The following is a 49,391-nucleotide window of genomic DNA, read 5'->3' as shown; positions in this document are numbered from 1 at the left end:
TTCAAATCAATAAACTCCATTTTGCTTTGGTACTCATCATTGCGTCCCATCATAGAAATCCCTCCAATAAAAAACCTGCATAGAATAAATTCTATACAGGTTTCAAAAATCCTTTTAGATTGTCAACAGCCCCATAAGGGACACTTTTTTATGTGTGTCCGTTATCCGGGGTATAGTTCAATTCGGACAGCCGCTTTTCCTATTCACCCTTTATTGACAAACTCTTCATATCTCTCATCATGGGCCAGCCATGCCGCATATTTCCGCTTCATGTATTTTTCCGCTTCCCCAAATGTATCGAATGTTTTTTTCTGTTGTTTTCCGTTGATTTCAACAATCCATTCCTCTTCTTCATCTTCATAGATGAATATGTCCTGTTTTTCTCTTGTTGAATATAGGCATCCCTCTGGGGATTCTTTTACATTCAATTGATTTTTATGTGCATCGCGTTTAAGAGGCTCGGCAAAGAAGGTCTTTTCGACATATTGACTATATGCCTTTTCGGACATGGTACAACCGGCGGCTTTTTGATGGCCACCCCCATCGTACTTGCCAGCAACTTCAGAAACATCTATGTCATCGTGGATTGTCCGGAAGCTGATTCTTTTACTTCCGACCATCAGGATTGCGATATAATCCAAATGTGAGAATTCTTTCGACAGTTCGTTTCCAAGTTCTGAGTGATATGACTCTGCGTGGACCACACCAGCTGTATGTGGACCGACCGTAGCTTGATAAACTTCTCTTTTTTTCCTGTTTATGTACCGATCTACTCGACTTTCTTCTACATTTAGAAGCGTTTGCTCCACTTCGTCAAAAGTGAAACTTTCAGCAGTAGAAAGCTTATTTGCGATTTTCATTTCGAATTCCTCTATCGGAATCATGAAAAACAGGTCATTCAACCGTTTTGCCGTTGAATTTTTATTTACTTCCCATTCCCAAGTATCGTATTGACGGACCAATTCAACGAATTCAGCGACAATATTTGAAGGTTCCAGCAATTTATTATCAACTGCATACTGATAGAATAATGAAGTTGCTGCCGTCTGTTTACCGTCTTCCTGTTCGACAGTTACAGATGCCCAATCATGCTCGTTCAAATGCAGTGCTGACTTATGATGATCGATCAGCAGCGCTTTGCCTCCGTCTTCCACAAACTGCGTAATCATTTTTTCGTTATCTTCATCAACCGATAGATCAGTAACAATCAATGTATCCTCAATCTTTGCCTGCTCAAGAAATGCTCCTACATTTTGATTAAGGCGACCGATTGAATTATAACTAACCACTACTTCTTCTCCGAATGCCAGCTTAGCGACAATGCCGCAGCCGACTCCATCTAAATCATTATGTGTAAAGAGATGGTACACACAAACCCCTCCTAATAACTAATAATTTTACTTTTCCCTAAAGACAGGAATTTCAATTGCAATCTTTACAATTGTAGCATAATCATATCCGCATATTTTATCATGCTTTCATTACGCGATGCTTTTGTTCGTTTTTTTTTTCGAAAAACCACTAATGATTCATTATTTCACAGAAATTATACCCAAATATAATGAAAACACATTACTTTGAAATTGTATTTCCATGTATTCCTTTAAAACTGACAGGGCAGCACAGTTAACCTTTAATGATTCAGACATCTCCCCGTTAGTGACTACTTAAAGTCTTACCCTATCCATCTTTCTAGGTCCCTCCCAATAAGTGGCCATATCCATTTTCAAGATTGTCCATACAACAGGGGAAAAATAGGAAGTCACAAATGCTTCATTGACCTTAAAATCCGGCAAATCAAAAAGCCGCAGGGAATGTTATTCCCTGCGGCTTTCCTGATGTGAAATCACTGTTCTATCAATTTTCCAAGGTTGGCCATTTCAATGGCACTAACGGCAGCTTCATAGCCTTTGTTACCTGATTTTGTTCCGGCACGTTCAATGGCTTGTTCAATGTTCTCAGTTGTCAACAAACCGAAGATAACCGGTACACCTGTGTCCAAGGAAACGGAAGCCATGCCTTTAGCTGCTTCATTGCAGACATAATCATAATGTGAAGTGGCACCCCTGATTACCGTTCCAAGTCCGATAACCGCATCGTATTTACCCGTATTCACAAGTTTCTTCGCAATTAACGGAAGTTCGAAAGCACCCGGCACCCACGCGATGTCAACATCATTTTCATCAACGCCATGACGCTTAAGGCCATCCAATGCCCCTCCTAAAAGCTTGCTTGTGATAAACTCATTAAATCTTCCTACCACGATTCCGACTTTCAATCCTGATCCTATTAATTGTGCTTCAATAACTTTCCCCATGTCCAATTCCTCCTAATTTTAAAAAAATATCATTTTTTTCATTTAAAGATTAATTTCGCTAAAAATCCTTCAAGCATTCGGGATGTTCAGTTCAAGTGCCTGTTTCCCGATTGTATCACTTTGTTCAAGATACCGAATCAAATCGGCTATCGTAATGAACTTCAGGTTGAATTTCCCAGCGATGACTTCTAAATCGGATACGCGTGCCATCGATCCATCATCATTCATGATTTCACATATGACACCAGCTGGAGCGGCACCGCATAATTTTGCCAAATCCACCGAAGCCTCCGTATGTCCTGCCCTCCTTAATACGCCGCCTTCTTTAGCGACTATCGGAAAAGTGTGACCAGGCCGTTGAAAATCTTCAGCAACCGAATCTTCTTTAAGAAGCTCAAGAATGGTCAAGGACCGTTCAAAAGCACTTATTCCTGTGGAAGTGCTTTTATGATCGACACTAACCGTAAAGGCAGTACCATGATGATCGGTATTTTCTCCTACCATAGGATGCAGGTTCAATTTCCCTGCCAGTTCTTCTGTAATGGTTGTACATATCAAACCTCGTCCATGAGTCGCCATGAAATTGATCGCTTCCGGCGTAGCCTTTTCGGCCAACAAGACGAAATCCCCTTCGTTTTCACGGTCTTCATCATCGGATACGATTACTACCTTGCCAGCTTTCAAATCCTCGATCGCTTCTTCAATTGTATGGAACATCATTACACCGCCCTTTTATTAGAATCCGTGCTCTGCCAAAAACTCTAAATTCAGTCCTGGTTTTGAATCGCCATTTTTCATTTGATGTATAATATATTTCCCTATCATGTCGTTTTCAATGTTAACGATATCGCCAGCCGCTTTTTGTCCCAATACGGTGTCCTGATGAGTCAATGGAATCAGAGATACAGTCAAAAGGTTTCGTTCAATTCCAAATATCGTCAGGCTCGTTCCATCAATGGCTACAGAGCCTTTTGGAATGCAAAAGGCACTGAGCCCTTCTTCCAATTGGATTACATAATATACGGCATTTTCTTTTCGTTCTTTTTTTATGATTGTTCCGGTCCCGTCGATATGACCTGAAACAAAATGACCGCCAAACCTTCCCTGTGCACTCATGGCTCGTTCGAGATTCACAGGTGATCCCAATTTTAACGTCCGGATCGAGGAAGCTTTGACCGTTTCCGGCATTACGTCGACTGTAAACAAACTTTTCGTGAAGGACGTTACCGTTAAGCAGACCCCGTTGACTGAAATACTATCCCCCAGATGAACATCTTCAAGGATTTTTTCAGAACGGATCGACAACTCCATACTGCTTTTCCCTTTTTTCAAGGAATGGACGGTACCGATATCCTCGATGATTCCCGTAAACATATTTTTCCCCCTTTTATAAAATATAAAAAACCCCTTAGGATGACCTAAGGAGTTAACAGGAGAAATGAGTGAAAAAAACTGTATACCTAAAAAGCCCAATATTTTCTTTTTTGAAAAATTAGGCGTACGTATACACTTGGGTTCCACACGTCCTTCTCCCATCCAGACTTTACTGTCGGCTTTGGAATCTCACCAAATCCTGCCTTTATCAGGCTCGCGGGCTTAGAATTTCTTCATCACCGCCGGTTGGGATTTTCACCCGACCCCGAAGGACTAAAATAATATGAATCTTTGAATATTTTATCACCTTAAAGTGAGGATGTAAAATTTCTAAACTTAAATGGTTCATTTGTTACAGGAACACCCTCACTTTATGGAAAAATGAAATTCCGCTCCAAGTAACTTCGATGTGCTCCAAAAGGTTAACCGGGCCTAATTGGTGGAATAGGTTATAGGAATTACAATTCAAACAAGGAGGAAGCCCAAGCTTATTGCCATCAACAATTTGCTTTTCTTTCTATTCGTCGTCACGATGAATTTTTTAGCCAATTTCCTGCCTTTGAACGGCCGAACATCTGGAGAGATTTCCGATAAACTGGATGTCCTCTTCACTCCTGCCGGTTATGTATTTTCCATATGGGGTTTAATCTATTTTCTGCTCGCCATCTGGGTATTCAGGCAGTTTTTAAGTAAACATCAAAACAGCCCTGCCAATAAGGCATCCTTCCCTTGGTTCGCTTTAAGCTGTGTCCTAAATGGCGCTTGGCTTTTGGCTTGGCATTACGAACGATTTTTGTTATCCGTATTCATTATCATTGCTCTTTTGGCTATATTATTGGTCAGTTATACAAGCATTAAAAAAGTGGAGCATACTCCTTTCGACCTATTTCCGTTTTCCGTTTATACCGGCTGGGTGAGTGTTGCAGCCATCGCCGACATTTCTTATTACCTTACCTATATCGAATGGGACGGTTTTGGGATTTCCAGTGTAGCTTGGACGATCGTTTTGCTGATTGCAGCAACAATCCTGGCCTTTGTCTTTGCTGGTAAAAACCGGGATTGGTGCTATCCTCTCGTATTCGTTTGGACGTTCATTGGCATCGGGATCCGAAATGGTGCGCCCTACCAGGTAATCACAGACATTTCTTATATTCTGGCTGCTCTCCTTTTTATCGTGTCGATCACGACCTTCATTAAAAATCGGAAGAACTGATAGGGAAATCTGGTGGTCTAAAAAGCTTGCTGAAGATCGTGCCAGATGTCCTGCCAAGCTTCAAGGCCAACTGAGAGACGGACCAGTTGGTCACTGATGCCCATTTGTTCCCGCGATTCTTCAGGAACGGCAGAATGCGTCATGGTAGCGGGATGCTGGATCAATGTCTCGGCATCCCCTAGACTGACGGCAATTTTGATAAGTTTCAATTTATTGAGGAATTCCTGTGCATCCTGTTTTGTACCATGCAATTCGAAAGAGATAAGGCCGCCTCCGTGTTTCATCTGTTTTTGCATTATATAATGATCCGGTGAAGCTTCATCACCTGGATAATATACCTTTTTCACCTTTGGATGTTTCACAAGTTCATGAAAGATGTTCATTGCATTGGCTGAGTGACGGTCCATCCTGACAGGCAAGGTCTTTAACCCCCGCAATAGTAACCAGGCATCGAATGGTGAAATGATTCCACCGATATCCTTCTGTGTAGTCCCAGCTACCTGATTAATAAAGTCCTTCTTACCAACGACAAGGCCCGCAACGACATCCCCATGTCCGCAAAGATATTTCGTAGCACTATGAAGGACGATATCACACCCATAGTCAAGGGGTCTCTGTAAGTAGGGTGTCGAAAACGTATTATCGACTACAATCGTCACATTATATTCCTTCGCTACTCTCACTACCATCTGTAAGTCAATCATTTTCATCGTCGGATTGATCGGGGTTTCTACATAAATGCAGGTCGTTTCCGGCCGAATCATTTTCCTTACCTTTTCTTCTGTATCCATTTCACAAAAATCATGAGTGATGCGGTATTTATTTTTCATTAACTGCAGAAGGCCAAAAGTACAACCATATAAACCCTGTGAACACAGGATGTGGTCATCCGTTTTAGTTAAGGCAAAAAGCACCGCAGAAACTGCAGCCATACCTGATCCGAAAGCAAGGCCAGCTTCCCCGCCTTCCAAAGCGGCAATCTTTTCTTCCAGCACTTGTACCGTCGGATTTCCAAGGCGTGAATAAATATATCCATCTTCTATACCGGCAAAACGCCGTTCCCCTTGCTCGGCCGTTTCAAAAGTGAATGTTGAGGTTTGGAATAATGGTGTTGCCAAGCTTCCTAAATGCTTCTTCGAGTCATATCCTTCATGTATGACTGCCGTTTCAAACTGTTTATACTTTCCTGTCATAACATCTCCTCCTAACCTATGTCTATTGATATCATATGTCAAAAATCCACATAAAGGAAGCGTTTTCAAACATAGATATCCCTGTTGTAAAAACCCATAATTTAGTATGTGTGATATAATTTCACAATCTGGTATTTATAGTTGAAGACTTCGGGAGGGCACAAGATGAACAAATTCATTTTTGGTTTTCTGGTCATTTTAACGACTGCGTTAATGGGTTCTTCATTCGCTATAGGAAAAATTGGCTTAGCGTATACTTCCCCAATGTTACTTGCAGCGATTCGGTTCATCCTAGCAGGTTTCATCATGGCCATTGTCGTCAAGCTCATCAAACGCCCGCATCCAAAAAAGATCAAGGATTGGTCAAAATTGAGTATCATCGGTTTTTTCCAGACGGCTGGTGTAATGGGATGCATCTTTGTAGGTTTAAGGACCATTTCAGCCGGGGAACTTTCGATCTTGACATTCATGAACCCATTATTAGTGGTCATTTTTGGAACGCTATTTCTTAGAACGATTTACACCTTGCAACAATGGTCGGGAGTTTTGCTCGGTTTTATTGGCGTTTTTATCACAATGGGGGCACATCTTGATTTGAAGACCGGTACTCTTCTTGGATTAATGTCAGCCATTTCGTGGTCCATTGCGACCCTATTGATGAAAGTTTGGGGACATACCTTCGACACTTGGGTCATGTCAGCCTATCAAATGCTGTGCGGAGGTTTTCTCCTGCTCATTGGATCATTTCTTTTTGAACAGCCCTTTTTCAAGATTTCCCAGGCATCCATCCTTATTTTGTTATGGCTGGCCATCATGGCATCCATCGTTCAATTTTCTGTTTGGTATTTCCTATTACAAAAGGGGGATTCAGCCAAAACGAGCGCCTTTCTATTTCTAGCTCCCTTTTTTGGTGTCCTATCTGGCTACCTCTTGCTGGATGAGCCTGTTCACTGGTACGTTGCGGTTGGAGGTTCACTCATTTTCATCGGCATATTTTTGGTTAACTGGGAATCCCACCATACAGTGGAAAAGGCATGTAGAGTGGATTCTGCAAAATGAATATCCACTTTAATTTCAAGACGAGAAGGAGTTCAGGCATGTTTGCGGATTGTATCTGACTCCTGCAAAAAAAAGAGACAGCCGCTACGGCCATCCCTTTTCCCCAACTCATTCATCGACTACGATGTTTCCACCATAGAAAGTTACTCTCGTTAATGGAATCTCCAGTTCACGAGCCATTTTTTTCAACTCTCGCTCTTCTCTTTCCGTTACGATTGAAATAACAGTGCCATCTGCACCTGCACGCCCTGTTCTCCCTGATCTATGGATATATTGATCGATGTTGTCAGCCATATCAATATGAACGACTGCTGTGAGGCCTTTTATATCTAGCCCTCTTGCCGCTACATCCGTTGCGATCAACATCGGGGATTTTCCGGAACGAAGCTTGCGCAGCGCCTTCTCCCGGTCGACTTTATTGGATTCCCCGTGAAGCACACCCATTTCAACACCTTTATAACTCAGCTTTTCATGTAGGACGCTCAGCTCTGCTATATCGTTAAGGAAGGCAAGGGCCTTCACATCTTTAAGTCTTGTGATTTTCTCAAGAATCTTGGATTTTTCCCGTCTCTCTACAACAAAGTAAAGATGGTCCACTTTCGATTCCATTTTTTCATGCTTATCGACCTTTATCATTTCGGGTTCATTCATGAATCCTCTGGCCGCTTTTTCCGTTTCCTCTGGCAGGGTTGCCGAAAATACCATGATTTGCCGGTCTTTTAGCGTTGTTTTGATAATATTATTGATCGTTCCCATATGCTCTGGAGTGATCAATTGGTCACCTTCATCAAGTACAATCGTCTTAACTTCATGCATCTTCAATTTTTTTTGGGCAATCAATTCGTAAATCCGTCCTGGTGTTCCAGCAATGACCTGTGGATGCTTCTTCAGTTTGTCCAACTGCCTTTTTACATTAGCACCGCCGATGAATGCTGCACCATTTATACCGCTTCCCTCTGACCAAATGCGAATTTCTTCATTGATTTGCATGACCAGTTCACGTGATGATGCTAAAATCAAAGCTTGGGGCGATTTTTTTTCAGGATCTATCTTTTCTAGCAATGGCAGTAAATAAGCTAAAGTTTTTCCGGTTCCAGTCGGTGATTCAGCCAAGATGTCTTTTCCCTCAACAATCACGGGAATCGCTTTCGTTTGAATCGGGGTAAGTTGTCCGAACCCGGATTTTTTCCAGACCTCTTGTATATATGGTTTTCTATCGTTCACTAATGCAGGTAATTCGCTCATATCGTTCTCCTTTAATATAAAACTTTTCCTATCTTTCATAGTACCATTTATTCTTGTCCAGTAGCCACCGGAATACGAATTGTAACCGTCGTTCCTTTGTTTATCTCACTTTCAAAATGCATTTCCCCATCAAGGCGATGAACGATCTTCCGGCAAATCGCAAGCCCGATCCCTGTGCCCTTTTCCTTTGTCGAATAGAAAGGTTCACCAATCCGTTCAAGGCGCTCGGGTACCATTCCTATACCATTATCACTCACGCTGACTACAGCTTGATCATCGATGATTTGCAGCGACAGATCAATTTTCCCATTTCCGTCAATCGCTTCAATGCTGTTCTTGACAATATTGATTATCAACTGTTTAAGTTCGATTGTATCAGCCATAATATAAATCGGTACAGCGGTTTTAACCCTGAACCCCATCTCGATATTATTCAAATTCGTCTCTGCTTTCATTAACGTGAATACCTGTTGTAAACTGTCGGCAAGATCAACCCTTTGGAAAGCGACATCCTGTTTTTTTCCGAGAACCAACAGTTCACTCGAGATTATATTAATTCGATCAATTTCCTTTAACATGATATCAGAATGCAGCGGATTGACTTCCTTCGTCATATCCATTAACTGTACGAATCCTTTTAACGATGTCAGCGGATTCCTTATCTCATGTGCCACGGCCGCGGCCAGATGTCCGATTACGGATAGCTTTTCAGACATGATCATCAATTCCTCTTCGCGCCGTGATTCAGTAATATCCCTAACGATTGCATATACTCCAAGCAACTCCGCTTGTACGATGATCGGTAAAAAGGTTACACGGATTATCCGCTCTTCACCACTCTTATTCTGAATGGTCGTTTCGAATTTTACCGCCTCGCCTTTAAGGGACTGTATAAAGAAAACAGATACCTTTTCCCTTTCATTCCAGTTGATGAGATGCTTCGCATTCTTGCCTTTCAAATTGTCACTGTTATTACCTAACAGCTTTTCAGCTTCCGGGTTAATCGAAACGACATTACCTTCGAGATTCAGTTCAAGGACACAATCCGGGTTATGGTTGAACAGCGACTGATACTGTTCATCCTTCAGATTAAATTCCTGTTGGGACCTCAACATTTTCCCTGTCCAATACCTAATTATGAAGTATAAGAAAAGCCCGGTTATGAAAATGAAAATCCACCCTTTGGAATGTTGAAACATTGCATATATCTGAACATCTTCCTTTGCCTGTGTCATAGAGATATAATCCGTAACGATAATCCATAAGACCCCAATGATTATATATATAATAGCCACTTTACATGCAATTTTATGAGATTGGTTCATGTTTTATCCTTTGTATTGTTTTTTGGTTTATTATTCCCAAATCACTCAAAAAAAGCCCTCATGTTTTCAACATAAGGACTCTTTGGATATTGTATCATATATATTGCATTCATTGTTTCATATCTCTAAAAAATCCAGCACCATTTAACTGGACTGTTTCAAAGGATCAAGAGAGGTTTTTGATGGCCTGATTGAATTCCTCTTCTATATCTTTTGAAGGCTTGGCCGATAATAAGCTGAAGACAACCACCGCTATTGTACCAGCAATGAAACCGGGAATGATTTCGTATACTTCAGAGAACTTATCGATCATTTCCCAGATGATCACGGTTGCGGTACCGATAATCATTCCCGCCAGTGCTCCCCATTTCGTCATTCGCTTCCAGTACAGGCTTAACAAAATGACCGGACCGAAGGCCGCTCCAAAACCAGCCCATGCGTAACCCACCAGTTTAAGAATCGTACCACTGGGATTAAAAGCTAAAACGAGGGCTATGGCAGCAATTGCCAAAACGCCGAACCGTCCCACCAGCACTAATTCCTTATCCGATGCATTTGGCCGAATGAACTGCTTATAGAAATCATCCGTCAGAGCACTTGCCGAAACTAACAGCTGAGACGCAATCGTACTCATGACCGCTGCTAAAATCGCCGCCAACAAGAAACCTGTAATTAAAGATGGAAACAGTTCTTTTGCTAAAATGATGAAGACAGACTCTGCATTTCTTTCCCCTAAAGGACTGCCTGTCAGGTTAAAATAAGCAATCCCTACCAATCCGGTGAACATGGCTCCTACGATAGCAAAAATCATCCAGCCCATACCGATTCTTCGTGCACTTTTCAAATCTTTAACAGATGAAACCGCCATGAATCGAACGATTATATGAGGCTGCCCGAAATAACCAAGTCCCCATGCCAGAAGAGAAATGATGCTGATGGTTGATGTTCCTTCAAAAGCATGCAATAAATTCGGGTTAATCGATTTTATTTCATTGAAGGTAGGATCCCAGCCACCAATATTTACAATCGTGACAACTGGTACTAGAATTAACGCAATGAACATAATCGTGCCTTGTACGAAGTCCGTCCAGCTAACTGCCAGAAATCCGCCAAATAATGTATAAAGAATAACGACGCTCGCCGTCAGCCAGATGCCCCACCGGTAATCCATACTGAAAGCCGAGCGGAAAAGCTCCCCGCCTGCTACCATCCCTGAAGATGTGTAAAAGGTGAAGAAAATTAAAATGACCGATGCTGATACCACTTTTAAAATCCGGGATTCATCTTTAAAGCGATTTCCCAGAAAGTCGGGAATCGTAATCGAATTGTCCGCTACTTCCGTATATGTCCGAAGTCGAGGCGCCACGAATAACCAGTTTAAATAAGATCCTGCACACAGGCCGACGACAATCCATCCAGCACTTAAACCGCTTATGTACATTGCACCCGGCAGACCCATCAATAGCCAGCCGCTCATGTCGGATGCGCCTGCACTCAGTGCAGTTACAGCTGGGCCCAAGTTCCGTCCACCAAGCATATAATCTGTTAAGTTGGCCGTTTTCCGATAGGCGAAATAACCAATTAATAGCATACCTACCATATATATCCCAATTGATATTATAATTCCATAATCCAAAAATGAATCCTCCTATTTCTTATTGGTTTTGTGATAATTATAGGTTAATTTTCATCTTGTAAGCTTATCAGAAAAAAAAACATATGTTAAGAAGTTCTTGCACCTTTCAACAATTTCACTTTCAATATAATTAAGATATAAATAAATTTGCGATTCATTTTATGAGATTAGATTATTAGGAGGAATACGCCCATGCAATCCTATATCGATCAGCCAGATGGAGTCTGTCCCTCTGTTTGCTCGCTTGACTGTCCTGATCAATGCGGTTTACTGCTGCACAAAAAAGACGGGAAAATCATTAAAGTCCTGGGGGACCCTGATCACCCAGTCACCAAAGGGAATATTTGCAACAAAGTCCGAAACATGACTGCCCGTCTATATGACCCCAATCGCTTAAAGCAGCCATTAAAGCGCATCGGCCCGAAAGGAGAAGGGAATTTCACTCCAATCAGCTGGGAAGAGGCCATTGATACAATCACTTCAAAGTGGAAAGACCTGATCGAAATGCATGGTCCGGAAAGCATACTTCCCTACAGCTTTTATGGAAACATGGGCAACCTCAGCGCAGAAGGGATGGATCGGCGTTTTTTTCACAAACTCGGTGCAAGCATGCTTGAGCGCTCCATCTGTAATGCGGCCGGCTCAGTCGGATACAGCTATACAATGGGTGGTTCATTCGGCATCGACCCTGAAGAAACGATTCATACAAAGCTTTTCATCTTGTGGGGCATTAACGCCGTGAGCACAAATATGCACCAAGTTACGCTTGCCCAGCAAGCCCGAAAAAACGGGGCCAAAGTAGTTGTCATTGACGTACATAAAAACCAAACCGGTAAGTGGGCAGATTGGTTCATACCGATTCTTCCTGGTACAGACACTGCCCTCGCCCTCGGTTTAATGCATATACTATTTGACGAGAATCTAGTCGATCAGCCTTTTCTCGATGAATACACAGTGGGTGCTGCTGAATTGCGCGAACACGTCCGCCAATATGAGCCTGCGACCGTCTCCGCGATTACTGGCGTTCCAATTGATGACTTATATGAATTAGCCAGGATGTATGGCACCACCACTCCATCATTCGTTCGCATAGGCAATGGCCTGCAGCACCATGACAATGGCGGCATGGCAGTGCGTACCATTGCCTGCCTGCCTGCACTTACCGGACAATGGATGGTGGAAGGCGGCGGAGCCATCAAAGGGAATTCAGGCTATCTTGCTTTTAATACAAATGCCTTAAGACGTCCTGATTTATTGAATAATAAAGCTACCCGGACCATTAATATGAACCAAATCGGTCAAGCTCTTTTGGAAAAGGATAACCCGATTAGATCCATGTTTGTATACGGCTCCAACCCAGCACTTGTCGCTCCGAATGCAAATAAAGTGAAGCAAGGTTTAATGCGGGAAAATCTATTCACAGTGGTCCATGACCTATTCTTAACCGAAACGGCCATGTATGCTGACCTTGTCCTCCCTGCCACATCATCTTATGAAACGGAGGATTTTTATAATTCATACTGGCATAATTACGTCCAAATACAAAAACCTGTAGTCAATACATATGGCGAGTCGAAATCGAATGTTGAATTGTTCAAACTTTTGGCTGTTGGAATGGGCTTTGAGGAACAAGCTTTTAGAGATTCAGAGGAAGAAATGATACGGCAGGCGCTGGATTTTCCCGATAACCCGCATTTAGATGGCATCACCTATGACTCCCTATCAAGGAATCAATTTGTCAAAGCAAAGATGCGCCGGATATTCCCAGGTAAACTACCGACACCAAGCGGAAAAATCGAACTTTACTCCGATCGGATGAAACTGGATGGATACCAGCCTCTGCCAACATATACGCCAATCATAAAAGACAGTGACCTGCCATTTTTATTCATACCGGCACCTAATCACAACTTCTTGAATTCAACCTTTTCAAATAATGCCAAACATATCTCCTTGGAAAAGGAACCGAAGCTGCACATGAATGCCGCTGATGCCAAAAAATTAGGAATAGCTTCCGGAGATATGGTTAAAATTTGGAACGGACGCGGTGAATGTTTGCTCACCGCTGCTCCCGGTGAAAATGTGTTACCCGGCGTACTAGTCAGCCAAGGCTTATGGCAGAATACACCTGAGACCAAACAACACATCAATTCCCTTACCCCAGATCGCCTTTCAGATATGGGTAATGGCGCCGTTTTCTTTTCAGGACGGGTGGATCTTGAAAAAGTCCAGCAAAAGTAAATCGATGTCTAGCAATCTTTGAATATATCTACGATTTTCGGATTTTATCTGTGATTCTAGAAATATATCTGCTATTTCCGGATTTTATCTGCGATTTTCGAAATATATCTGCTATTTCCGGGATTTTATCTGCGATTCTAGAAATATCTTCACGATTCTGGCATTATAACTGCGATTCCACAAAAAAGGCTGTTCCCCAAGGAACAGCCTTTTCGTCAAGCTATTTACTCTTCATCAAACCAACCTGTTGGTTGAATATCCAAGTTGTTATTGATTTGCTTCACTTCCGTATAAGCCTCGTAACCAAAAGTGCCGAGTTCACGTCCATTTCCACTTTGCTTGAATCCTCCCCAAGGAGCTTCATTATAGGTCGGATGATATGAGTTTATCCACGTGATGCCGGCACGCACTTTTTTTATGACACGGTATGCTTTTGCGATATCATTCGTGAACACCGCTCCCGCTAAACCATATTTCGTATCATTGGCAAGTCGAAGAGCTTCAGCTTCATCCTTGAACTTTTGAACAACAAGCACTGGGCCAAAAATTTCTTCCTGTACAATACGCATATCCGGTGTCGTATCAACAAAAATGGTAGGTTCGACAAAATATCCCTTTTCCAAACCGTTTCCTTTAATTCTATTCCCACCGACGATTAACTTGGCTCCTTCTTCCTTTCCAATTTGGATATACGATAATATTTTGTTCATATGTGCCTCTGAAACGACAGGGCCCATTTGGCTCTTTTCATCAGATCCTGAACCTACTTTGATCTGTTTTGCCTTCGCGGTAAGACTTGCAATGAACTGATCGTAAATGGACTCCTCCAAAAGTAACCGGGAGCCTGCTGAACAAACCTGTCCTTGATTACAGAAAATCCCATATAGAGCATAATCCACTGCAGTCTCAAAGTCAGAGTCCGCAAATACGATATTAGGCGATTTCCCGCCGAGCTCCAATGTCACCTTCTTCAGGTTACCCAGTGAAGCCTCCATGATCTTACGTCCTGTTTCCGTTCCACCCGTAAAGGCTACTTTATCGATTTCCTCATGTTCGGCAATGGCCTGTCCGACAACTGGTCCCGCTCCTAACACAAGGTTTGCGACACCTTTTGGCAATCCGACCTCATCCATGATTTCAAATAGTTTGACCGCTGTCACTGGTGTAACCTCCGATGGTTTGAACACAACTGAATTTCCTGCAGCAAGTGCCGGGGCCAGTTTCCAGGCTGACATCATTAGAGGGAAATTCCAAGGAACGATCTGCCCGCATACACCGATCGGTTCCCTTACGACCATCGCTTGCTGACCATCAGGAACTTCGTAAGTCTGACCAGTCGGTTTTGTAGCCAACCCTGCATAATATCTAAAACAGGCTGCTGAATCATCTATGTCATAACGAGCCTCACGCAACGGTTTCCCATTATCCAATGTTTCCAACGCAGCAAGTTCTTCAGCCTTTTCTTCTATTTTATCGGCAATTTTGAATAAAATGCGAGCTCGCTCCACTGCCGGAGTACCCCACCATCCACCTTCATAGAATGCATATTTCGCTGCTTCGACCGCTGCATCCACATCTTCCTGTGTGCCTTCCGCAGCTGTAGCAATGACTTCTCCCGTGGCCGGATTCAATACATCCCTCTTTTCACCTGAAGTCGAATTCACCCATTTTCCATTGATGAACATCTTTAAGTCCAGTGCTCCCGTTCCTTCCTTTTTCGTGTTATTTTGTAAAGTTTCCTGCATCTAAATTCCTCCTCGGTTTTAAGTTTTCTACCTATATATAATATGAGCAAGATTCATGCCAGTTTGAAATAATAGGAAAATCACGTTTTCTTCCCCTTTCCCGTCAACCATTTAAATTCATCCGTGAATTACCTATTCATTTTTGCATACCACATGGGCAATCCTTCATCTCAGACTTTTTAAAGATTCCTAGAAAAATGAAATCCGCAGCTCAAAAAAAGAGATGAGCAGCTGCTCATCTCTTTTTTTGATTAATTTCGGTTAATAATGACCAGTTTCATTTCCGTCATTTCTTCAATGGCATATTTCAGCCCTTCGCGGCCCGTTCCGCTTTTTTTGACTCCGCCATATGGCATGTTGTCGACACGGTAAGTTGGGATATCATTAATGATAACACCGCCGACTTCCAATTTTTCTGCGGCAGAAAGAGCCAGATTGATATTTTCTGTGTAAATCCCGGCCTGCAATCCAAATTCGGAATCATTGACCAAATCAATCGCTTCCTCAACGGACGAAACCTTATTGATCAAAACAATGGGAGCGAAGACTTCCTGACATGATACCTTAAGCACTGCATCCACTTCCAGCAACACAGTCGGATGCAGGATATTCCCTTCAGATTTACCTCCTGCTGCAACAATCGCACCGTGTTGTCTAGCCTCACCGATCCAATCCAGGCTTCGCTGTACATCACCAGCGCTGATCAATGCCGAAATATCAACAGACGGGTCCAAAGAATCTCCAAGTTTCAAGCCATTTGTTGCTTCTATGAATTTTTTGACGAACTCATCATATACCTCTTCATGAACATATGCACGCTGTAAGGAAATACAGACCTGCCCTTGAAAAGCGAATGCTGCCGATACACAGCGTTGGATGATTTTGTCGATATTGATCCCTTTATCAACGATGACAGCCGCATTCGAACCTAGTTCAAGGCTCACTTTCTTTATTCCTGCCTTATTACGGATCCCGATTCCGACAGCCGGACTTCCAGTAAATGAAATGCTCTTCACCCGTGAATCGGTGACTAATTTATCACCAATAACCGAACCGCTTCCGGTAACTAAATTAAACGCACCTGCCGGCAAATCAGTTTCGGCTAATAGTTCAGCAAGAAATAGCGAAGATAGCGGTGTTTGGCTCGCAGGTTTCAGGACAAGTGTATTTCCGGCAGCAATGGCCGGGCCTACTTTATGGGCTACAAGGTTCATCGGAAAATTAAATGGGGTAATCGCACCCACAACGCCTAGAGGCTCACGGACTGTGTATCCTATCCTTCCTTCTCCGTCAGCTGTAGCATCCATCGTCAATGTTTCTCCATGAATCCTTTTTGCTTCCTCTGCTGCAAATTTATATGTGGCAATTGTCCGGGATACTTCAACCATTGCCGTTTTAATCGGTTTCGCTGCCTCTTTAGCAATAATTTCAGCTGCCTCATCTTGACGGCTTTCCAAAAGACTCGCGAGCTTTTCAAGTATGGCAGCGCGTTTATGACTAGGCAAAGCTGCCATTGTTTTTCTAGCTTGATAGGCTGATTCTATTGCCAACTCGACATCTTCAAGGCTTGCAGAAGGAATCTCCGCTAGAACTTCCCCGCTATAGGGAGACTTTAGTGTCGTGAACTTTTCAGCTTCTTGCCATTTACCATTAATGAATAATTTCTTTTTCAGCGTTTCCGTCATTACCATCACTTTCACCTCTTATAAAATTTCTTTTTCGACAGCAGTAAATGTCTCATCAAGGATTTCAATTATTCTTTCGACTTCCGATTTAGTAATAATTAAAGGTGGGGCGAATACGAGTGTATCTTGATCAAACGTAACAGACCGGCAAATCAAACCATTCTTCGCCGCTTCAGCAACCAGTCTTGGTGCAAGCTGTGTCTCAAAGCCTTCGCCTGTTTGTTTGTCCTTTACGATGGAGATGCCGCCAATTAATCCAAGTGCCCTGACATCACCAACAATCGGGTGTTTGCTTTGAAGCTTCTTGAAGCCTGCCAGCAACTCTTCACCACGCTGTTTCGAGTTTTCTATCAAGTTTTCACGTTCAATTATTTCAATATTTTTCAAAGCAACCGCACAAGCCATAGGATGGCCGCTGTATGTGTAGCCGTGTAAAAGCGTACCTTTTGAAAGGGCAATGAAATCCTGATGCATCTTATCATTCAGGACGACACCGCCTAACTGTGCATATCCGCTCGTCACACCTTTTGCGAAGCACATCATATCAGGTACAACACCAAAATGTTCAATCCCAAAATAAGTCCCTGTTCTTCCGAAACCTGTAATGACTTCATCCGTCACCATTAAAATGCCGTATTCATTACAAATCTCCCTTACTTCCTTAAAATAGCCTTCAGGAGGAAGGTTCACGCCACCGGCCCCTTGAATCGGTTCAGCGATAAATGCCGCAATCGTTTCTGGTCCTTCCTGTTCTATGACCTTACGCAACTCTTCAATGGAAGAACCGTCCACATGGTAAAAATCCGGTGCGATTGAATTCGTGAAGTCCCGGAACGGCTTCAGGCCAGTCGCACTTGTAGCTCCCATTGCCACTCCATGATAGGATTTCGAGCGGGAAATGATTTTTTGACGATTAGGCTGCCCTTTCAAAAGCCAGTAATGACGAGCAAGTTTGATGGCCGTATCATTCGACTCTGATCCACCTGAAGTGAAGAAAACTGCATTCAAATCCCCAGGAGCGATGGAAGCGATTTTGGCCGCCAACCGGATTGCCGGCTCATTGCTGAAAGTGGCGAAACTTGAGGTGAAAGCTAGCTTCGCCATTTGTTCCTTCGCGACTTCAGCCATCTCTTCTTGTCCATGTCCAATATTCACATTCCAAAGTGAAGCCATGCCATCAATGACTGTCCTGCCCGTGACATCCGTAAGATATATTCCCTTCCCTTCCTTAAAGATGAAACTTGGACCATCTGCCTGCTGTTGCTCGATTGCCGTAGTCGGATGAATAAAATGCTTTTTATCCAAATCGATTAATTCCTGAATATCCGTCTTCTCTTTAATCATGTAAAAAACACCCTTCTCATGTTATGGATTTTTTTCAAGCTAATTTATTTTTATATTTATATAAATAGATATAGCAAGATGCATGCCAAATTATATGAGTCTTATATTAAAGGTATTCAAGGTACAATGATTCATAATCAAATCATCACGAGCAGGTATTGATTCATATATAAATCATTCGATTCGTATTCAAATCATTAATCACCCCATCCATTACATTAAGTGCTAAATGACAGGCATATTGTCGAGTTTCAACGGCGACGATGTTTACAACCCGAATGATAATTACTCCAGCAAAGCAGAAACACTGGAAAAACTAGAAGAAACGAGCATGCTATGATCCTTGAAAGCAATCTAAAGGGAAATTCCCCAATGGGGGGCTTAAATGAATATGGACTTCTTGAATTGAATGCAAATTGGGCTGCCTCGCATTTTCCGTGTCCCTGGTAGAAATAGAAGATATATGATTCAAGTATTGCAATCCCTTGACCCCATTGGAGTTGGGGCTAAAGATCTGACTGATTGTTTACTCATTCAGCTGCGGGAGCTTGAGGATTACAATGAATTGGCATATACGATCGATAAAAAGCACTAACCGGATTCAGCAGAAAAACCTACAGGAAAACCATGAAGACCTCGGTATACCTGAATCCTCCAAAAGGCGCAGACTTTAAAATCAAAAAACTGACAACGTTAAAAGTGCAGCCAGTTTTTATTTTTAGTTTATCGGTGTTCACAAAGGCACTTACCAGGATCCCCGGAAATTATTGAATACGTACATTCAATAAGACTCTTCCAGAATATGTATCTTCCGAAAGAGCCTTCTATATTTTCACTGCTTCTTTCATTTACAACCACTTCGTGATGGCTGCAGGTCCGTTGCCTTCCCCTCCAACGTAAATGTGTCAACAGGATTAATCTTTTTAATCGCCCATAATGAATGAGTGCCTTCTGGTTTTTTCTCAGAAAACCATTTCCTCACAACAAAAACCCCTAAACCAGGGGCTTTATAACTTTGTTAAGATTAACTTTCCAATACCTGTGTAACTGATTTTCCCAAACCCTCCCCAGTTCACTCGAAGAGGATTCAGAATCCATGTCCTTCATTTATTATAAAAGTTTCATCTTTTACCCCATTTATCCTCGAAAATAAGTTCATCCATCGGCCTTCTTTTTTCCCAATTGGCAAGTTCAAGAATGGGTTTATCCGGATATTGATCCGTATAGCCAATTGACATGAGTGCAATGGGTTCTACATGCGGCGGAATCTCCAAAATGTCACGAATATCATTCTTCTTATAAAAGCTTACCCATCCCATTGCCAATCCTTCCGCACAGGCAGCCAGCCACATATTTTGAATTGCACAGGCCGTTGATAGGATATCCGTTTCCGGAATAGAGTTCCTCCCCAAAACATGGGAGCCGCCACGTGTCGGGTCACATGTTACACAAATGGTGTAAGGTGCTTCTTTTAACCCTTCCACTTTCAAACTAAGAAACTTATTTTCTTTACCCCCTTCATAATGAATAGCTAGTGCCCTTCTTTCTTTATCCGCTGCCCATGCCAAACTGTTCTTGGTTTCCTGAGATGAAATTACAATGAAACTCCAAGGCTGCATGAATCCTACAGACGGCGCATGATGTGCAGCATCCAAGATTCTGCGGAGTATATCCTTTGAAATGGGCTTGGGCAAAAAACTCCTGATATCCCTTCGGTTATAAATGGCTTTATATACGGCTGCTTGTTCTTCATTATTAAACATAATTTCCCCCCATGCTTCTGGCTCCCCAGAAATTTATCTAAAAATTCAATATGAATTTTACAGGTAAACCCTTACAATTAAAAGTGACTTTCCAGATATCCCTGGATTCAGCTCGTTCCGTCCACAACAAGATTCGCTCTTTCTTGCGGCCTTTGCGCGTCGACATATAGATCTTCATGAACCATCCAATTATCCTCCCACATTTGACGCGCATCTTCACCATCCCGCTCGAGGCCACGTTTCAAGCGCTGATCGCGGGGACATTCCACCCATATCGTGAAATCATGGGACCCTGCCAATTCTTTACGGATAGAATACGTCCCTTCAATAATGACAAGGCCTCCAGCAGGAACGATATGCCATTCGGCCATAGTGTCCGTTTCCCAATCATACCTTTGATACCTTGCATCATTCCCTACAGTAAGCGGTTTTAGGATTTGGTTAAAAACCCGTTCCCAATCACAATCCGCTCCAATCTGTTTTTGGGCTGGGGGCAACTGGATCCTTTTCGATGATGGCAAATAAAAATCGTCCATATGAACGACTGCGCTACCTGGACACTTTGCATGGATAAGGGAAGCGAGTGTACTTTTTCCAGACCCGCCCCGACCATCGATGGCCATAATATATGGAGATCTTTTTTGGGAAATTTCGTGAATTTCAGCAATAAGATTTTTAATCGTATACTGTCCATTAAGTGTTGGAAAGTTCATAAGCATTCCTCCTATACTACTTATTTCTATTCATCCTCCCTTATATTCCTTCCTTGTGGGGATAAAATGAAAAAAACTAAGAAGAAGGTGCTAGTAATGAACAGAATCCAATTTGCCGCCATTTTCGATATGGACGGCACCTTGTTTCAAACAAACAAGATATTAGGTTCTTCACTTGAAAGAACATTTGAGATACTTCGATCAGAAGGGAGCTGGACAGGGAATACCCCGCTTGCCAAGTATCAAGAGATTATGGGCGTCCCGCTGACAGTCGTATGGGAAACTCTATTACCTAAGCATCCCGATCATATTCGCCGACAGGCTGACCAACTTTTTTTAGATTGCTTGATTCAAGAAATCAAACAAGGGAATGGTCAGCTTTTCCCCCTCGTCATGGAGACCTTGTCAACGATCAAACAGCTTGGAATTTCCATTTTCATTGCTAGCAACGGTCTAGTAAAGTACCTGGAAGAAATCTGTTCTTATTTTGGGCTGCATGAATTCGTTACGGACATATATAGCGTGGAAAGGTCCTCGAAAGGCTCGAAGACCGAATTAGTGCAAATGTTGTTGAAAGACTATCGAATTGATAGCGCCATTGTGATTGGGGATCGAAAATCCGACATCGAGGCAGCAAAGAAAAATGGCTTATCGGCTGTAGGCTGCCAATTTGGATTTGCCGAAGAAAATGAATTGGCTGATGCTGATCTGTTCATCGCAGATTTTTCTGAACTTCAAGCTTACCTTTCAAAATGGATACTAAAGTCCGCTCACCAATAGCTTTTCCTGTTCTGCAAGCATCACGGCTATCTTATCCTGGATTGCCGTAATGCCCTTTTCTTCCATGAAATTATTCACGATGATCGAAAATATGACTCTTTCCCCTCTTTTGGTCGTCACATAACCTGATAGAGAGCTCGTTCCTGAAATGGTCCCTGTTTTCGCACGAACGTTCCCAGCTGCATTTGTCCCTTTCATTCTCTTTCTAAGCGTACCGCCTACCATCCGCTTTTCATTTCCTGCAATCGGCAAAGCGTTCAAGTAAGCAGGAAACCACGTTTTCTCCTGTACGGCATATAGCAGTTTCGTTATTTCATTCGCTGGAATCATATTGACTTGGGATATGCCAGATCCATCACGCATCTTGATTGTTTGCATATTGAGACCCAAACCCTTCATTTGATTTCGAGCGACCTTCAAACCATCCTTCCAGCTTCCCTTCCCTACTGCTTCTTTGCCCATTTCTTTCACCAAAACCTCAGCATGGCCGTTATTGCTCAATTTCATGAAAGGAATAAGCAGTTGTGAAAGTGGCATGGACTGATGAGTGGCGATCAAGTCCGCTCCTACAGGGGCTTTTCCTTTTTTCCTTTTTCCCAACACTTTAATTCCATGTTTCTTCATTGACTTTTCAAATAGGCTCAGGGCATATTCTGTGGGATCTTTCACTGAGATCCATTCTTCGGTCACCCCGGCATGCTCCGGAATGGTCCCGGTGATTGTAATGACATCTGTGCCATGAGACCGTTCAACTTCAATTTCCTGTTTGCCGTCTGCCGCTACTGTTTTCGTTTTGTTGATGATCTTCACGTAATCCGTTTCAGGCTTCAGCATCACCTTTGCCATTTTTCCAGCCTTTTCCCCGGGGGTTATCTCCACGATAATGGTACCGGTATCGTAGTCATCATTCGGGGAAGCGGTTAAAGCTGAAACAGATGCTCCGTAATATTCCTGTTCATCGCTCCAGACCAAGTCTCGGGAATAACGGATATCATCATACCAAGAATCATCCCCTATAAGATCTCCATGAACGAGCTTAACTTGCTTGTGCTTCAGTGACGATGCCAGCTCATCAAAATCCTTTTCCAATAATGTTGGATCTCCTTTTCCCTTCAGATAAACATTCCCCTGCAGAACATGGCCAACCTGCACCCCTTTTATGTATAGTTCCGTTTGAAAAACATGATCTTCCCCTAATGTTTCCAGCGCAGCTGCTGCAGTCAAAAGCTTAAGGTTCGAAGCAGGCCGCAATCTAGTTTGCGACCCTCGTTCATAAATCATTTCCCCCGATTCCGCTGATCGGATGGAAATTCCCGTTAACGCCCCTGCCAACCCTGGTGAATCATCCAAAATTTGTTGAATTTCCTGTCCTAGGTTTCCATCATCATTCGCAGCCTGCATCGATTCTCCATTAAAAAAACAAATCAAAAACAGGAAGAATATAAAACTCAACTTCCTTTTATATGTCAAACCTATCACTCCCACTCTAAAAACTCACCACCTCTATCTTGTCCATTTTACGGTCATTTAAAAAAGAAAATATCCACATGATGGTCTCTATTTATACATACTCAAGAAAGGCAGGATTATTCGACCGCCATTCAATGGAATCCAATTGGCGATCCTTACTTCATGATTCATTTACATGTACGATTACAGGGAACTTTTTTGAATGATAATCCGTATAAGTATAAAGACATAGTAAGGAGTGAATATATGTATTCAAAGATACAGCCACCAACGAAGAAAATTTCCAAAGAATCCGTGAAGGTATGGCGGATGACCGAAGCCATTACCAACTTCATTACCCTCGCCGTCTTTTGCATCCTATTATATGTTGATGATTATTTCGCTTGGAAAGAATGGATTGGATGGATTTTATACGGACTTATCACATTATCTTTTTTCCATGCAATCTGGTCCATCTTCATTGAACCAATCTTGTTGCAAAAGTATTGGCGTTACGACGTGAACGAAGAATTCATTCAAACAAAACGCGGAGCTTGGAGTGAAACGCATGAACTCATTCCGATGACGAAGGTTCAGTCCGTCAAATTGAACCAAGGCCCGTTTTTGCGAAAATATAACCTTTATTCACTAAGTATCGGAACAATGGGGGACTCACATGACATACCTGCCATCCCCGAGAAAGAGGCGTATGAATTACGAGATAAAATTGCCCATTTCGCTAAAATTAAGGAAGTGGATTAACGATGGAAGAACATGTAAAACGATTACACCCTTTCAAAATCCCCTTCGAATTATGGAAATTGCTGAAAGGGAATGTGTTTTTCATAATCATGCTTTATGTCCTGAACTTCGGTTCTGAAAAGATGTATATGAAGGTACTCCAAATCGTTTTTTTAGTTTATCTGATTTGGAATGTCCTTTCTATCATCCTTAAATGGTATACGTATAAATATCAAATCAAAGAAGGAACCATTTATATTACCTCAGGGATCATTTCGAAATCTTATCGAACGGTCCCGCTTCATAAGGTACAGAATGTTCAACAACGTACGACGGTATTCCATAAGATTTTCCGCTTAACCTCTTTAACATTCGAAACAGGGATGACTGGTGATCAGGGTACCTTGCCTTTTGAGGTTATTTCCCGAAAAGAGGCCGAACGGCTTGAGGGGGAATATTCTTCAAAACAAGAACTTCAGGTTATCGAATTGGATAGCCCCGAAGAACGAATAGCGGAGGATATGGAAACAATTGAAAAAACGATCCATTTCACGCCAACTAAACAGGATGTGCTGAAAGCTTCCTTTACATCACTCAGCTTTTTGGCTCTTATCCCAATTGTGGCTACGTTATATAATACACTCGATGATTTTATCAATTTGGAGAATGCCGAAGGGTTCTTTGCCAAGTTATTGGATACGTGGTGGATCATAACCATCGTTCTTGTCGGCCTCATATGTATAGCCGTTGCCTTCGGAATCATTTCCACATTCGTTAAATATGGAAAATATGAAATTTCATCCGATCACGATCGTATATATATCAAGAAAGGTCTACTGGATGAATCTGCTTTTTCCATTCAGAAAGAAAAAGTACAAGCTGTCGAAATCTCCCAATCAATCATTAAAAGGGTGCTAGGCTTGGCAGAAGTGAAACTGATCAGCGCAGGAAGTACGGGTGATGAAGAGCTAGAAACAAATACTCTCTATCCTTTTTTATCGATTGAAATGGCATATGGAATGGTAGAAGAGATTTTACCCGCTTACAAAGTGGAACGGTCAATGGAGTCGCTATCGAAGCAGGCCTTCAAAATCCGAATGCTGCGGCCCAGCTTTTTCTGGATTCTCACAACAGTGGCAATCTATTATTTCAAACCCTCCCTATGGTATATATCGCTGATTTTACTCGCCATCATTTATACATTAAGAATTCTAGATTACAAAAATAGCCGTTACTTGTTAAATGATGAGTTTATTCAGTTTAAGTCCGGAAGTTTGGAAACATCACTATTCATTACCAAAAGAAGCAAGGTCATTCAAATTGAGGTGGAACGTACGAAGTTACAAAAGCTTTTCGGGCTTGCCTCAATCGAAACGATCAACCGCTCCAAGCCTGTGCACCATACAAAGCTCCAAGATGTATCCGTTGAATATGCTGACGAGTTTTACACATGGTATACGGGCAGGACAAAAAATATCCAAGTCGAATAAGATTCAATGATTGGAAGAGTTGACTATAGCGGTCAGCTCTTTTTTTCATCTATATTCCACTCCATGCCAACTGCAGAATACCTTATATTTATGTTGGAGATTCCGACAAAATTAATATTGGCAATTTTCCAACTTCAATCTTCAAAAAAGGGAAAACAGACCGAAATATCTATAGAAGCCAAAATTAATTAGAGATATATAATGAGGATTGTCCATATGAAAAGACTGAAGGACTGATATTTTAATTCGCTAAAAAAACAAATATTGATTCCCTTTTTAGCTTTGATCATGATAAGCGGAATGGCCATCTCCTACATGAGCTATAAAAATAGTATCGATATGACGACCCAGGTACTTACCGGAACGACGGAAGAGCAAGTAAAGTCAATGAATGATTCTTTCGAAATCTTCTTTCAAAAAACGGAGAATCAATTGGATAGGATCGGTAAGTATCCTATCATGAGTAGTTCTGATAAGTACCCAGAATCCATAATGGATGAGTTTTCCCATACACAGTCAAGCAGTTCCGAAATAAATGGTTTATACCTCGGCACTGAGAAAGATGGAAAAACATTAATATTCCCAAAAGCTGAATTGCCGGCTGACTTCGATCCAAGACAAAGGGATTGGTATCAATCCGCATTGAAACAAAAAAACAAGACCATTTGGACGGAACCTTATACAGATCGGGCGACGAATACACTTGTCATCACGGCAGCAAAAGCCATATATGATGGAGATGAATTAATAGGCGTGATCGGCGTCGACATTTCGATCGATACATTGATCACGATGATTAATCAAACGAAATTCGAAAAAACTGGCTATACCGTTTTGCTTGATAAGAAAGGGTTATTCGTTACACATCCTGACAAGAAAAAAATTCAACAGGATATATCAAAGGAAAATATCTTCAGAAAAATGAAAAGTGAATCCGGTTCAATGATAGAGGAATATGAAGGGCAAAGCCGGATCATCGGATACGCCACCAATCCAACCACTGGATGGCGAATTGCTGGAGTAATGGAAGAAAATGAAGTGATAGCCCATGCAAGCCCGATGATAATCGGTAATATCATCACAATGTTAATCGTCATACTGTCACTGCGCTATTTGCCATCTTCATAACCCGTTCTTTAACAACTCCCATTAAAAAGCTGCAAGAATCCATTCGGAAAATGGCTGACGGCGATTTCACACCCAGGACTTCCATTCCCAGAAAGGATGAGATTGGGCAACTTTCAGAAGACACCAACATAATGACCAGGAATATGAGCCATATGTTAGGGGTTGTCAACAACCTTTCCGATAAAGTATCCGATTCATCCATGACACTGGTGGCTAGTGCAGATGAGAATTCAGCGGCAGCTAACGAGGTGGCCCTGACGATGGAACAAATAGCGGCCGGTGCCATCGACCAAATTGAAGTAGGGCAGAATAACGAAAGGGCTGTAAAGCTTTTGGCTGACAAAATCAATGATCTTGAAGCGCAAGCGAGCAATATGGCCACGGAATCCGAAAATATCTTCAAGGCTTCCGAAAACGGAATCACTCAAGTGCAAGGCCTAAAACGGCAATTCAATGAAACTTCCATAATATCCAACAAGATGAGTACGGCATTCAAATCTTTGGATGCACGGTCAAATGATATCAATGCGATTGTAAAGACCATAAGCGGAATTGCCGGACAAACTAATTTACTCGCTCTGAATGCTGCCATCGAAGCAGCCAGGGCAGGTGAACATGGAAAAGGGTTTGCAGTTGTTGCCGATGAAGTGAAAAAACTGGCCGAACAGACGAAAAACTCACTAAAGGAAATCTCGGAAATCATTCAAGCCATGCAAACCGATACAACCAATACCGTTGATTTGATTGACCAAGTCAATCAAAAAATCCATCTTCAGGATACTTCTGTAACGGATACGGAAAATGCCTTCAGTCACATTGCATCCATTATCGCGAATACATTCAGCAATTTTGACGAAATAAAAAAGATGATGAACGAAATGGTATCCGAGGTCACACGGATGGCGAGTAATGCAGAACAATTAAACTCGATCAGCCAGGAAACTGCGGCAGGAACTGAAGAAGTATCTGCTTCCGTAGAACAAACGAATGCTTCCATGGAACAATTAAATGCCCTGGCTAGTGAATTGGATGCCCTATCCCAGGATATGCACAAGGAAATACGGAAATTTACATTCTAATCAAAAAAAGGACGGGCCCTAACGGGATCCGTCCTTTTTTAACTTACAATTTAAAGAGGTCTTCTACTGTTCGTTAGCGTTTCATCGGTCTCTGTAATTCCTGAGTAGGAAGAGTTGGGTTTACTCGCATCCGAATCGACTAACACAAGCAGCTTGCCACCCTTAACATCCGCTTCATAACGATACGCCTCTTCTTCAGGTATGCCCATACCGATTAATGTACCGGCCAATCCTCCAGTACCTGCACCTACAGCCGCTCCGGCTAATGTGGCAGCAAGCGGCCCAGCTGCAAGTACCGGTCCGATTCCCGGAATCGCCAGTGCACCCACACCTGCCAATAATCCGGCAGCACCGCCCAAAATTCCTCCGGTCGCCGCACCGGCTGCAAGTCCCTCTTCAACCTTTGTACCCGTTTCTTCATTCACTGTCTTTAATTCTTCTTTATCTTTCGCAACTACTGAAATATCTTCACGGTTATATCCTTGTGCCTGCAATGACTCAACAGCCTTAATGGCTTCTTCTCCAGTTTCATATACACCAATTATACGTTTATCCATATTTATCATCCTCCTTAAAGAATGTAAATTGTCGCTCCCCCTTTACATACCCCGCGGGAAGAAAAGGTTAAACGTTTTTTAACAAGAAAATATTTTTGAGTTAACCCTTACTAAGAAAGGGTATATATACTAATAGTATGCATATTTTTAGGGGGTTTTCTTTTTGCTAATCGAGTTACTTAAGGATTTAGTATCTATTGATAGTTCATCGAAAGAAGGAGCCAACGAAGCAGTTGAATACTGTGCGAACTGGCTTAAAAAACAAGGAATTACCGTAAATGTGATCGTCAATAACGGTTATAAAATGCTTGTTAGCGAGATTGGCAGCGGAGATAAAACCGTAATTTGGAATGGCCATGTGGATGTTGTCAGCGGGACGCCTGATCAATTTTTCCCTGAAGTTCATGAAGGAAATTTATATGGACGCGGGGCAGCCGATATGAAAGCTGGGCTTGCAGGGATGATGTGTGCATTTACCGAACTGAAAGATAAGGGCCTAGGTTTGAAAATCCAGCTTCAGATTGTATCAGATGAAGAAATTGGCGGGTTGAACTGTTCTGGATATTTAGCGAAACATGGTTACAGAGGGGACTTCGTAATATGCGCTGAACCGACACAATTGGGAATCGGTCTCCAGGCAAAGGGTGCACTTCGACTCGATATTGAAGTATCCGGCAAATCCGCACACGGAAGCCGACCATGGGAAGGCGTAAATGCAATCGAAAAGGCCTATGATCTCTATCAAAAAATAAAGGAACTTCCTTTCACCCGGGATCATACCCCCCTTTACTCTTCCCCTTCAATTAACCTAGCAAAAATAAAAGGTGGGGATGTCTACAATAAGGTACCGGATGCGTGTTTGCTCAGTCTTGATATCCGCTATCTTCCTACGCAAACAATGGAAGAGATCATTGCTCAGATCGAAAGTGTGACAGGAAAGAATCTCCACCTTAATATGTACAGTAAACCTGTAAAAACAGAAGAGTCAGACCCATTCATCACACTGCTTCGCCCGATTATCGAAAAGAACACCCATCGAGATGCTGTCATTTTTGGACAACATGGCTCCGCAGATACCGTCTTTTTTGCGGCATATAATATACCAGCCATTGAATTCGGACCTAAAGGTGAGAACTGGCATGGAGATAGGGAATGCGTTAATCTTGAATCTGTGGCAGTATATCAAAAAATGCTAGTCGATTTCGCTTCTGAATTTTCTTTAACTTAATCCATTTGGATGTTAACATCCGGCATCATTAGATGTCGGATTTTTCATTTCCTAAAAATCCTCTCTCACTAAAATATACAGCAGGTATTTGTCTATTATTGCGTTGTATTTTTACAAAATATACAGGACTTTAAAACTAAGTATTAATCAACCATTTTTTATATAATTAAACAAAATATGCCATGATATCAACATTATTAAACAAAAAAAACGCTCATACTGACATAATAAATATACATTTCCATTTAATGGACAAGTCCTTTAGACCTAGTTTACATTACATTTATTTATCAACGGAAACGTTTTTGTAACACAATTACTATTCCACCGAAACATTATTGTCATATATACCTGTTATTCTAAGTCTACGATTTAAAACAAAGGAGACTATTCATTTTGAAAAAAATACTACTTCCAATATTCACTGCTTTCTTGCTGGTATTTAGTTTTTCCGGAGTTTCATCGGCTGCTACTACTACATACAAAGTTAAAAGCGGCGACACACTATGGGGTATCGCCAATAAACATAATATAACAGTCAATCAACTCAAAGGTTGGAACAACCTGAAAAAAGATAACATCCATCCAAATCAAGTTTTAAAGGTTAAGAAAACTTCGACCTCTGCTAAACCTAAAGCTAAAGCTAAAACAACATCATCCAAGAAATATAAAACGATCACCGTCAATGCGACAGCTTACACAGCGAACTGCAAAGGTTGCAGCGGTATTACAGCATCAGGTCTTAACTTAAAGAAAAACCCTAACGCAAAAGCAATCTCAGTCGACCCTAAGGTCATTCCGCTAGGAACTAAAGTTCATGTAGAAGGATACGGGGAGGCCATTGCCGCAGATAAAGGCGGCGCAATCAAAGGAAATAAAATTGACGTCTTCTACTCTTCTCACTCAAAAGCAATGAATTGGGGCAGAAAAACGGTTAAAGTAAAAGTCTATAAATAATGATAAGTGCCAGCCTGATATCTTTCAGGCTGGTCTTTTGTTTTTTCCATTTACACACTTTAAAACAGCTAGTTTACCCTTAAATGATAAACATTTACCGAAAATTCAGTCAATGTTATGATTAGTACATCTTAACCAAAAGAGAGGTGTGCACTTTGAATATTGTCATTATAGGGGCCGGAGCACTCGGTTCTTACTTTGGAGGCAGATTGCAGCAGGCTGGTCAGCATGTTCAATACCTTGTCCGAAAAAAACGTGCCGAACAATTGAAAGAAAACGGCATCAGCATATCAAGCCCACATGGAAACTATCAATTTAACGACCTGCATATCACAGAAAATGTAATCGATATAGACAAGGTTGACCTTGTGGTTCTCGCCGTAAAAGGCCAGCATCTGCAAGGTACCCTCACAGATTTAAAGGTCCTTGTTGAAAAGGGCGCAAAGGTCCTTCCGCTTTTGAATGGATTGGAGCATATATCCATTTTACAAGAAGAACTGGGCGATGAAGCCGTCATGGGAGGAAGTGCCTTCATCATTGCCACCCTTGATGAAAAAGGTCATGTCATTCACTCCAATGATAATCACGATTTAATCTATGGCCCGCTTCACCCTTCACAGAAAAAGATTTGTGATGAATTTGAACAGGCGGTCGGATCAGCTATCATGGAGGTAAGCAGGACGGAAAACATATTAATCAGGATGTGGATCAAATACATGTTCATCACCGCTTTCTCGGGTGTAACAACCGCCTCCAACCTCCCTATCGGCACGATACGGAGATTCCCGGAAACCCATGGATTGCTGGAAAATGTCCTTGTTGAAATGAAGGAACTTGCAAACGCTTATGACGTTGGGATTACCAGGCAGAATATTGCTCAGGCTTTGGAAAACATGGCAGGTTTACCGGATGAATCAACCTCTTCCATGCATCAGGACCGAAGGAAGGGCCAAACCCTCGAAGTAGAACATTTACAGGGCGGCGCACTGCGCCTTGCTGACAAGGCCGGCTTGAAACTTCCTGTGATTGGAGCCCTTTATGCACTCATAAAACCATTTGAAAATTGATTTCCCTCAATACCGGAGCTCCGCCGGTATTTTTTTATGCTGCTTAGGTATACATGAGACCTAAATCACTATCATTTCCTCTTCTACCCATCATTTGAAATCCACAAGACCAAAAAGACCAAAAAGAACAATATCACCAAAAGAATATTCTGATTCTTCCTTCTGTTACACTATAGTCAAGTTAAGAAAGCGCTATCATATAGCAAAGGAGAATGCACCTTGAAAATATTAAAAAATCTAACAGTTCAGGTCATCATCGGTATCATATTGGGTATAACAGTCGGTTTCTTCTTCCCTGCTTTTGGTGAACAGCTGAAAATATTAGCTGATTTATTTATTAAAATGATAAAAATGGTCATTGCACCAATCATCTTCTTAACCGTTGTTATCGGGATCGGCGGCATGGGTGATATGAAGAAGGTCGGCCGCATCGGCGGAAAGGCCCTGCTCTATTTTGAAATCGTTACCACCTTCGCCCTTGCTATTGGAATTATCGTAGTTAATATGCTAGGACCTGGCAAAGGTTTCAACATCGATTCAGTCGAAGGCGGAGATGTATCACAATATACAACAGCCGCTTCCGAAACGGAACATGGCGCAATGGCCTTCATTTCTAACATCATCCCTGATAATGCTGTTGCTGCAATGGCTGGCGGGGACTTACTCCCAATTTTATTCTTTGCCGTATTATTCGGATTATCAATGGCGGCGATGGGACCAAAAGTACAACCTGTCGTCTCCTTCCTTCAACATATTGCTGATATTTTCTTCGGCATAGTCAGTATGATCATGAAAGTATCTCCATTGGCGGCTTTTGGGGCAATGGCTTACACAATCGGTAAGTTCGGTCTTAGTTCACTAAGTTCCTTAGGACAATTAATGGGTAGCGTATATATCACCATGGCACTATTCATCATTCTTATCCTTGGTTCGATCGCAAAAATCTACGGCTTTAATATTTTCAAGTTCATTGCCTATTTAAAAGAAGAGATTCTCTTAGTTTTAGGTACATCTTCGTCGGAATCCGCCCTCCCAAGCGTGATGAAAAAACTCGAAAAATACGGTTGTTCAAAATCCGTAGTCGGTTTAGTTGTCCCAACTGGTTACTCTTTTAACCTTGATGGCACATCCATTTACTTATCCATGGCAGCGATTTTCATCGCCCAAGCCTATGGTATCGATTTAAGCATCTGGCAGGAATTAACCCTTCTGGGAATCTTGATGTTAACGTCCAAAGGAGCTGCTGGTGTAACGGGATCCGGTTTCATTACACTTGCTGCAACATTAGCTGCCTTCCCAATGATTCCGGTTGAAGGAATGGCACTACTTCTTGGAGTCGACCGCTTCATGTCTGAAGCACGCGCAATCACTAATCTAATCGGTAACAGTGTTGCTACTGTGGTCATTTCTAAATCCGAAGGTGAATTCAATCCAAATCAAGCCATCTCAGGTGATATGGGTGAAGTGGCCGTCTCATCGGAAAAATAATCGAAACCATGATTGTAGAGGTGTGCAACTTGCACCTCTTTTTTTATGTCTTCCTCCTCCACATTCTACAAGGAATAGTCGAGTTTCAAAAAAATAGCCAATCAAATAAATTTCAGTATCATCGGAAAGTGTTTATACTTTTATGTAACAGGTAAAGGTATAAAGTTAAAAGTTTTTTAGTAGTTTGATGGATTTAACCAAAATAGGAGGTTTTATCATGAAGGATTACGGATTATTTATTAACGGTGAGTGGTCGGATTTTGGGTTGGATAAAATTGAAGTGAAAAACCCGGCAACGGATGAAATAGTTGCCACCGTTCCTAAAGGCGGTGCGACTGAAGCAGCCAAGGCTGCAGATGCCGCTTATGATGCCTTTACGGATTGGTCAGCACTCTCAGTTTACGAACGTGCAGAACTAATTTGGAAATGGCATCGATTGATTGATGATAATAAAGAAGAACTTGCCAAAATCATGACTGAAGAGCAAGGCAAGCCCTTTAAAGAGGCTCTTGGCGAAATGACATATGCAAATGGCTTTTTATCTTGGTTTGCCGAAGAAGGGAAACGGGTCTACGGCGAAACGATTCCTGCTTCCGTGTCCAATAAGCGGCTTTTCGTGACTAAACAGCCTGTAGGAGTTGTAGCTGTCATTACGCCTTGGAACTTTCCAGCAGCCATGATTACAAGAAAAGTGGCACCAGCCCTTGCCGTCGGCTGCACAGTCGTCATTAAACCGGCAAACCTGACTCCCATAACAGCTTTAAAAATGGCTGAATTAGCGGAAGAAGCTGGGATTCCAAAAGGAGTCATCAATGTCGTGACAGGTAAATCATCAGAAATCGGTGAAACTTGGCTTCAAGATACAAGGGTCCGTAAGTTGACGTTCACCGGGTCTACAGAAGTCGGTAAAACCTTAATGAGGGGCTCAGCCGACACAGTAAAGAAAATCTCGCTTGAACTTGGAGGTCATGCCCCCGCGATCGTTCTTGAAGATGCCGACCTTAATAAAGCGGTTGATGGCATCATCAGTTCAAAATTCCGTAACGCTGGACAAACATGCGTCTGTTCAAATCGCATTTATGTCCACGAAGCCATTCAGGAAGCCTTTATCGAAAAGCTCGTTGCCAGGGTCAAAGAACTAAAAGTAGGAAACGGATTGGAAGATGGCATCGATATCGGTCCGCTTATCGATCAAAATGCAGTGGATAAGGTTCAAAAACAAATTGATGAAGCAATCAGCAGCGGAGCTAAGCTCGAAGCTGGCGGAAAATCAATCGGCGGCCTTTTTCTTCAACCAACCGTACTGTCCAACATTGATGACAGCATGCTTTGCATGAAGGAAGAGACATTCGGTCCACTAGCTCCAATTGCATCCTTCAAGACCGATGAAGAGGCAATCAAAAGGGCAAATGACTCCATCTTCGGTTTGGCAGCTTACGTATTCACTGAAAATATCACCAAAGGCATCAAATTCACCGAGGCACTTGAATTCGGTATTGTAGGATTGAACGACGGACTTCCTTCCGTTCCACAAGCTCCATTTGGCGGATTCAAGCAAAGTGGGCTCGGCCGCGAAGGTGGACACCAAGGCATCGAAGAATACCTTGAAGTAAAATATATTTCGTTAGGTTTGTAATTAATAAGCTTTCGTTCCTTCACTAAGAAAACGGGCCCGACTCAAATGAGTCGGACCCGTTTTTTCATTCCAATATATCCTCTTCAAGCTTTTCCTCTTTCCTGATCCTGATGAATTTTACGATATTCAATACAATCGTTTTAACAACGGAATAAGTAGGAACAGCCAAAATCATACCGATGATACCGGCAATATTTCCGGCGACGAGCAATAGGATGATGATGGTAAGCGGATGTGTGTTCAATTTTTTCCCGATGACTAACGGTGAAATGAAATTACCATCCAGTTGCTGGATGACCGTTACAACAAGAATGACCAATAACGCTTCGGCCGGTGAATGAATCAATGCCACTATGACCGCAGGAGCCACTCCGATAAACGGACCTACATATGGAATGATATTGGTTACTGCACCAATCAGCGCAAATAAGAACGCGTAAGGCAAACCAATGATTAAATACCCAATGAACGTTCCAATCCCAACAAACAAGCAAACAAGCATCTGTCCTTGTATATATGTAGTAAGCGTCCCGCCAGTTTCCTGAAGTACTGTTAAAGCTGGTTTTCTATAGCGAACCGGTACGAACTTCATGATGGAGCTTGGAAGCTTATCCCCATCCTTCAACATATAAAATAAGATGAAAGGAACCGTTACGACCACTAATGTTATATTCGTCACTACGCTAAAAACAGAAGATAAACTGTTCGTTATATTACTCGGTAAATTCGTCAAATATTTTTGAAGCGAATCTCCTACTTCTTGCAAAGGGACATAATCTTGTTCCACCGTCCACAAAAACCATTTTGACTCTGCTGAATCTTCAATGAACTTCCTAACTTGATTGAAATAATCCGGAAGGTTATTGATTAAATCCGTAACCTGTTTGGAAAGTGATGGGCCAACCAGACCGACCAACAAACTAACCAATCCTAGGAAAAATACATAAAGCAATACTATGGCCAATCCCCTTGGCACTCTTCTTTTAACCAGGAAATCAACAGTGGGGTTGAACAAAAAGTAGAGAAAACCTGAAATCAAGATGGGAAAGAACAATGTAGATGTAAAAATAACTATTGGTTCGAAAAGAAAAGAAATCTTTGTACCAACATAAAAAAGTAAAGACAATAGTAATAACTCTAACGTCCAAAAATGCAGTTTGGTCTTGAACAAATTATCTCCTCCACTATTACCATTCTATTTAACTTCCCTAAGGAAACAACATCATAAATTCGGAAAATCCTATGATGATAATCTTTCATTGTTAGCAGTTTACCATATTTCCATAACTTGAATGAATAATTATATACAAAAATAAAAGAAAAAATCATAATGACGCCATTCCCTACCTTTTTGATGTTTAAGCTTCATTTTACACTTTAAATCCGTTATAAGTTGAAGGAAAAAGAACTAATTGGAAACACCATACAAATTGCTCAGGAGAATAATCTATTTACCTTTCAATATTCCATTGGAGTTGACGAAAGATTCATTGGTTTCCACAAATATCATAAAGTGGATAAATAACAAGGGCGAATCCAAATAAAAAAACCCGCTGTAATGGCGGGGTTTTGACTCTTATTTTTGATCTTGAAGTACTGCTTCAAGCATCGTACCGTTTTTAGCTAGGTTTGTATGCCATGAGAATGCTTTTTCAAGAATATGTGGAGTTTGATGTCCTCCAGTTTGCGCAACAGCTTCAGTGAAGTATGCACGAAGCTGCGGACGGTAGTCAGGATGCGCACAGTTTTCGATGATTAACTCTACGCGCTCTTTTGGTGCCAACCCGCGTAAATCAGCGATCCCTTGCTCTGTCACTAATACATCCACATCATGTTCAGTGTGATCCACATGAGAAACGAAAGGAACGATACTGGAAATATTGCCGCCTTTTGCATATGATTTCGTTACGAAAATACCTAAGCGTGAGTTGCGGGCAAAATCTCCTGATCCACCAATTCCATTCATCATTCTTGTCCCAGAAACATGTGTTGAGTTTACATTACCGTAGATATCACACTCTAACGCTGTATTGATTGAAATCAAACCAAGACGGCGGATGATCTCAGGGTGGTTAGATATTTCTTGTGGACGAAGAACAAGTTTATCACGGTACTTCTCAAGTTCACCGTAAACCTGTTTTCCTTTTTCTTCAGCTAATGTAATCGAACAACCTGAAGCGAATTTAACTTTTCCAGCATCGATTAAATCGAATACCGCATCTTGCAGCACTTCTGAATACACTTCCAAATCTTTAAATTCAGAATCAAGGAAGCCCGCGAATACTGCATTTGCCACTGATCCTACACCTGATTGAAGCGGAGCCAGGCTTTCAGTTAAACGACCAGCCTTGATTTCTTCACGAAGGAAGTTAATAAGGTGGTTTGCGATGGTTGCAGTTTCTTCATCCGGCGGCACGATTGTAGAAGGTGCATCAAGATCTGTAGAAACGACGACCCCCATTACCTTTTCAGGGTCAACCTGAATACCGATCGAACCTAGACGATCGCTTACGCTAGTCATAGGAATCGGTTCGCGTTCCCCTTGTTTAGCTGGTGTATATATATCATGCAACCCTTCCAATCCTTCTGGATGGGATACGTTCAATTCAATGATTACATGTTTAGCTTCTTGAACGAATATGGCTGAGTTACCTACAGAAGTTGTCGGGATGATTAACCCTTCTTCTGTAATCGCCAGTGCTTCGATGATTGCAAAATCTATAGGTCCGACAATGCCTTGACGGACTTGTTCAGCTGTATGAGATAAATGCTGATCCACATATGTGACTTCATCAGCATTGATTTTATTACGAATGCCTTTGTCCGCTTGGAACGGTAAGCGTTTGTTAATGATACCAGCTTCCGCCATATGTTGGTCGACTTCAGGTCCTAAAGAAGCACCAGTATAAACATCAACTTTGAATTTTTCAGTTTTAGCTCTTTCAACCAGAGCCATTGGAATAACTTTAGCATCACCAGCACGGGTAAATCCACTCATACCGAGTTTCATCCCATCTTTAATCCATGAAGCTGCTTCTTCCGCTGTAACTACTTTCCCCTTAAATTGTTCGTTGCGAATTTTTTTGAAAACGCTTTCGTTCATACAAAAGACCCCCATTTTTCGCTTTTCTTACACTTAATTTTACCAAGCCAGTGTAATAGTTACATTCATTTCCGAATGAAAAGCCTTAAATGGAGCATAAACCAGCATTTATTTCACACAAAGGAGTAACACTAAAATCCTAAAGCCCTTCTGAATTGACTTGCATATGTTTGACTTACTTGGATTTTGGAATTGTCCTTCATTATTAGTAAAAATGTAGAATGAAAATCAGGAAGGATTTCCTGTATATAGTTAATATTGACGATGTACGAACGATGCACACGAATGAATAAATCACTAGGTAAAATGTATTCCAATTCACTTAAGTTCATTTTATGAAATCCACTCACACGTTCGGACTGAATTTTAGTTTTCCTATTTTGAGCTTCCAAATACATAATTTCATCATAAGGTAGCGGTATCCAGCGTTCATCTGTTTTAATGGTCAAGAATGATGTCGGTAAAATTAATGGCTTTGAAGGCAAAATGGCTGTTACCGCCCCTAAAGGATTGCCCTCGTCCATGATAGGTACACTCAGCCCATAGTAGGGTACGCCAAAAACATTACTTTCAACTTGCACCCCTATTTTTTTACGGACACTCAGAGCTTTATATGTCGCCGTGTTTTCACTAATTAAATCACCCGGTTTTATTCTTAGGTCAACTTGTTTGCTCGGTTGATAATAAATGTATTTTTTGGAATCAGCCACAGAAATTGAAGCATCCTTCGGAACAAACTCCCTGATGATATTTAAAACGGATTCGACCGTAAATTGATCCATTTCCCTTCACCTCTTAAAAGAACATATTAATAATTTCCCCATCATTAAACAGGGCATTCGCGAATAATTTTTGGAGGACTTACATTTTTTCGAATTCACTTTTCGCAAATTAAAGAAAAAACGAATTAACTAAGCGAAAAGTATCAAAAAAGGCAAAAAAATTGGATTTAAATTTATGTCCTTTTATCTATTATAGTTGGAAAGCTCCTCGATTTCCATGGGGGATGCATAAAAAAGCCGTTCTCCTTCATAAGGAAACGGCTAAAAGGTTATTTTTTAAATCGGGGATCTTGAAACGAGGACTTTATTCGAAGTGATAAAATTTCTTCTAAATTTTTTAATGGTAATTCCAATAAAAAGGGTCGGTCATCAGGTTGATATACATCCTCTGAAATGAGCGTATTAACGATCTTCTGTTTTTTTGCATTAACAATTCGGACCAGTCTCCCCATTTTCAGCTCCCTTTCTTTTTTTTATTGGATCCGGCACATTTGGTCGATTGAGTCACTGCATCAAATCTCATTCTTTAACGCATCATGGCCTTCTTTTCCGGTACGGATATTCACAACATTCGCCAATTCATAAATGAAGATTTTTCCGTCACCTGGTTTACCGGTACTCAAGAATTTCCTTGCTACATCCACAACATCCTGAACTGGAACTTCACACACGACGATTTCAATCTTCATTCGGTCATGTAATGACATTTCACGATTTCTGCCTCTATATGTTTCCACATAACTTTTCTGAAGACCCGTTCCTTTTACTTCCGAAACAGTCATTCCGCTTACCCCTATTTTGGCTAGTTCCGTTTTGAATTGTTCAAATTTAATGGGACGTGTAATGATTTCTATTTTCGTTAAAACCTCGGACATATGATCAACCCCCTTTTAAATTGATTCGTGATAGGCTTTTTCTCCATGAAGTGTAAGGTCAAGCCCCATGTACTCATCTTCTTCACTGACACGTAACGGAACGAAAAGGTTAATGGCTTTAGCGATGATATATGTGACCACGGCAACGAAAATATAAGTTACAACGATCGCTATGAGCTGCTTCCACAATAGGTTGAAATCTCCATAGAATAAACCGTTTGCCCCGCTTTCATTGACGGAAGTGGTCGCGAATAAACCTGTAGCGATGCCACCCCATGTTCCACCGATCCCATGTAATCCGAAAGCATCAAGAGCATCGTCATAGCCCAGTTTATTCTTCAAGAAGAATACGCCCCAAAAACAAACGGCGCCGCCTATGACCCCGATGATGATGGATGATGCAGGCGTTACAAATCCGCAAGCCGGTGTAATGGCAACCAACCCAGAAATAGCTCCGGATACTGCCCCCAGCAATGTCGCCTTTTTATTAGCCATATACTCAACGATCAGCCAGCCAACGATACCAGCAGCTGCTGCAACAGCTGTATTAACGAATACGTTCATCGCCACTTCATTGATTGTCAGTGCGCTTCCGACGTTGAAGCCGTACCAACCGAACCATATTAATGATCCACCCAGGAATGTTAAAGGAAGATTATGTGGTGCACTGTCCCCCGACTCTTTCCTTTTACCTAACATAATCGCTAAAACCAGACCGGCAACCCCCGAAGAAATATGAACAACGTTGCCACCTGCAAAATCAAGAGTACCAAGCTCTGCTAACCAGCCGCCTCCCCATACCCAGTGAGCAACAGGAGCGTATACGAATAAAGACCAAAGGATCGTAAAAATCAAGAATGCTGAAAACTTCATCCGCTCAGCAATGCCACCTGCAATGATCGATACTGTTAAAACGGCAAATGTCATTTGGAATAACATGAACAAACTATGAGGAATTGTTTTGCTGTATGGTCCAGGTGCAAAGCCTACATCATTTAAGCCAACCCAGTCCAGACCGCCCAGAAATGTATTACCAGGTGAAAATGATAAAGAATATCCAATCAGCACCCAAAGAATCGAAATGACAGCAAGTGGCATGTAACTATGCATTGCCGTATTCAGGACATTTTTACTTTTTACCATCCCTCCATAAAATAGGGCAATCCCTGGTGTCATTAACCAAACCATCATCGTCGCCAAAAACATGAATACTGAATCTGCCATTTGCATACTGTTTTTTCCCCCTTGTTTTTGTATATGTTATGTTTATTAACATTCAAATGTTATATTTTTTATCATAAACTTAATTTTCTAATAATTCAACTTATTTTTTAATGTTTCATACTAATAATGTTAGGTTAAATAACATAAGTTTTGAATAAAGGACCAGGATTCTATCGTCGTTATATTTCTCCCTCTACTCATGTCCGGGTTCATAGATTCAAATAAAAAAGGCCCTCCTATTGAGGGCCCTTCAAAAAAATATTCAGTTAACAGCAACGAGACACTTTCCCACCCTTTGCGTTATAGCGTTCATCCTGGGCTTCGCAGAAAAATTCTTTCCTGGTTTTCACAGGATCTTCAGGATGGTGCACTCTCATATGTGCCACATAAGTATCATAACTCGGAACGCCGACAAGCAAACTGACGAACTGCTTTCTGTAGCTGAGAATCTTAACTAATCTTTTCAACATTTCCTTCCCTCCCTTATGATGACCTCGATACATAAGGTGATTCATGTAAATCTATTTTCTCGTTCTTCAAGACCTTTATCCATAACTTAATGGCAGAAATCAGGACAGTGATCACAACGATCATGAAGATGGCACATAGGGCAGCATCCACATAATCATTGACGATAACCCGTTTCATCTCAGATAGATTTGCTGCCGGAGCGAGAATTTCCCCATTATCATAGGCCGCTTTAAATTTATCCTTATGTGCCAAAAAGCCAATCGCCGGGTTTTCGTGGAAAAGCTTTTGCCATCCAGCCGTCATGGTCACTATCAATAAGAATGTAGTTGGCACAAGAGTGACCCATGTATACGCTTTTTTGCCCATTTTGAAAAGGACTGTCGTCCCAAGCAGCAACGCAATGGCGGAAAGCATCTGGTTCGCAATTCCAAACAATGGCCAAAGGGTATTGATTCCGCCAAGAGGATCAATGACCCCTTGATATAGGAAATACCCCCAACCGATTACACAAATGGCAGTCGCAATAATATTAGGTAGCCATTTATTCGTTTCGGCAAATGGCTTGTAAAAGGTGCCGATAATATCCTGTATCATAAAACGCCCTACCCTGGTTCCCGCATCAATGGTGGTCAATATGAACAATGCCTCGAATAGGATCGCGAAATGATACCAGAACGCCATCAGGGACGCTCCACCAATCACTTGTGAGAAGATATGGGCCATACCGATTGCAAAGGTTGGCGCTCCACCAGTGCGGGATAAGATGGTCTCTTCCCCAACATCATCTGCAAGGCCGGTAATCATTTCAGGTGTCAAAATGAAACCCCAATCGGATATCGTAGCCGCCACTTGAGCCGGCTCCGTTCCCACAACGGCGCCCGGGCTGTTAATGGCAAAATAGATCCCTGGCGTCAGTACACAGGCTGCTATCATCGCCATGATGGCTACAAAGGACTCAGTCAACATCGCCCCGTATCCGATTGGACGTGAATGTGATTCACGTTCAATCATTTTCGGAGTCGTTCCCGATGAAACGAGAGCATGGAACCCCGACACCGCTCCACAAGCGATCGTTATGAATAAGAATGGGAATAAATTCCCTGAAAAAACGGGTCCTGTTCCATCAATGAATTGAGTGACGGCAGGCATTTCAAGGCTCGGCATGACAATGAAAATACCAAGCGCAAGTCCTATGATCGTGCCGATTTTCAAGAATGTGCTTAAGTAATCACGTGGTGCCAATAACATCCATACCGGCAAAACGGAGGCAACGAATCCGTATACAATCAGCATGATGGCGATCGTTTCTCCATCAAATGTGAACATTGGCGCCAATGTAGCACTTTCGGATACAAAGCGGCCGAAAAATAACGCAAGCATCAATAGTATAATGCCAATAATGGAACCTTCTCCAACACGACCGGGCCTTATATAGCGCATGTAGATGCCCATGAGGACTGCAATCGGTATGGTCGAGGCAATCGTGAACATACCCCATGGGCTGCCCACCAACGCTTTTACGACAACCAGGGCAAGTACCGCTAATAAGATTACCATGATGCCGAGGATTCCGATCATCGCAATCAAACCTGTAATCGGTCCGATTTCCTCTTTGATCATCTCTCCCAATGATTTACCGTTACGGCGCATCGAACCGAAGAGAATAACGAAATCTTGAACGGCACCAGCTAATACAACTCCGACTACAAGCCATAGTGTCCCTGGCAAATACCCCATCTGCGCTGCAAGGATGGGGCCAACAAGAGGGCCAGCTCCGGCAATTGCTGCGAAATGGTGGCCAAACAACACCCACTTATTTGTAGGCACGTAGTCCTTCCCATCATTATTCGCTTCCGATGGAGTCTGGCGATTATCATCTAGCTCAAACACTTTCTGTGCAATGAATTTACTATAAAAGCGATATGCAATTGAATAAACACAGAGTGCTGCAGTGACAATCCACATGGCATTGATGCTTTCCCCCCGGTTTAATGCGACGAAACCAAAACTCACCGCCCCCACCGCAGATATGATTCCCCAAAGAATGACCGACTTAAACGCTTTCATTTTTTACCATCCCCTCTCAATGGTTTACTATAAAAAATCTTCATTTCATATGGAGTTAGGCTATAATCCATTTAATTTAAAGAATTTTACGTATATTCAGAATTATATGTCATTATAATGTTTTTTAGCAATAGCAAAACAGGCGATTTGTAAAGTATTTTCCATTATTTTGTCGATAATTTCCTTTTTTTCTGTATTGGTTATTTCACTCTAAGAACGTCAATATCACCGCCAGTCCGTTAAATAATCCATGAATCAAAACAGATGGCCAGATGGACCCTGTCTTTTCGTATACCAAGCAAATACCAACCCGCTTATAAAATTGATCATTAATGTATTATAAGCAGGGATATGAACGACCATGAAAAGGAAGGAGCTGATGAACATTCCCCAGCTCTTTCCCGTTCGGACTCTAATCCAACGGTATATGAATCCTCGATAAAGGATTTCCTCATAAACGGGAGAAATGATGGCAGCAGAAATGAAGCCTATGAAGAAATTAAAGACTGTGACATTCTGTTTCACACTTTCCGTTTTTTCATTTTCATACGTTCCCCCTACGGCCATCATCAGGGCAAGCACCATAATACTGCTAAATATCAATACAATGGTCCAACCTGCTATCGGCCCCCAGTAAGACGCCGCAAATCGGCGAACCCCCACTTCCTTCCAAGATAAACTACATGGCCTCAAGCATACAAAAAAACCCTAACATAAAAACGATGGCCATAATGAAGCACATGGTCGTTCCTGCATATAAACCATTCCGAAAAAATGAATCGAACTGCTCTCTCAGCAAGAATTCAATGAAAACAGGCACAATGAAACATGATAACCCCAACATCCATACTCCTTCCCTAATTCCTGATATAAAGACCGTGTTGGATAAAAAGGCCTTCAAAGAATTGCTCCTTCATCAACAACATCAGACAATATCAAACATAAGGGAACCTGAAAACACTCTTAAGAACATCCAAACCTTGTTAAATAGCATAGAAGTCGAAGGAGATCTCGATTGGGAGCTGCTGCTGCCGCTAATCAACAGAAAAGAACATAATCGTGATCAATTATTCAGCAAGAAGAACGGAAAACCTTGGACAAACTACCTAAGATGGAAATAGATAATATCGAAACAATGGATCAACCTAATAAAACGCATTGAATTAACCATCAAAATAGGATTTCCTGCCGAATCCGAGGAAGGAAGGCTGATTGCTGAAGATTGCCCGCTTTTATCCGAGTTGATTTTCGAAGGAAACAAAGATCTAGAGGAGAAATTCTGAGAAGTTCGTAAATCCGCAGCTGACTCTTACTCGGCAGGTTTATATCCGGTAAGGAAGAAATCCTTATTTTTAGAGGAGGCAGTCGCCTCTTTAAATGAAACGGAATGCAAGTTCAAAGTATAAGGTTTTGTGACCAACACAAAAAATGTGCGCCCGACGGCACACATTTTTTTCTTCATCCGGTCTGATTTCCCTTTAATGAACTGCGATAGAGTTCGTAATAAGGACCCCTTTGCCGCAGTAATTCATCATGTGATCCCTTTTCAATGATCCTTCCTTCATCAAGCACCAGGATTTGATCACTTTGCTGAATCGTATTCAATCGATGGGCAATGACAAAACTTGTCCTTCCCTCCATCAAACGATGTAATGCTTCCTGGATTTTCAGCTCGGTAATCGTATCTATACTGCTTGTCGCCTCATCCAAAATCAATAGAACAGGATCGGCTAAAATAGCCCTGGCAATCGATAAAAGCTGGCGCTGTCCCTGACTGATTCCACTGCCATCCTGATTCAAGATGGTATCATATCGGTCTGGCAGCTTCATGATAAAGGAATGCGCATTGGCAAGCTTGGCTGCATCCATCACTTCTACATCGCCCGCCCCCAGCCGACCGTAGCGGATATTTTCACGAATCGTACCTTGAAACAAAAAGGAATCCTGCAATACAAAGCCCATATGCTCGCGGAGACTGGACCTCTTCACCTGCTGGATATTCTGTCCATCGATCAAGATCCGGCCGCTGTTCGGCTCGTAAAAACGCGCAAGAAGATTAATGATCGTAGTCTTACCGGCCCCAGTGGGTCCTACAAGCGCGATGGTCTCCCCTTTTTCTGCATGGAAACTGACATCATATATCGTTTGACCGTCATCATTGTACGAAAAGGAAACACCTTCAAAATTCACCTCACCACATACATCCTGAAGTTCAGAGGCTTGTTTCTCATCTACTTCTTCTTCTTTTTCATCAAGTATGGCGAACACCCGCTCCGCACCGGCAACGGCCGATAGGAGTGTATTGAATTGATTAGCCAGGTCATTGAGCGGGCGGGTGAATTGCCTTGAATACTCGGTGAAAATGACAATGACCCCGATGGAAACTGTTCCTATGCCACTCAGCGCCAAAAAACCGCCGACAGCGGCTATTATAGTAAAACTTAAGTTGTTCAGTAAATTCATCAGTTTTGGAATCAGCCCAGAGTATGATTGTGATAGGAATCCGGCTTTCTTTAAGTTTTCACTCCGGGTGATAAAGTCACGGATCACTTTATCTTCCTGCGAAAAAGCCTTTACAATCCGTTGCCCCGAAATTGTTTCTTCTATAAACCCATTCAATTCTCCAAGGTTCTTCTGCTGTTCCTTAAAAAGCTTGCCCGTCCTGTTCGTTATCCACCTCAGCCCAAAAAACATAAGAGGAACGATGAATAAGGTTAAAACAGTTAATAAAGGGCTTAAATACAGCATCACTCCGATCGTCCCGACCAGTGTCAGCACACTTGAGAAAATCTGGATGACGGAACTATTCAAAGTGGAACTGACATTTTCTATATCATTCGTGACCCTACTCATCAATTCCCCATGCTGACGCCGGTCAAAAAAGGTAATGGACAGCTGGTGAAGCTTTTTGAACAATTGATTGCGCATCTCATAAACCGTATCCTGCGCGATTCCGATCATCCAATAATTCTGAAGCCACATGGATAGTGAATAGAATATATAGACTCCGAGAAGCCCGATAAGAAGACTAATCAGCCCCCCGCTATCCTTTGTGACAATATAATCATCGATGGCCATCCCTACAAGAAATGGGCCAAGCAATCCCAAAACCGAGCTTATCAGTACCATGAAAAGGACACAAAATAGCAGGCTTTTATTCGTTGCTAAGTAGGGGATGATCCTTTTTATCGTATTCCATGAGTTGACTGGTTTTGCCTTTTTCTTATCGGGAGATATTCTTCGACTCAAGAGAAATCCCCTCCTCCCCAAACTGTGAGTGAACGATTTTTCGATAAAGATCACTTGTTTGAATCAAATCCTGATGTTTCCCCAGCGCAAGCACTTGGCCATTTTCCAGCAACAAGATCTTGTCCGCCTCAATGGCTGTACTGATTTTTTGTGTAATGATGAGTGTTGTACATGTATAGGTCTTTAAAGCGGCGAGCAATTTACTTTCCGTTTTCAAATCCAGCGCACTCGTACTGTCATCCAGAAGGAGAATCTTCGGTCTGCGCACTAATGCCCTCGCAATCGATAACCGTTGTTTTTGCCCTCCGGACAGATTCACCCCTTTTTGCCCTAACTGCGTCTCATATTGTTTTGGGAGTTTCATTACGGTCTCATGAACCTGAGCATCCATGGCAGCTGCCATGATTTCCCCCATCGAGGCCCCTTCTTTTCCCCATGCAACATTATTTTTTATGGTTCCTGAAAAAAGCAAGGCTTCTTGCGGTACATAGCCGATCCTTTTCCGCAGCGAATTCAAGGGAATATCTTTCACATTCTGGTCATCTATTAGAATGGATCCGCTCTCAACTTCGTATAATCTCGGAATCAGCTGAAACAAGGATGTTTTCCCTGATCCTGTTGCTCCTATGATGGCAAGCGATTCTCCCGGATCGATAGAGAAGTTCAAGTTTTTCAATACCGGTGCATCTGTTCCAGGATAGCGGAAAGATACATCTAGAAACTTGATGCCTCCCCCTTTGACGGTATCACTCTTGCTTTCAATTTTGCCTTCATCAATATCTATCGGGGTTTCAAATATTTCCGTCACACGTTCCGCTGAAGCCTTTGCACGGGAAATGACCGTGATCAGCCATGAAAAAACGGAAAGTGATGCCGCAATCCTTGTGGCATAGTTGACAATCGCCACAACTTCCCCTACCTGTATATCTCCCGTTGTAATAAATTCGCTTCCAAGCCAAAGAATGATCAGAATCGCCACATTCATGACCAGCATCAGAACAGGCATGGTCGTTTCAATTAAACGAAGGGAAGTCACAGTCTTTCTTTTCAACCCGTCATTCGCATCGTCAAACCGTCCGATTTCATGCTCCTTACGAAGAAAGGCCTTGATCAAGCGCATGCCTGTCAGGTTTTCCCTCATGACCCCATTGACATTATCGAGCTTTTTCTGTACGAGCTTAAACAGCTTAGCCGCTCGTTTCATAACCCATCCCAGGAAGAAAACAAGAACCGGAATCGAAATGACCAAAACAAGGGAGAGTTTCAAATCGACCGCAATCGCCATTATCGCCCCCCCGATTACTATCAAAGGCGCCCTTGCCATGATACGAAGGCCCATGAAAACCGTATTTTGAAGCTGGGTCACATCATTCGTCATCCTTGTAATCAACGATGAAGTCGGGATATTATTCAAATTCGCAAAAGAAAACGCCTGTATCTTACCAAAAAGGCTTTTTCTTACATCATGCCCAAAGCTCTGACTTACATGTGATGCTGTAAAGGAATTAACGATCCCGCCAATAAATGAAAAAATGGAAAGTCCAACCATGACACTTCCCCATTTAATCACTACCGATAAATCTTTCTGTAAAATGCCATCATCAATTATTTTAGCAATAAATAGAGGTTGTAACAGTTCTACACCAAGCTCAACAATCATCAAGAATAAAGCAAGAATGATCAAGAGCCAGTATGGCTTAAGAAATGAGGCCAGTTTTTTCATCTATGACACCCTTCGATTCTTCATATGTAGATAGCATCTTTTCACCTCTCATTATACATTTTTATACAGATTATTTAAAAGATTTTAACTGATTTAAAGGATTGGTAAATAACTTGATTTTTTTAATAAATACCCTTGACAAATAACAGGAAGTAGGCGAAAATTCTAATTGATAATGATTTTCAATTTCATTATCAATCTCTGAAATTTGATAAACAATTACGATAATCTCATATCGTACCTTTTTGATATTGTACATAGATACAATGTCGCCCCGGCTTCTCTGTGCCTAGTAAAAATTATATGCTCATTAGCGAATGCAGTTCACTGGAATATTGCCCCCTCTTTATTCAAGTATTTATTCACGTTGGAAGCATATTAGGCAGCCGGGGATTATTTTTTTAAAAAACTAACAAACTTACTTATATAAAGGAGCAGGATGATCATGAAACTTGAAGATATCATTAAAGAACGGCGCAGCATCAAACGATTTAAGGACATTCCTGTTCCTATTGATATCATCCGATCACTATTGGAAACTTCGACATGGGCACCGAACCATAAACTTACCCAACCATGGCGCTTTGTCGTGGTGCATGGTGATAGCCGATTAAAACTCGCAGAGGCAACCCGTGCTTTCATGGCAGGCAAAGAGAAGGACCCGGAAAAGAAAGAAGCAGCCGGACAGCGAGGATATAATAAGCTTATAGATGTACCGATGTTTGTCGCGGTGATCATGGAAGAGAATCCGAATCCTATGACACGTGAAGAAGATTATGCGGCTACAAGTGCCTTGATCCAGAATTTCAGCCTGCTTGCCTGGGAACAAGGAATCGGGCTGATATGGGAAAAATACGGCATGATACACAGCATCGAGTTTCGTGAAGCTTTAGGCGTGAAACCCGGAGAGAAGATCGTCGGCAGCCTTCACGTCGGCTATCCCGATATGATCCCTTCCCCGCGGCCAAGGAACGCTATCGATCAACTCCTGACAATTATGGACTGATATAAAAGGAAAGCCTCCAATCTTCTATTTGGAGGCTTTCCTTTTATATTTAAGAGCAAAACGCAGGCAAATGTTGTTTTTCACTTATAATAACCCCTTAAAGATGATTATTTAATAGCCGGCACCTTAATTTTTAAGTTGAATTCTTCACTTTTATAGGTGAAATCCAAATATCCTTGATGTTTTTTCACGATATTAGCGATGATTTTCGTACCCATCCCATCATGCTGCCCCCATTTCGTGGTTTGACCGTATTTTTCAAACAGTCCGTCCAGAATGGGATTAGGTACTGGCAGACAACTGTTACTGCATGATAATAGGTACATACCACTCCGCTTATAAAAATGGAGCGTAATTTGGGCTATCTCCCTTCTTTCCTCCTGCCATGATGCAGCAGCTTCTATCGCATTTGCGAGGACATTCCCTATCAGTGCCACA

At 41.9% G+C, this 49,391-nt stretch carries 41 protein-coding genes, 2 pseudogenes and 1 riboswitch; of the genes and pseudogenes, 16 read left to right on the top strand and 27 right to left on the bottom strand.

Going from position 1 to position 49,391, the window contains the following annotated elements; translation table 11 throughout:
• Positions 1-203: 203 nt before the first annotated feature.
• The 4 genes and pseudogenes from ACFX4L_RS08375 to ribE all read right to left on the bottom strand — a co-directional run bounded on the left by ACFX4L_RS08375 (position 204) and on the right by ribE (position 3,691).
• On the bottom strand, positions 204-1,370 hold the full coding sequence (locus ACFX4L_RS08375; protein WP_284471888.1) for a DHH family phosphoesterase: 1,167 nt from the start codon (positions 1,368-1,370) through the stop codon (positions 204-206).
• Positions 1,371-1,846: 476 nt separating this feature from the next.
• Positions 1,847-2,317 (bottom strand): 6,7-dimethyl-8-ribityllumazine synthase, encoded by a 471-nt coding sequence (ribH, locus tag ACFX4L_RS08370; RefSeq protein ID WP_061461475.1) that lies wholly within the window; start codon positions 2,315-2,317, stop codon positions 1,847-1,849.
• Between the two features lie 78 nt (positions 2,318-2,395).
• Positions 2,396-3,034, bottom strand: a pseudogene (ribB, locus tag ACFX4L_RS08365) (3,4-dihydroxy-2-butanone-4-phosphate synthase); the annotation flags it as partial.
• 18 nt (positions 3,035-3,052) lie between these two features.
• Complete coding sequence (gene ribE / locus ACFX4L_RS08360; RefSeq protein ID WP_061461474.1) at positions 3,053-3,691, bottom strand: riboflavin synthase; 639 nt, start codon at positions 3,689-3,691, stop codon at positions 3,053-3,055.
• Positions 3,692-3,837: 146 nt separating this feature from the next.
• A riboswitch (FMN riboswitch) is annotated at positions 3,838-3,968 on the bottom strand.
• A gap of 255 nt (positions 3,969-4,223) precedes the next feature.
• Between ribE and ACFX4L_RS08355 the strand changes: the two genes are divergently transcribed.
• Entirely contained in the window at positions 4,224-4,904 is a 681-nt protein-coding gene (locus ACFX4L_RS08355; protein ID WP_284471889.1) for a tryptophan-rich sensory protein, read from the top strand.
• A gap of 17 nt (positions 4,905-4,921) precedes the next feature.
• Here the strand turns inward: ACFX4L_RS08355 and megL are convergent, their stop codons facing one another.
• Positions 4,922-6,097, bottom strand: a complete 1,176-nt coding sequence (megL, locus tag ACFX4L_RS08350) for a methionine gamma-lyase (RefSeq protein ID WP_377404699.1) — start codon at positions 6,095-6,097, stop codon at positions 4,922-4,924.
• A 165-nt stretch (positions 6,098-6,262) separates the two neighbouring features.
• Here megL and ACFX4L_RS08345 point away from each other — a divergent pair, with 165 nt between their 5' ends.
• Positions 6,263-7,156, top strand: a complete 894-nt coding sequence (locus ACFX4L_RS08345; RefSeq protein ID WP_377384557.1) for a DMT family transporter — start codon at positions 6,263-6,265, stop codon at positions 7,154-7,156.
• A gap of 108 nt (positions 7,157-7,264) precedes the next feature.
• Here the strand turns inward: ACFX4L_RS08345 and ACFX4L_RS08340 are convergent, their stop codons facing one another.
• The 3 genes from ACFX4L_RS08340 to putP form a co-directional block, all read right to left on the bottom strand.
• Positions 7,265-8,401: a DEAD/DEAH box helicase gene (locus ACFX4L_RS08340; protein ID WP_061461466.1), complete on the bottom strand. Its 1,137-nt coding sequence runs from the start codon at positions 8,399-8,401 to the stop codon at positions 7,265-7,267.
• Positions 8,402-8,448: 47 nt separating this feature from the next.
• A complete protein-coding gene (locus tag ACFX4L_RS08335; protein WP_284471891.1) occupies positions 8,449-9,726 on the bottom strand; it encodes an ATP-binding protein in 1,278 nt (425 codons plus the stop codon).
• Between the two features lie 166 nt (positions 9,727-9,892).
• Positions 9,893-11,362, bottom strand: a complete 1,470-nt coding sequence (gene putP / locus ACFX4L_RS08330) for a sodium/proline symporter PutP (protein WP_284471892.1) — start codon at positions 11,360-11,362, stop codon at positions 9,893-9,895.
• A gap of 192 nt (positions 11,363-11,554) precedes the next feature.
• Here putP and ACFX4L_RS08325 point away from each other — a divergent pair, with 192 nt between their 5' ends.
• On the top strand, positions 11,555-13,603 hold the full coding sequence (locus ACFX4L_RS08325) for a molybdopterin oxidoreductase family protein (protein ID WP_377404696.1): 2,049 nt from the start codon (positions 11,555-11,557) through the stop codon (positions 13,601-13,603).
• Between the two features lie 224 nt (positions 13,604-13,827).
• On the opposite strand, the gene ACFX4L_RS08320 is transcribed toward ACFX4L_RS08325, so the two are convergent.
• From ACFX4L_RS08320 to ACFX4L_RS08310, 3 genes are all read right to left on the bottom strand, one after another.
• Complete coding sequence (locus ACFX4L_RS08320) at positions 13,828-15,348, bottom strand: aldehyde dehydrogenase family protein (RefSeq protein ID WP_284471893.1); 1,521 nt, start codon at positions 15,346-15,348, stop codon at positions 13,828-13,830.
• Between the two features lie 251 nt (positions 15,349-15,599).
• Positions 15,600-17,033: an aldehyde dehydrogenase family protein gene (locus ACFX4L_RS08315; RefSeq protein WP_089362639.1), complete on the bottom strand. Its 1,434-nt coding sequence runs from the start codon at positions 17,031-17,033 to the stop codon at positions 15,600-15,602.
• An 18-nt stretch (positions 17,034-17,051) separates the two neighbouring features.
• On the bottom strand, positions 17,052-18,377 hold the full coding sequence (locus ACFX4L_RS08310) for an aminotransferase family protein (RefSeq protein ID WP_377384552.1): 1,326 nt from the start codon (positions 18,375-18,377) through the stop codon (positions 17,052-17,054).
• Between the two features lie 463 nt (positions 18,378-18,840).
• Here ACFX4L_RS08310 and ACFX4L_RS08305 point away from each other — a divergent pair, with 463 nt between their 5' ends.
• A complete protein-coding gene (locus tag ACFX4L_RS08305) occupies positions 18,841-18,972 on the top strand; it encodes an RNA polymerase factor sigma-54 (protein ID WP_377384550.1) in 132 nt (43 codons plus the stop codon).
• A 249-nt stretch (positions 18,973-19,221) separates the two neighbouring features.
• On the opposite strand, the gene ACFX4L_RS08300 is transcribed toward ACFX4L_RS08305, so the two are convergent.
• The 3 genes from ACFX4L_RS08300 to ACFX4L_RS08290 all read right to left on the bottom strand — a co-directional run bounded on the left by ACFX4L_RS08300 (position 19,222) and on the right by ACFX4L_RS08290 (position 20,853).
• Positions 19,222-19,359, bottom strand: coding sequence for a hypothetical protein (locus tag ACFX4L_RS08300; protein ID WP_377384548.1), 138 nt, complete (start codon positions 19,357-19,359; stop codon positions 19,222-19,224).
• Positions 19,360-19,498: 139 nt separating this feature from the next.
• Complete coding sequence (gene bluB, locus ACFX4L_RS08295) at positions 19,499-20,140, bottom strand: 5,6-dimethylbenzimidazole synthase (RefSeq protein WP_061461453.1); 642 nt, start codon at positions 20,138-20,140, stop codon at positions 19,499-19,501.
• A 107-nt stretch (positions 20,141-20,247) separates the two neighbouring features.
• Positions 20,248-20,853: a uridine kinase family protein gene (locus ACFX4L_RS08290; protein WP_284471895.1), complete on the bottom strand. Its 606-nt coding sequence runs from the start codon at positions 20,851-20,853 to the stop codon at positions 20,248-20,250.
• A 96-nt stretch (positions 20,854-20,949) separates the two neighbouring features.
• Here ACFX4L_RS08290 and ACFX4L_RS08285 point away from each other — a divergent pair, with 96 nt between their 5' ends.
• A complete protein-coding gene (locus ACFX4L_RS08285; RefSeq protein WP_375166261.1) occupies positions 20,950-21,633 on the top strand; it encodes an HAD hydrolase-like protein in 684 nt (227 codons plus the stop codon).
• On the opposite strand, the gene dacB is transcribed toward ACFX4L_RS08285, so the two are convergent.
• Positions 21,613-23,034, bottom strand: coding sequence for a D-alanyl-D-alanine carboxypeptidase/D-alanyl-D-alanine endopeptidase (gene dacB / locus ACFX4L_RS08280; RefSeq protein ID WP_377404706.1), 1,422 nt, complete (start codon positions 23,032-23,034; stop codon positions 21,613-21,615). The genes ACFX4L_RS08285 and dacB overlap by 21 nt on opposite strands.
• A gap of 315 nt (positions 23,035-23,349) precedes the next feature.
• Between dacB and ACFX4L_RS08275 the strand changes: the two genes are divergently transcribed.
• The 4 genes from ACFX4L_RS08275 to ACFX4L_RS08260 all read left to right on the top strand — a co-directional run bounded on the left by ACFX4L_RS08275 (position 23,350) and on the right by ACFX4L_RS08260 (position 27,520).
• Entirely contained in the window at positions 23,350-23,844 is a 495-nt protein-coding gene (locus ACFX4L_RS08275; RefSeq protein WP_061461445.1) for a PH domain-containing protein, read from the top strand.
• Between the two features lie 2 nt (positions 23,845-23,846).
• Positions 23,847-25,313 carry a PH domain-containing protein gene (locus ACFX4L_RS08270; protein WP_377404694.1) on the top strand — a complete coding sequence of 489 codons (1,467 nt, stop codon included), beginning with the start codon at positions 23,847-23,849 and terminating at the stop codon, positions 25,311-25,313.
• 315 nt (positions 25,314-25,628) lie between these two features.
• Positions 25,629-26,441 carry a cache domain-containing protein gene (locus ACFX4L_RS08265; protein WP_377384543.1) on the top strand — a complete coding sequence of 271 codons (813 nt, stop codon included), beginning with the start codon at positions 25,629-25,631 and terminating at the stop codon, positions 26,439-26,441.
• 131 nt (positions 26,442-26,572) lie between these two features.
• Positions 26,573-27,520 (top strand): methyl-accepting chemotaxis protein, encoded by a 948-nt coding sequence (locus tag ACFX4L_RS08260; RefSeq protein WP_377404703.1) that lies wholly within the window; start codon positions 26,573-26,575, stop codon positions 27,518-27,520.
• Between the two features lie 50 nt (positions 27,521-27,570).
• Here the strand turns inward: ACFX4L_RS08260 and ACFX4L_RS08255 are convergent, their stop codons facing one another.
• Complete coding sequence (locus tag ACFX4L_RS08255; protein WP_377404691.1) at positions 27,571-28,077, bottom strand: general stress protein; 507 nt, start codon at positions 28,075-28,077, stop codon at positions 27,571-27,573.
• A 163-nt stretch (positions 28,078-28,240) separates the two neighbouring features.
• Here ACFX4L_RS08255 and ACFX4L_RS08250 point away from each other — a divergent pair, with 163 nt between their 5' ends.
• The 5 genes from ACFX4L_RS08250 to ACFX4L_RS08230 all read left to right on the top strand — a co-directional run bounded on the left by ACFX4L_RS08250 (position 28,241) and on the right by ACFX4L_RS08230 (position 34,453).
• Entirely contained in the window at positions 28,241-29,305 is a 1,065-nt protein-coding gene (locus ACFX4L_RS08250) for a M20 family metallopeptidase (protein WP_089362589.1), read from the top strand.
• A 396-nt stretch (positions 29,306-29,701) separates the two neighbouring features.
• Positions 29,702-30,262 carry a 3D domain-containing protein gene (locus tag ACFX4L_RS08245; RefSeq protein WP_377384538.1) on the top strand — a complete coding sequence of 187 codons (561 nt, stop codon included), beginning with the start codon at positions 29,702-29,704 and terminating at the stop codon, positions 30,260-30,262.
• Positions 30,263-30,408: 146 nt separating this feature from the next.
• Positions 30,409-31,329, top strand: coding sequence for a ketopantoate reductase family protein (locus ACFX4L_RS08240; RefSeq protein WP_377404688.1), 921 nt, complete (start codon positions 30,409-30,411; stop codon positions 31,327-31,329).
• 219 nt (positions 31,330-31,548) lie between these two features.
• A complete protein-coding gene (locus ACFX4L_RS08235) occupies positions 31,549-32,817 on the top strand; it encodes a dicarboxylate/amino acid:cation symporter (RefSeq protein WP_217899803.1) in 1,269 nt (422 codons plus the stop codon).
• Between the two features lie 217 nt (positions 32,818-33,034).
• Entirely contained in the window at positions 33,035-34,453 is a 1,419-nt protein-coding gene (locus ACFX4L_RS08230) for an NAD-dependent succinate-semialdehyde dehydrogenase (protein WP_284471901.1), read from the top strand.
• A gap of 64 nt (positions 34,454-34,517) precedes the next feature.
• Here the strand turns inward: ACFX4L_RS08230 and ACFX4L_RS08225 are convergent, their stop codons facing one another.
• The 8 genes and pseudogenes from ACFX4L_RS08225 to ACFX4L_RS08190 all read right to left on the bottom strand — a co-directional run bounded on the left by ACFX4L_RS08225 (position 34,518) and on the right by ACFX4L_RS08190 (position 43,542).
• The gene (locus ACFX4L_RS08225) at positions 34,518-35,624 is read right to left on the bottom strand and encodes an AI-2E family transporter (RefSeq protein WP_061461426.1); all 1,107 of its coding nucleotides are present in this window, start codon (positions 35,622-35,624) and stop codon (positions 34,518-34,520) included.
• A 405-nt stretch (positions 35,625-36,029) separates the two neighbouring features.
• Positions 36,030-37,556 (bottom strand): succinyl-CoA:acetate CoA-transferase ScpC, encoded by a 1,527-nt coding sequence (scpC, locus tag ACFX4L_RS08220; RefSeq protein WP_061461424.1) that lies wholly within the window; start codon positions 37,554-37,556, stop codon positions 36,030-36,032.
• 131 nt (positions 37,557-37,687) lie between these two features.
• Positions 37,688-38,338 (bottom strand): LytTR family DNA-binding domain-containing protein, encoded by a 651-nt coding sequence (locus ACFX4L_RS08215; RefSeq protein ID WP_125163285.1) that lies wholly within the window; start codon positions 38,336-38,338, stop codon positions 37,688-37,690.
• A gap of 512 nt (positions 38,339-38,850) precedes the next feature.
• Positions 38,851-39,213 (bottom strand): P-II family nitrogen regulator, encoded by a 363-nt coding sequence (locus ACFX4L_RS08210; RefSeq protein WP_061461417.1) that lies wholly within the window; start codon positions 39,211-39,213, stop codon positions 38,851-38,853.
• A 15-nt stretch (positions 39,214-39,228) separates the two neighbouring features.
• Positions 39,229-40,443 carry an ammonium transporter gene (locus ACFX4L_RS08205; RefSeq protein ID WP_284471902.1) on the bottom strand — a complete coding sequence of 405 codons (1,215 nt, stop codon included), beginning with the start codon at positions 40,441-40,443 and terminating at the stop codon, positions 39,229-39,231.
• A gap of 260 nt (positions 40,444-40,703) precedes the next feature.
• On the bottom strand, positions 40,704-40,907 hold the full coding sequence (locus ACFX4L_RS08200) for a YbdD/YjiX family protein (protein WP_089362581.1): 204 nt from the start codon (positions 40,905-40,907) through the stop codon (positions 40,704-40,706).
• A gap of 13 nt (positions 40,908-40,920) precedes the next feature.
• Positions 40,921-42,975: a carbon starvation CstA family protein gene (locus ACFX4L_RS08195; RefSeq protein ID WP_377384531.1), complete on the bottom strand. Its 2,055-nt coding sequence runs from the start codon at positions 42,973-42,975 to the stop codon at positions 40,921-40,923.
• 205 nt (positions 42,976-43,180) lie between these two features.
• Positions 43,181-43,542 (bottom strand): annotated as a pseudogene (locus tag ACFX4L_RS08190) (lysostaphin resistance A-like protein).
• A gap of 239 nt (positions 43,543-43,781) precedes the next feature.
• On the opposite strand from ACFX4L_RS08190, the gene ACFX4L_RS08185 reads away from it, so the two are divergent.
• Complete coding sequence (locus tag ACFX4L_RS08185) at positions 43,782-44,096, top strand: hypothetical protein (protein WP_377404685.1); 315 nt, start codon at positions 43,782-43,784, stop codon at positions 44,094-44,096.
• A gap of 337 nt (positions 44,097-44,433) precedes the next feature.
• On the opposite strand, the gene ACFX4L_RS08180 is transcribed toward ACFX4L_RS08185, so the two are convergent.
• Together ACFX4L_RS08180 and ACFX4L_RS08175 are read right to left on the bottom strand one after the other, a co-directional pair.
• Positions 44,434-46,224, bottom strand: a complete 1,791-nt coding sequence (locus ACFX4L_RS08180; RefSeq protein ID WP_377404682.1) for an ABC transporter ATP-binding protein — start codon at positions 46,222-46,224, stop codon at positions 44,434-44,436.
• Entirely contained in the window at positions 46,199-47,947 is a 1,749-nt protein-coding gene (locus ACFX4L_RS08175) for an ABC transporter ATP-binding protein (RefSeq protein ID WP_377384525.1), read from the bottom strand. Before ACFX4L_RS08175 ends, ACFX4L_RS08180 begins: the two co-directional genes overlap by 26 nt.
• Positions 47,948-48,392: 445 nt before the next feature.
• Here ACFX4L_RS08175 and ACFX4L_RS08170 point away from each other — a divergent pair, with 445 nt between their 5' ends.
• Positions 48,393-48,953 carry a nitroreductase family protein gene (locus tag ACFX4L_RS08170; protein WP_377404679.1) on the top strand — a complete coding sequence of 187 codons (561 nt, stop codon included), beginning with the start codon at positions 48,393-48,395 and terminating at the stop codon, positions 48,951-48,953.
• 107 nt (positions 48,954-49,060) lie between these two features.
• On the opposite strand, the gene ACFX4L_RS08165 is transcribed toward ACFX4L_RS08170, so the two are convergent.
• On the bottom strand, positions 49,061-49,390 hold the full coding sequence (locus tag ACFX4L_RS08165; protein WP_377404676.1) for a GHKL domain-containing protein: 330 nt from the start codon (positions 49,388-49,390) through the stop codon (positions 49,061-49,063).
• Position 49,391: the final 1 nt, after the last annotated feature.

Origin of the sequence: Peribacillus sp. YIM B13482 (assembly GCF_042787975.1) — a bacterium.
GTDB lineage: Bacteria > Bacillota > Bacilli > Bacillales > DSM-1321 > Peribacillus > Peribacillus simplex_A.
Note: the sequence above shows the minus strand (reverse complement) of the source record. Positions and strands in the feature narration are given on the sequence as shown.

Coding starts and splice junctions, on each gene's coding strand:
- ACFX4L_RS08260 (WP_377404703.1), top strand. CDS start 26,573: ATGACCAGGAATATGAGCCATATGTTAGGGGTTGTCAACAACCTTTCC.
- ACFX4L_RS08195 (WP_377384531.1), bottom strand. CDS start 42,975: ATGAAAGCGTTTAAGTCGGTCATTCTTTGGGGAATCATATCTGCGGTG.
- megL (WP_377404699.1), bottom strand. CDS start 6,097: ATGACAGGAAAGTATAAACAGTTTGAAACGGCAGTCATACATGAAGGA.
- ACFX4L_RS08230 (WP_284471901.1), top strand. CDS start 33,035: ATGAAGGATTACGGATTATTTATTAACGGTGAGTGGTCGGATTTTGGG.
- ACFX4L_RS08185 (WP_377404685.1), top strand. CDS start 43,782: ATGAAAACAGGCACAATGAAACATGATAACCCCAACATCCATACTCCT.
- ACFX4L_RS08315 (WP_089362639.1), bottom strand. CDS start 17,033: ATGACGGAAACGCTGAAAAAGAAATTATTCATTAATGGTAAATGGCAA.
- ACFX4L_RS08215 (WP_125163285.1), bottom strand. CDS start 38,338: ATGGATCAATTTACGGTCGAATCCGTTTTAAATATCATCAGGGAGTTT.
- ACFX4L_RS08335 (WP_284471891.1), bottom strand. CDS start 9,726: ATGAACCAATCTCATAAAATTGCATGTAAAGTGGCTATTATATATATA.
- ACFX4L_RS08345 (WP_377384557.1), top strand. CDS start 6,263: ATGAACAAATTCATTTTTGGTTTTCTGGTCATTTTAACGACTGCGTTA.
- ACFX4L_RS08205 (WP_284471902.1), bottom strand. CDS start 40,443: ATGCAAATGGCAGATTCAGTATTCATGTTTTTGGCGACGATGATGGTT.
- ACFX4L_RS08285 (WP_375166261.1), top strand. CDS start 20,950: ATGAACAGAATCCAATTTGCCGCCATTTTCGATATGGACGGCACCTTG.
- ACFX4L_RS08355 (WP_284471889.1), top strand. CDS start 4,224: ATGAATTTTTTAGCCAATTTCCTGCCTTTGAACGGCCGAACATCTGGA.
- ACFX4L_RS08320 (WP_284471893.1), bottom strand. CDS start 15,348: ATGCAGGAAACTTTACAAAATAACACGAAAAAGGAAGGAACGGGAGCA.
- ACFX4L_RS08265 (WP_377384543.1), top strand. CDS start 25,629: ATGAGCTATAAAAATAGTATCGATATGACGACCCAGGTACTTACCGGA.
- ACFX4L_RS08175 (WP_377384525.1), bottom strand. CDS start 47,947: ATGAAAAAACTGGCCTCATTTCTTAAGCCATACTGGCTCTTGATCATT.
- ACFX4L_RS08325 (WP_377404696.1), top strand. CDS start 11,555: ATGCAATCCTATATCGATCAGCCAGATGGAGTCTGTCCCTCTGTTTGC.
- ACFX4L_RS08290 (WP_284471895.1), bottom strand. CDS start 20,853: ATGAACTTTCCAACACTTAATGGACAGTATACGATTAAAAATCTTATT.
- ribH (WP_061461475.1), bottom strand. CDS start 2,317: ATGGGGAAAGTTATTGAAGCACAATTAATAGGATCAGGATTGAAAGTC.
- bluB (WP_061461453.1), bottom strand. CDS start 20,140: ATGTTTAATAATGAAGAACAAGCAGCCGTATATAAAGCCATTTATAAC.
- ACFX4L_RS08275 (WP_061461445.1), top strand. CDS start 23,350: ATGTATTCAAAGATACAGCCACCAACGAAGAAAATTTCCAAAGAATCC.
- ACFX4L_RS08200 (WP_089362581.1), bottom strand. CDS start 40,907: ATGTTGAAAAGATTAGTTAAGATTCTCAGCTACAGAAAGCAGTTCGTC.
- ACFX4L_RS08305 (WP_377384550.1), top strand. CDS start 18,841: ATGATTCAAGTATTGCAATCCCTTGACCCCATTGGAGTTGGGGCTAAA.
- ACFX4L_RS08210 (WP_061461417.1), bottom strand. CDS start 39,213: ATGTCCGAGGTTTTAACGAAAATAGAAATCATTACACGTCCCATTAAA.
- dacB (WP_377404706.1), bottom strand. CDS start 23,034: ATGCAGGCTGCGAATGATGATGGAAACCTAGGACAGGAAATTCAACAA.
- ACFX4L_RS08340 (WP_061461466.1), bottom strand. CDS start 8,401: ATGAGCGAATTACCTGCATTAGTGAACGATAGAAAACCATATATACAA.
- ACFX4L_RS08170 (WP_377404679.1), top strand. CDS start 48,393: ATGAAACTTGAAGATATCATTAAAGAACGGCGCAGCATCAAACGATTT.
- ACFX4L_RS08270 (WP_377404694.1), top strand. CDS start 23,847: ATGGAAGAACATGTAAAACGATTACACCCTTTCAAAATCCCCTTCGAA.
- scpC (WP_061461424.1), bottom strand. CDS start 37,556: ATGAACGAAAGCGTTTTCAAAAAAATTCGCAACGAACAATTTAAGGGG.
- ACFX4L_RS08255 (WP_377404691.1), bottom strand. CDS start 28,077: ATGGATAAACGTATAATTGGTGTATATGAAACTGGAGAAGAAGCCATT.
- ribE (WP_061461474.1), bottom strand. CDS start 3,691: ATGTTTACGGGAATCATCGAGGATATCGGTACCGTCCATTCCTTGAAA.
- ACFX4L_RS08310 (WP_377384552.1), bottom strand. CDS start 18,377: ATGATTAAAGAGAAGACGGATATTCAGGAATTAATCGATTTGGATAAA.